Below are 57,671 nucleotides of genomic sequence, written 5' to 3' on the forward strand. Positions count from 1 at the left end.
CCATGTGAGAGTAGGTCATCGTCAAGATTCATTTCGCAAAACCCCTATCTGCGCGAGCAGGTAGGGGTTTTGTCTTTGTGCGCTTATCGCCCCGATTCGGCGCTTTGACGCTGCAACCAAAGGTCTTTTGTCTGTATCCTCCTATCTGCACGGTCGATAGAGTGCGACAATATTTCTCGCAAAATAACGTGACTTGTTCGCGCTTAAGCTGCGTCAAGACTTAAGTTCGGGGCAATCCTGGCCCCCGAACCGAGCGATGCCAGCGTACCGTGCTGCGCATTTCTGGACTTTTACCGTCCGATCACTTGAGGTTACAAGCAAGATGGCCAAGGCCGCCGATGTCGTTGTGCAATGCCTGGAAAACGAAGGTGTCGAGTATGTGTTCGGCATTCCCGGTGAGGAAAACCTCGACCTGCTGGAATCCCTGCGCAAGTCGAAGATCAAGCTGGTACTGACCCGCCACGAGCAGTCCGCGGGCTTCATGGCTGCTACCTATGGCCGCCTGACCGGCAAGACCGGCGTCAGTCTGTCGACCCTGGGCCCTGGCGCCACCAACCTGGTAACCGCCAGTGCATACGCCTACCTGGGCGGCATGCCGATGATGATGATCACCGGCCAGAAGCCGATCAAGAAGTCCAAGCAAGGCCGCTTCCAGATCATTGACGTGTGCGGCATGATGGACCCCATCACCAAGTACACCCACCAGTTCGCCTCGGCCGACAACATCCCGGCGCGCATGCGCGAAGCCTTCCGCCTGGCTGAAGAAGAGAAGCCGGGTGCGGTGCACCTGGAGCTGCCGGAAGACATCGCCGCCGAGCAGACCGACGCCCTGCCGATCCCGCGCAGCCTGCACCGTCGCCCGCTGGCCGAGCACGTGGCCATCGAAGCCGCCGTCGAGAAACTGCAGAAGGCCCGCAGCCCGATCCTGGTGATCGGCGCCGGCGCCAACCGCAAGATGACCGCCAAGGTCCTCAAGCAACTGATCGACAACACCGGCATCCCGTTCATCACCACCCAGATGGGTAAAGGCGTGGTCGACGAGCGCCATCCGCGCTTCCTCGGCAACGCCGCGCTGTCCTCCGGTGACTTCGTCCACCGCGCCATCGAAGCGGCCGACCTGATCATCAACATCGGCCACGACGTGATCGAGAAGCCACCGTTCTTCATGGTCCGTGGTGGCACCGAAGTCATCCACATCAGCTTCCGCTCCGCTGAAGTCGATGCCGTGTATTTCCCGCAGGTCGAAGTGATCGGCGACATCGCCAACGCTGTGTGGCAGATCGGCGAAGCGCTGACCGACACCTCGCACTGGGACTTCACCCGCCTGCTGGCCATCCGCGAGGCCAACGAAGTACAGATCGCCGAAGGCGCCGACGACGACCGTTTCCCGGTCTACCCGCAGCGCATGGTCGCCGACATCCGTCGCGTGCTGCCGTCCGAAGGCATCGTCGCCCTGGACAACGGCATCTACAAGATCTGGTTCGCCCGCAACTACAAGGCGCACAAACCCAACACCGTGCTGCTCGACAACGCCCTGGCGACCATGGGCGCCGGCCTGCCATCGGCCATGGCGGCGCACCTGGTGTACCCGGATCGCCCGGTCATCTCCGTGTGCGGCGACGGCGGCTTCATGATGAACAGCCAGGAGCTGGAAACCGCAGTCCGTCTGGGCATGCACATCACCGTGGTGATCCTGCGTGACGACGGCTACGGCATGATTCGCTGGAAGCAGGCCAACATGGGCTTCACCGATTTCGGCCTGGACTACGGCAACCCGGACTTCGTCAAATACGCCGAAGCCTACGGTGCCAATGGCCACCGTGTCGAAAGCGCCGACGCCTTGCTGCCGCTGCTCGAGCACTGCATCAAGACCCCAGGTGTGCACGTGATCGACTGCCCGGTCGATTACAGCGAGAACGACCGCATCCTCAACAGCGAGCTGCGTGAGCGCGCGCTGGCAGTGTAAGGTCTGATCGCCGGCAAGGCAGCTCCCAGGAGCCGCCTTGCCGGCGATGCTTTTGTGCTAGGGTGCAGGCAAATCTGCCTTCCAGGACACCCGCCCATGCTCCCCGCCCTCAGCGACAAAGAACTCCATCGCCTAGAAGACCTGCTGATCACTTACGGCAACGACTACTCGGTGCTCAACCTGGCCGAACTCAACGGCTTCTTTACCGCTCTCGCCAGTTCCCCGACTCGTGTCAATCCCGAGCAATGGCTGCCTGCCGTGGCCGGTGGCAAGGTCCCCAAGTTCAAGAAACCCGCCCATGAAGAGGCCTATACGGCGCTGATGCTGCGCTATGCCCATCAGGTCGGCGAAGCTCTGGCCGACGATCTTGAACACTTCGAGCCGTTGTTCGAACAGAGTGAAGTCGAAGAAGGGCCGGCGGTGATCATGGAAGAGTGGTGCTTCGGCTATATGCGCGGTACCCAGGTAGCCGCTTGGGCTGAGCTGCCCCCAGAGCAGGACCGATTGCTCAAGACCATTTCCCTGCATGGTCTGGAAGATAACTTCGAACTGCTCGATGCCATGAGTTTCGACGAACTGCAGGCGTGTGTGCCGCAGGTGGTCGAAGCGGTGCGCGAGTTGTACCGCTACCAGAAACAGCGCCACTGAATCGCAGCCGCCTCATCGACGGCAAACGGTTAGCACGTCATTTGCGGGCGATTGTTTCGCACCGCGAAATTATGGATTGCTAGCGACGCTGATTCTCCTGTCAGCCGAATCGGCGCAGCATGGCTCCTGACCCGCACCAGCCCGGTGCCGCCCAGGAGCCTGCGACCATGATCAAACTCTACAACTTCCCCAAGTCCGGCCATGCTCACCGCATCGACCTGATGTTGTCCTTGCTCGACCTGCCCGCCGAGCGGGTGTTCGTCGACCTGGCCAAAGGCGCCCACAAGACGCCGGAGTTCCTGGCCATGAACCCCTTTGGCCAGGTCCCTGTGCTGGACGACAACGGCACTATCATTGCCGACTCCAACGCCATCCTCGTCTACCTGGCCAGCACTTACGACACACGGGGCCAGTGGCTGCCGCGTGATCCGCTCGGTGCCGCTCGTGTGCAGCGCTGGCTGTCGGTCGCCGCTGGCCTGTTGGCCTTCGGACCGGCCGCGGCTCGCTTGAACACGGTGTTCGGCGCTTCGTTCAACAGCGACGAAGTGATCAACCGAGCCCATACGCTGCTCAAGGTCATGGACGCGGAACTGGGCAAGACGCCGTTCCTGGTCGGCAATGAGCCGACCATCGCCGATATCGCCAACTATTCCTACATCGCCCATGCCCCCGAAGGTAACGTTTCGCTCGATGCCTACCCCCACGTGCGCGCCTGGCTGAACCGCATCGAAGCGCTGCCGGGGTTCATCGGCATGCCTCGCACTGCCGTGGGTCTGGAGACCCGCGCCTGAGCCATTCTCCACAGTGAGGTATACGGCCATGCAGCAGATTCCCACCTCTACTCAGTCGCCTTGGCACGCCGGCGAAAAACGTCTCCAGGAGCGCGCCGGCGTTGCCGAGCGCATGGAGGCGTTCGGGCAGAAGGTCATCCGTGACCATATGCCCGACCAGCACCGTACCTTCTTCCAGCAATTGCCATTCATGGTCGCCGGCACGGTGGATCCCGCCGGCCGACCCTGGGCGACCTTGCTGGAAGGGCCGGAAGGCTTCGTCGAATCGCCAGACCCCCGGCAGTTGCTCATCCATGTCGCGCAAGCCGAGGATGATCCGGCGGCGGCAGGGCTGCTGGCAGGGGAGGCCATCGGCCTGTTGGGTATCGAGTTGCATACCCGCCGGCGCAACCGACTCAATGGGGTGCTGCAGGCTTCGACCGACGGTCTGCTGCAGGTTCAGGTGCAGCAGTCGTTCGGCAACTGTCCCCAGTACATCCAGTTGCGTGACTACGTTCGTGTGGTGCCAACGGCTGGTCTGCGTCAGGACTCGAACACGCTGGATGCTGCGGCGGTAGCCATGATCGAAGGCGCCGATACTTTCTTCGTCGCCAGCTATTTCACCGATGCCAACGGCCAGCGTGCGGTGGATGTCTCCCACCGTGGTGGCCGGCCAGGTTTCGTCCGGGTCGAGGGCAATCGCCTGACCATCCCCGACTACGCTGGCAACCTGCACTTCAACACCTTGGGCAACCTGCTGGAAAACCCCCAGGCCGGCCTGTTGTTCGTGGATTTTCGCAGCGGTGACGTGTTGCAGCTCTCCGGGCGTACCGAGATCATCCTCGACAGCCCAGTGATCCAGGCATTCGAGGGCGCCGAGCGGCTCTGGGTGCTGGAGGTCGAACAGATGGTCAGGCGTCCAGCCGCGCTGTCGCTGCGCTGGACGTTCCATGAATATGCACCCACCAGCTTGCTCACCGGCACCTGGAGCGAAGCCCTGCAGCGCTTGGAACAGCAGCGCCGCGAGCGGCAGTGGCTGAGCTGGAAGGTGGTGCGTATCGAGCAGGAAAGCCAGGACATCCGCTCCTTCCACCTGGCTGCGGACATGCCTGTAGCATTCGTGCCGGGGCAGCACATACCGGTACGCATTGCCGTACCGGGCCAGGCACCGTTGATCCGCACCTACAGCCTGTCGTATGCCCCTTCCGATGGCCAACTGCGCATCAGCGTCAAGGCCCAAGGACCAGCATCGCGCTACCTGCACACGCATATCGGCGTCGGCGATACACTCGATGTGCGCCTGCCCATGGGCAGCTTCACCCTCGACAGCCTCAGCCCCCGACCCTTGGTGCTGATCGGTGCCGGTGTCGGCATCACGCCGCTGATGGCCATGCTGCGCGAACAGCTGGCGAGCACCCCGAGCCGACGTGTTCATCTGTTTCAGGGGGCTCGCAGCCTGGCGGACCTGCCGTTCCAGGGTGAACTTGCCGCCTTGCAGCAGCATGCTGGCGAGCGGTTGCGCCTGCACCGTGCGCTCAGCCAACCGGAAGCAGGGGCTGTCCCGGGGCGCGACTACGAGCACACCGGCCGCCTCGGCATCGAGCAGATCAAGGCGGCTCTGACCCTGGACGACTACGACTTCTACCTGTGCGGACCCGGTGCCTTCACCCAAGATATCTACGAAGGCCTGCGCAGCGTCGGAGTGGCGGATGGACGCATTCACGCCGAGGCGTTCGGCCCGTCCACGCTTCGCCGCCATGGCGACGGCGATCAGCCGGTGTTGCAACAGCCCCCTGCCGCCAGCCAAGCGGTCCCGGTATATTTCGCCCGTTCGGCCAAGGAGGCACGTTGGGCTCCTGAAAGCGGCACCTTGCTCGAATTGGCCGAGGCTCGTGGGCTTTCCCCTGAGTTCAGTTGCCGGGGCGGTTCATGCGGCACCTGTCGGACCAAGGTGGTCAGTGGCCAGGTGCATTACCCAAACCCGCCGGCCGAATTGCCCGATGCCGGCGAAGCACTGATTTGCTGCGCCGTGCCGGCCTCCAGCGAGCAGCCGCTGGTACTGGATATCTGAAACCACCCAAGCGCCTCGGATGAGTGATAATCCATGCACCTTTGATGCCCTGGAGGCGGCATGGACCAGATCCACCTGATGCGAGTGTTCGTGGCAGTCGGTGAACTCGAGAGTTTTGCCGCCGCCGCGCGTCGCCTGGGTATTTCACCGGCTGCGGTCACCCGCGCGGTCGGCGCGCTGGAGGAAAACCTCGGGGTCAAGCTGCTGTTGCGTACCACGCGTAACGTGCGTCTGACCGAAGCGGGCAGCCGCTATCTTGAGGATTCGCGCAATATCCTGGCCAGTGTGCACGAGGCCAACGAGGCAGCCGCCGGCATCAATGCAACGCCGCGCGGCAACCTGGCGGTGACCGCGCCGCTGCTGTTCGGCAAGCAGTTCGTCATGCCCTGCATCGTTCGCTACCTGGCCGCCTACCCTGAGGTGGATGTCTCGGCGTTCTTCCTCGACCGTGTGGTGAACCTGGTAGAGGAGGGTATGGACGTCGCCGTGCGCATCGGCCCATTGCCGGACTCGGGCCTCAAGGCCAAGCAGGTCGGCAAGGTTCGCCGGCTGTTGTGTGCTTCGCCGGACTACCTGGCGCAGTACGGTGCACCCCGTCATCCCAGGGAGCTGACGCAGCACGCCGTGATCGCTGCCAGTGGCGTCAGCCCGGGCCTGGACTGGAAGTTTCGCGAGGGCGAGGGAGTGATGACGGTGAGGATCAAGCCACGGTTGACCGTGTCCAGCAACGATGCGGCGATCGTCGCCGCCTGTGCCGGCGCGGGCATCGCACGTCTGCTGTCCTATCAGGTAGCCGATGAGCTGATGGCCGGACGCCTGTGCACGGTGTTGGAGGATTTCGAAGAGGCGCCCTGGCCGATCCATGTCCTGCATCGTGAAAGCAAGTATGGCTCGACCAAGGTTCGAGCCTTCATCGACCTGCTGGTCGCCTCGCTCGGTCAGTACCGCTACCTGAACTGAACGGCGCTCAACCCGGCTGCTCCGCCAAGGGCTGGTACTGCAGGCGCAGGCCCAGTGTATGGCGTTGCCCGCGCTGGAGCAGGCGCAGCCCTGGGCGTTGGGGCAGGTGATGGGCGTTGATCGGGTGACTGACGGGCTCGAAGCAGAAAAAATCCCGCTGCTCGGGGCAGAACAGCAGGAAATGCTCGGCGCCTTGGGCCGAACAGCTCAAGCGATAGCCGGCGTCAGCCTGCTCGATCAGACACTGTCCTGACCAGCCACTGAAGGCATGGTCCACGACTGCTGTCGGCAAGGGCCGCAGGCGCTCGAAACGCCACTGCTGCGGCACGGCTTCCTGGCGCTCGGGCAGTTGCCCTGGCTCGCCGATCCACACCGTTTCTGCCGCCGCCTGCAGCCGCGTATGTGCGTTGCGGGGGAAGTACGGGTGCAGGCCCAGGCCGTGCCACATGGGGCGCGTGTCCTGATGGATGACCGTCAGCTGCAGTGTCAGGCAGCCGTCGTGCAAGTCGATGTCCAGCAGCGCTTGATAGGCGAACGGAATCTGGCTGGACAGACCGAGCCGAGCCGATCGCTGAGTCTGACGTTGGACTTCCCAGGCCTGTTGCCAGCCGCTGCCATGGATGGGGTAGGGGTCGTGTGTTGTGTTAGGTGACAGCTGCAACCAGCCATCGGGCGTGGCGATGCCCCCGCCAGCGATGCGGTTGGACCACGGCACCAGCGGATAGCACCCCAGCGCCCGTGGGTTGGCACTGGCCAGCCCATTGGCATCGGTCGGGCGCAGCAAGGGCTGGCCGCTGGTTTTCACCTGCCAGTTGACCAGGCTCGCCCCCAGCGACGGAGCGATGCTCAGGGAGGTGAGCGCGTCCTGCAGGTGTAGCAACGGTATCGACATGTCAGGTTCCCGTGGTCAGTGGATTCAGGCGGCGCGGCGCCAGGTCAGCAGGACGATGCCGCACACCACCACGGCGCCGCCCAGCAACTGCGACGCGCCCAGGTGCTGATCGAGCAAGGCCCAGCCCAACAGCAGGGTCGCGATCGGTTCGACGTTCATCACTGGCGCGTTGCGCGCCATGTTCAGGCGCGGCACGCAGACGAACAGCAAGCTGAATGCCACGCCGTACAGCACCACCAAGCTGGCCAGTGCCAGCCAGCCGTTGAGACTGCCCGGTAGCGCCAGTCCGGCGGGCATGACTCCGCTGAGCCCCGCCAACAGCATGCTGACGAACACCACCAGCAAGGTCAGCAGGCTGCGCACCGGGCCACGGACCGCGGCAAGCTTGTGATCAGTGATCCACAGCGCACAGGCGAACACGCAGGCAGCGGTGAAGGCCAGGCTGACGCCCAGTTGCCAGTGGTGATCGACCTGACCGGTCTTGCCAAGCTGACCGGGCACATCCAGGGCCAGCACCAGACCGATCAGGATCAGGCTCATGAACAGCACCGTGCGGGTATTCGGGCGAGGCCCGCCGAGCGCCCAGGTCAGCAGCGCCAGGAGCATCGGAAAGGTATTGCCGACCAGCAACGCGAGTGCCACCGGAATGCGCGCCACCGCCGAATACAGGCACAGGCTCTGGGTGGCGATCAATAACCCGAGCAGCAGTTGCCAGCCCCGGGTGCCCGCTGGCAGGCCCAAGGGCTGGCGTTGCCAGAGGACCAGTGCGCTCAACACCAACAGGGTGATGCCCGAACGGCACAGAATCGCCAGAAGCACCCCGGTGTCGTTGTCGAAAGCGATGCGCGCAGCGATATGGTTGCCGGCGAACGAGCAGGCGAGCAAGGCCAGCAGCGCTACCGCCAGCTTGCGCGGCAGCAGCGGTACGGCAGGTGAAGAAACAGCCATGTGCAGAATCCATTCGAAGGCGGGGGCGGGCCGGTGGGCCCGCCATTCACGAGGTCAGAGCAGCACGCTCGGCAGCCACAGAGAGATCGCCGGGATGTAGGTCACCGCCAGCAATACCAGGAACAGCGCCACGTAGAAGGGCAGCAACGCCTTGACCGTCGCTTCGATGCTGACCTTGCCGACCGCCGAACCGACGAACAGCACCGCGCCCACCGGTGGGGTGATCAGGCCGATCCCCAGGTTGACCAGCATGATCATGCCGAACTGCACCGGATCCACGCCGATACCGGTGATCACCGGCATCAGGATCGGCGTCAGGATCAGGATCAGCGGGGCCATGTCCATCACCGTGCCCAGCAGCAGGAGCATGAAGTTGATGCACATCAGGATCACGTAGCGGTTGTCGGACAGGGTCAGGAACGCCGTGGTGATCTTCGAAGGGATCTGCATCAACGTCATGACGTAACCGAAGCTGGCGGCGAAGCCGATCAGGATCATCACGATCGAGATGGTCCGTACCGTGCGGTGCATCAGCTTGGGCAGATCACGCCACTTGTAGTCGCGGTAGATGAACATGGTCACGAAGAACGACCAGACCACGGCGATCGCTGCCGACTCGGTCGCGGTGAACACCCCCGAAAGGATACCGCCAAGAATGATCACCATGGCCATCAGGCCCCACAACGCCTCGCCGGCGATCTTCAGCGCCTGACGCAGCGGAATGACCTCGCCCTTGGGGTAGTTGCGGCGTTTGGCGAAGATCAGGCACAGGCCCATCATCACCGCGCTGAGCAGCAGCCCGGGCATGACCCCGGCGATGAACAGCGAGCCGATCGACACCGTGCCGCCAGCGGCCAGGGAATACAGCACCGAGTTATGGCTCGGCGGGGTCAGCAGGGCCTGCACCGATCCGCTCACCGTCACCGCGGTGGAGAATTCCCGCGGATAGCCCTTGCGCTCCATTTCCGGAATCAATACCGAACCGACCGAGGCAGTGTCGGCCACCGAGGAACCGGAGATGGCGCCGAAGAACGTCGAGGCGGTGATGTTGACCAGGGACAGGCCACCCCGCACGAAGCCTACCAGCACCCCGGCGAAGGCCACCAGGCGCCTGGACATGCCGCCCTCGGCCATGATCGCACCGGCCAGGACGAAGAACGGGATCGCCAGCAGCGAGAATTTGTTAACCCCGCTGGCGACCTGAATCATCATGGCCTGCAGTGGAATATCGATCCACCAGGCGCCGATCAGCGCCGACAGGCCCAACGCATACGCCACCGGCATGCCCAGGACGATGAGCAGAATGAAGCTGCCCAACAGAATGAACGCATCCATTTACGCCGCTCCTTCACTTTCTTCAAGGTCGAAGCGCACGACCTTGCGCTGGCTCTGATCGCCGAGAACGAGTTTTTCCAAGACGAAGATCAAGGTCAGCACGCCACCGATGGGAATGGGCGCGTAGCTCACGCCTACCCGCACGCTGGGCAGCGAGGCCATGAACTGCTTCCAGGTGGTGATGCACAGCTTGGTGCCGTAATAGGTCATGAACAGGCACACCCCGACCATCAGCAGCTGCACCAGCAGCGCCGCAGCCCGGCGGGCGCCATCAGGCAGGCGATCGGTGACCATCGCCACCGCCATGTGCGCGCCGGCACGGTAGCTGGCAGCGGCACCGACGAAGGTGAATACCACCATCAGCATGATGGCGACCGGCTCCGGCCAGCTCGAGCCGGTGCCCAGCACGTAACGGGCGAAGATGCCCCAGGGAATGATCAGGGACATGGTCAGCACCGACAGACCGGCTATCCAGATGCAGGCGCTATACAGCGCATCGTTGGTACGCAGAACAATGCTTTTCATCGAACATCACCCAAGCGGCAGATGGCGTGGCCAGGCTGCCGCGGTCGTCTGGAGAGGAAAGGGCGATCAGTTCACCGCGTCGATACGTTTCATCAGGTCGGCGAAGTCCTTGCCATACTGCTCGCGCACCGACGCGGTAGCGTCGTAGAAGGGCTTCTTGTCGACGGTGATGAACTCCACGCCGGCGGCCTTGAGTTTCTCCTCGCTGGCGGCGGTCTTGGCGTCCCACAGCTCGCGCTCTTCCATCTGCGCTTCGCGGGCGACTTTCTTCACCAGGGCCTGTTGCTCGGGGGTGAGGGCGTTCCAGGTGGTCTTGGACATCACCACCGGCTCAGGCAGGATCAGGTGACCGGTGAGGGTGTAGTACTTGGCATTCTGGTAGTGGTTGTGCTCGAGCAGGGTCGGTGGGTTGTTCTCGGCCCCATCGATCACGCCGGTCTGCAGCGCGCTGAAGATTTCCCCGGTGTCCATGGCGATGCCGTTGCCGCCCATGGCATTCATCATGTCGATGAACAGCGGGTTGCCCTGCACGCGGATCTTCATGCCTTTGAGGTCGCCGATGCTGCGCACCGGTTGCTTGGTGTAGAGGTTGCGGGTGCCGCCATCCATCCAGGCCAGCGCCACCAGGTTGAAGTCGGAGTTGGTGATCTTGTCGAGGATCTCCTGGCCGATCTCGCCATCGATGACCTTGCGCATGTGATCGTGGTCACGGAACACGAACGGCATGTTGAACACGTTGACGTCGGGGACCACCGGGCCGACGATGCCGAGGCTGACGCGGGTCATCTGCACGGCACCGATCTGCGCCTGCTCGATCACTTCCTTTTCCGAGCCGAGCACACCGCCGGGAAACATCTTGAAGGTGATTTCGCCGTTGCTGGCGGCTTCGATCTTCTTGCCCATGTTCTGCTCGGCGACCACGGTGGGGTAGCCGGCCGGGTGAATCTCGGCGAACTTGATGTCCAGCGCCGATGCCGGACCGGCAAAGCCAAAGGCGAATGGGAGTACGGCAAGAAGCAGCTTGCGTTTGAAGGTCATGATGAAACTCCGTGGTTGTTATTATCCGGTTTCGCAGATGTAGGTTTCGCAGCTTTGCAACGTGGGTGTCAGGCGCGCCAGGCCGGCTCCTCCAGGCCCTTGACCCCAGGGCGCAGGGCAAACACGCCACCGGCCAGGGGCTGATCCTGAAGGTCGACGCCGGCGGGGCGGATCGAGGTGACGAACAGCGTATCCAGGCCGGGACCGCCGAAAGCGCACATCGAGGGCTTGCGCACCGGTAGGGTGAGCGAACGGTCCAGGCGTCCTTCGGGCGTGAAACGATGGACCTGTCCGGCGTCGTTGGCGCAGATCCAGTAGCAGCCGTCTTCATCCACCGCCGCGCCATCGGGCCGCCCAGGGTAGTCGTGCATGTCGACGAACAGCTTGCGGTTGTGCGCAGTCCCGGTCTCGATGTCGTAGTCGAATGCCCAGATGGTCTGGACGTCGGGGTGCGAGTCGGACAGGTACATGCGGTCGCCCGCGGGGCTGAAGGCCAAGCCGTTGGGCACGATCAGACCGTCCAGTTGCACGTTCAGACGAGCGCCGGCTTCGTCCAGCCGATACAGTGCCCCGACCGCAGCGCCCCGTTGCATGTCCAGGAGCATGCTGCCGGCCCAGAAGCGTCCCTGCCGGTCGCAACGGCCGTCGTTCAGGCGCATGCCGGCCTGGCCGTGTTCGGCGCTGGCCAGCCGCTCGCCGTGCAGACGCCCGTCGGCACCTGCTCGCAGGTGGAACACACCGCTCTCCATGCCTGCCAGCCAGCCGTGTTCGGTGCGGGCGATGCAGGCGAGCATTTCATCGGCCTGCCAGTGCTGATGCTGGCCGTCCTGCCAGCGGTGCAGATGCCCGGCCGGGATGTCGACCCAGTACAGGGCCTGCTCGTGGGCATGCCACACCGGGCTCTCGCCCGTGGCATTGCGCGCATCGACGATCAGTTCGCAGTCCATGATCCTGACTCCCTGGGTTCAGTCGAACGGGCCAGCCGCGACGAAGGCGCCGCCCTGATACACCATGCTCGGATCGTCGGCAGCAGGTGCAGGTTGGGCCTCCACTGCTGTGCGGAAGCGTTCCGAGCTGTCCTTGGGGGTGAAGCCGAGGTGCGCCGCGTAGCGATTGTCCCACCACTGGTCGCGGTTGGCGGAGGCGCCATAGACCACGGTGTGGCCGACAGCAGGGGTGAACAGCGAGCGCTCGATGAGTTGGGTGAGGTCGTCATAGCTCAGCCAGGTGCTGAGCATCCGCCGGTTCTGCGGCTCGGGGAACGAAGAGCCGATGCGGATACTGACGGTCTCGATACCGTAGCGGTCGAAGTAGAAGCTCGCGACGTCTTCGCCATAGCATTTGGACAAGCCGTAGTAGCTGTCCGGTCGGCGCAGGGCGTGGGCGTCGATGACTTCATCCTGGCGGTAGAAGCCGATGGTGTGGTTGGAACTGGCGAACACCACGCGCTTGACGCCGTGCCGGCGTGCCGCCTCGTAGACGTGGAAGACGCCACAGATATTCGGGCCCAGGATGTCCTCGAAGGCATGTTCCGTGGACACGCCGCCGAAGTGCACGATGGCATCTACCCCCTCGACCAGCGCATGCACCGCGGCCTTGTCGGCCAGGTCGCAGAGGATGACTTCTTCATGGGGCCCCGCGGCAGGTGCCATTGGGGCAATGTCGGAGAGGCGCAGGATCTCGGCGCAGCCGCCAAGGCGTTGACGAAGCACCTGGCCCAGGCCGCCTGCGGCTCCAGTGAGCAGCAGGCGTTTGAAGGGAGTTTTGGTCATGGCAGCTCTTTATTGTCTTTTGTTGTAGGTTGTCGTATGACTTTTCTGATTATGGTTCTATAAACCACCGGTCTGTCAATGCGACTTAGGTCGCAACGGGTCATCAAAGCAGCGACAAGGGGTAGTTGATGATCAGACGGTTCTCGTCGAACTCGTTGTTGCTGAAATCCCGTCGAATCGTCGAGTTGCGCCATTTCAAGCTCAGATCCTTCAACGCGCCGCTCTGGAACACATACGCCAGTTCGGTTTCACGCACCCATTCCTTGCCATCGTCCACTGCGGTGGTGCGCACGTCGCGACCGCTGATGTAACGGTTCATCAGGGTCAGGCCAGGAATGCCCACAGCGACGAAATTGAAGTCGTGGCGCACCTGCCAGGAGCGCTCGTTGGCATTGTCGAAGCTCGAGTTGTAGCTGTCGTTGGCCAGCGTACCGCCGCTGGTGCCGTTGACGCGCATCCAGGTATCGCCGTCGACCTTCTGCAGACCGACCCAGAACGTGTGACCGCCGTAGCGTGCGGAGAACATCCCGGAGTAGGTGTCGTTGTCCAGTGCACCGGCCCGTTCAGCGCCGTCCTCGCCGCCGTGGAAATAACCCAGGTTCGCACCCAGGGTCCAAGCACCTACTGGCTGGCTGTGGCTGAGCTGCAGGTACTGCTGGCTGTACACATCCTTGAGCTGTGCATGCCACAGGCCCAGCAGGGTACGGTCCTGGTTGAACTTGTATTCACCACCGGCGAAATTGAAGCGATCCGAGACCCCACCGCCGTAGCTCATGTCTTCCATGCTGGCATCGTTACGCGGGCTGTTGGCCCGGAACTGCCCGCCATAGAGGGTCAGTCCGGCGATCTCGTTGGAGGTCACCTGGCCGCCACGGAAGGTCTGCGGCAACGAGCGACCATCGTCCGAGCGCAGGATGGGCAACACCGGCATCCATTCGCCGATCTTCAGTTCAGTCTTGGAAATGCGCATCTTGCCCGCCACCGCCAGACGCCCGAAATCGTCGGCAGGGCGCCCGTCATCATGGCGCGGCAGCAGCGCCGTGCCGTAGGTACCACCACCGCCGTCGAGCTTGACCGACCACATGCCCAGCACATCCACGCCGAAGCCGACCGGGCCCTCGGTGAAGCCGGAGCGTGCGTCGAGAATGAAGCTCTGGGTCCACTCTTCGGCCTTGCTCTGTGGGTTGCTGGGGTTGGTGAAATTACGATTGATGTAGAAGTTGCGCAGGTTGAGCCCGACCTTGGCGTCGTCGATGAAGCCGGCAGCGAGGCCACTGGCAGGGAGCGACCCGGCCACACCCGCAGTCAACAGGGCGAGCGGCAGTAGGGGTTGGCGGATGTTCATTGTTGTTGTTCTCCACTGGGGCTGGCAGCCCACTCTTCGCGCAGCCGAGGTTGACCTGCGCTGGAGCGGGATAAAGAAACGCGAGGCCGTCTAGGCCAGAAAAGTCAGGTCTGAGAGAGCGTCAGGTCGCTGTGTTGATGAGGAGGGGAGGCGCGAGCGTGGGGATCGAGTGCGAGCGTGATGTCGACATGGAAGGTGTCCCTGTATTGTTGTTTTTGTTATGTGTTGTCGTACAACTGGGCGTGATTATTAGCAAGCCCCCCCTGGAGTGTCAACGGCTAGATTAAATCCCATAATATGGGATGTAGTTCTACATATTGGAATTTGTTCCCGGCTGCGTTTATAGTCCCTGTCACTCCTTGCCCAGCAAAGAACAACAGAACAGGGGAAACGATGCAGGCGCAATTGATCGCGCTCGATTGGGGGACGACCTCACTCCGGGCTTACAAACTCGCCCAGGGAGGGCGGGTACTCGACCAGCGGGCGCTGTCGTCAGGCATCATGCAACTGCCCAGGTCCACCCGCGTGATCGCCGGTCAGGCATGCAGTGACGGTTTCGAACTGGCGTTCGACGACGCCTGTGGCGACTGGCTCGACGCTCAACCCGAGTTGCCGGTGATCGCCTGCGGCATGATCGGCAGTGCCCAGGGCTGGCGCGAAGCGGCCTACCGCGAGACACCTGCCGATGTCGCAACGCTGGGCTCGTCCCTGCAAACCGTGCGCACCCTGCGCGGCACTGAGGTGCACATCGTCCCGGGGGTGATCCAGCGCTCGACGCTGCCTAACGTGATGCGCGGCGAAGAAACACAAGTGCTCGGTGTTCTACACAGCGTCGCCGACAACGCGCCTGGCGACCTGTTGATCGGCTTGCCGGGCAGTCATTCGAAATGGGTGCAGGTCGCCGACGGTTGCATCGTGCACTTCGACACCTTCATGACCGGCGAAGTGTTCGCCGTGCTCAGTGAGCACAGCATCCTGGGTCGCACCCAGCAGCGCAGCGAAGGCTTCGACAGCCATGCTTTCGACCGTGGCGTGCGCGTGGCCCTGTCGACAGCCGGGGAGGCCGGCCCGCTGTCGACCATCTTCAGCACCCGCTGCCTGGGCCTGACCGGCGAACTGAGCGCGGCGGCCCAGCCTGACTACCTTTCCGGGCTGCTGATCGGACACGAATTGGCTGCCCTGGCCGCGGTGCAACGACGCCGACGCCAGGCCATGGCACTGCCAGCGGTGCTGTTGATCGGCAATGCCAGCCTCTGCGCCCGCTACCGGCGAGCCCTGCAGGCCTGTGGTTTCCCCCAAGTGGCAGAGGCCGAACAGGCTACCGAGCGTGGCCTGTGGCAACTGGCCGTGGCCGCTGGGCTGGTGCCTGCTGCCGCGATTCCTTCCCCCTCAATGGAGCTTTGACATGCTCAAGCAAGCACTGGCGCACAACGGCCTGATCGCGATCCTGCGTGGGCTGCATCCCGAGGAAGCCGCCGCCATGGGCGAGGTTCTGTACCGCGCAGGCTTTCGTGTCATCGAGGTGCCGCTCAATTCGCCCAAGCCCTTCGAGAGCATCCGCATCCTGCGCCACACCCTGCCAGCCGATTGCCTGATCGGCGCAGGTACCGTGCTCACACCGGAACAGGTCGAGCAGGTCAAGGCGGCGGGTGGGCAAGTGATCGTCATGCCGCACAGCGATGCCCGCGTGCTGCGTGCCGGTAAAGCCGCCGGGCTGTCGCTCTGCCCTGGCGTGGCCACTCCCACCGAGGCGTTCGCCGCGCTGGCCGAGGGGGCCGATATGCTCAAGCTGTTCCCTGCCGAGCAGATGGGCCCGGCCGTGGTGAAAGCCTGGCTCGCCGTGTTGCCTGCCGGGACGCTCCTGGCGCCGGTCGGCGGCATCACCCCCGGCAACATGCAGCAGTTCTTCGACGCTGGTGCCAGGGGCTTCGGGCTCGGCTCCGGCCTGTACAAGCCCGGCCTGACACCCGAGCAGGTGGCGCTCAATGCCCAGGCCTATGCCACTGCCTGGGCAGCCCTCGGCCAAGAAGTCTGACAGCGCCCGAGCGCTGCATCCACAAGAGAGATAACAAGATGAAAATCACCAAGCTGACCACCTTCATCGTGCCGCCGCGCTGGTGCTTCCTCAAGGTCGAAACCGACCAAGGCGTGACCGGCTGGGGCGAGCCCGTGGTCGAAGGGCGCGCCCATACCGTGGCTGCCGCTGTCGAGGAATTGTCCGATTACCTGATCGGCAAGGATCCGCGCAATATCGAAGACATCTGGACCGTGCTCTATCGCGGAGGCTTCTACCGCGGCGGTGCGGTGCACATGAGCGCCCTGGCCGGTATCGACCAGGCCCTGTGGGACATCAAGGGCAAGGCGCTCGGCGTCTCGGTCAGCGACCTGCTCGGCGGTCAGGTGCGCGACAAGATCCGCGTGTACTCGTGGATCGGCGGTGACCGCCCGGCGGACACCGCGCGTGCCGCGAAAGAAGCAGTAGGGCGTGGCTTCACAGCGGTGAAGATGAACGGCACCGAGGAGCTGCAGTTCATCGACACTTTCGACAAAGTCGAGCAGGCCCTGGCCAATGTCGCCGCCGTGCGCGACGCGGTCGGCCCGAACGTGGGCATCGGCGTCGACTTCCATGGTCGGGTGCACAAGCCCATGGCCAAGGTGCTGATGAAGGAACTGGACCCATACAAGCTGATGTTCATCGAAGAGCCGGTGCTCAGCGAAAACTACGAAGCGCTCAAGGAACTCGCGCCGCTGACCAGCACACCGATCGCCCTGGGCGAGCGGCTGTTCTCGCGTTGGGACTTCAAGCGCGTGCTCAGCGAAGGTTACGTCGACATCATCCAGCCCGATGCCTCCCACGCCGGTGGTATCACCGAGACGCGCAAGATCGCCAACATGGCTGAAGCCTACGACGTGGCCCTGGCCTTGCACTGCCCGTTGGGCCCGATCGCCCTGGCTGCCTGCCTGCAGCTCGACGCCGCCTGCTACAACGCGTTCATCCAGGAGCAGAGCCTGGGCATCCATTACAACGAGAGCAATGACCTGCTCGACTACGTCAAGGATGCCGGTGTGTTCGACTACGACCAAGGCTTCGTCAAGATCCCCAATGGCCCGGGCCTTGGCATCGAGATCAACGAAGAATACGTGATCGAACGCGCGGCGGTCGGCCACCGCTGGCGCAACCCGGTCTGGCGTCACGCCGACGGCAGCTTCGCCGAGTGGTGAGGCGGCCCTGATCCACCCCAGGCTCAGGGGCGTCCGCGCACCCTGGGTCGGCCGCGACCTCAATAAACATAACAAGAGGCACTTCCCATGCAACCGAATACCCTGACCGGTCAGGCTGCGTTGGCGACACCCAGCCGCAAGCGGTTCTTCATCATGGTGCTGTTGTTCATCACCGTGGTGATCAATTACCTCGACCGCAGTAACCTGTCCATTGCCGCACCTGCCTTGACCAGTGATCTGGGCATCGACCCGATTCATGTCGGTCTGATCTTTTCCGCCTTCGGCTGGACCTATGCCGCCATGCAGATTCCCGGTGGCTGGCTGGTCGACCGGGTGCCGCCGCGCATCCTCTACACCGCTGCGCTGGCGCTGTGGTCGATCGCCACGGTACTGCTCGGTTTCGCCGCCAGCTTCATCGCCTTGTTCGCCCTGCGCATGGCGGTCGGCGCCCTGGAGGCGCCGGCTTACCCGATCAACAGCCGCGTGGTCACCACCTGGTTCCCCGAGCGCGAGCGCGCCACGGCCATCGGTTTCTACACCTCCGGGCAGTTCGTCGGCCTGGCGTTCTTGACCCCGGTGCTGGCCTGGCTGCAGCACCAGTACGGCTGGCACATGGTATTCGTCGCTACCGGCGCGGTGGGCATTCTCTGGGCCGTGATCTGGTACGCGGTGTATCGCGAACCGCGTGACTTCAAAGGCGTCAACGACGGCGAGATCGAGCTGATCCGCGAAGGCGGCGGCCTGGTCGATATCCAGACCGAGCAGGCCAAGGCCCGCTTCAGTTGGACCGACCTGGGGGTGGTGCTGAGCAAGCGTAAGCTGTGGGGCATCTACCTGGGCCAGTTCTGCCTCAATTCGACGCTGTGGTTCTTCCTTACCTGGTTCCCGACCTACCTGGTGAAATACCGCGGCATGGACTTCATCAAGTCCGGCCTGTTGGCTTCGCTGCCGTTCCTGGCGGCCTTCGTCGGCGTGCTGTGCTCGGGGTTCTTCTCCGACTGGCTGATTCGGCGCGGCGCCAGCGTCGGCTTCGCCCGCAAATTGCCGATCATTGGCGGGCTGCTGATTTCCACGGCGATCATTGGCGCCAACTTCGTCGACTCCACCGCCTGGGTGATCGCCTTCCTGGCGCTGGCGTTCTTCGGCAACGGCCTGGCCTCGATCACCTGGTCGCTGGTCTCGACCCTGGCGCCGGCACGTCTGCTCGGGTTGACCGGTGGGGTGTTCAACTTCATCGGCAACCTGTCGGCGATCGTCACCCCCATCGTCATCGGCTTTCTCGCCAGCGGCGACTCGTTCGCCCCGGCCATCACCTATATCTCGCTGGTGGCGCTGGCCGGTGCGCTGTCGTACATCCTGCTGGTGGGCAAGGTGGAACGTATCGAGTTGTAGTCGTGGCAGGCGGGCGAACATAATGCCGCCTGCTCCCTGATTCAACGTTGAAGGCTGCCCATGCAGGAAGACGCTTCGAAATCCACCGCCGCGCCAACCGGTACCCAGACCCTGCTGCGCGGCTTGGCCGTGGTCCAGGCGGTGGCCGCGGGTGCCCGCGACCTGAAGGACATCGCCCTGGCGATCGGTACCACCCGCAGCACCACCCACCGCCTGGTCAGTTGCCTGGTGGACGAACGCTATCTGCGGGTCTTGCCGCAGGTGGGCTACCTGCTCGGTCCGAAGCTGATCGAACTGGGCTTCCAGGCCCGCGAAGAGCTGCCTTTGGTGGCGCTCGCCGGGCCTTACCTGGACGAATTGTCGGCGCTGACCGGCGATACCATCCACCTGGCAATCCGCGAGGGCGACGAGGTGCTCTATCTGCACAAGACGCCGGGGCGCAATGGCCCGGAGATGCGCTCGCGGGTGGGTCATCGCATGCCGCTGGCGCGCACCGGCATCGGCAAGGCGTTGATGCTCGACGACACCCCGGCTCAGTGGCAGCGCTTGTACGAGACCAGCCTGCCGGTAGGCGGCAAGAGCAACTTCTGGCCCAGCCACACCGAACAGAGCTGGGCGCAGTTCGAACAGCGCATGCTCGAGTACGTGACGGGCGGCTATGCCTTCGATCTGGAAGACAACGAACCGTCGATCCGCTGCGTCGCGGCGCCGGTCAGAGACGCCAGCGGAGGCATCGTCGCCGGCATCAGCGTGGCCAGCACGGTGCCGTACATGCCCGAGCAGAAGATGCGCGAGCTGGTACCGGTGATCAAGGCGGTGACGGCGCGGTTGTCGGCGGAGTTGGGGTGCACGCGGGCGTGAGCGCGGGCCAGCGTTACGCGTATTGGACGAAAAAGAGCCCTGTTGGACAAAAACGCTGGTTTGGCATCATGTGAACTGGATAAAAAAGAATCCTGCCTCGTCTCCTTCCTTGCCACGCCGCGCTCGCATGTCGAGAAAGACATAGCCGATTCCCTCGGCGAGCAACCCATCATGCTGCGGGCTGGCTTCCGTCACATCGCCGTCTGCGAGCTGCATCAGAAACATGTACCGATCCGGAGGATAGATTGGGTCTTGCAACCAACCGGGTCGGCCGCTTGGCTTGCTCAAGTCAATGCCACTATCTTCGTGGGCATGCTCATCTTCCAATTCATCATCGGTCATCTCCTCGAAATCGATGAACGCACTCTGCAACAGCAGTGGATGATCGCTAGGGACGATCGGTTTCTCGGCCAACTCGTGAAGAATGACTCGGGCATAGCCGTTCTTGATGACTTCCTGTAGCACCGAGGGTTGGTTGACCGTATAGCGACGCTGCAAGTTATGGCTGAAGTCCCCATCTCGCAGTTGTCGTGCCGCTATGAATAACGTGACGGCCATACCCGGCGGCGGCAACCTTGCGGGGCGGAAACGTTCGGTGAGGGTCAGCAGTGGCGTCAGCAGTTCGCCGCTTTCCGGGCTGACGGGCCACAGTGACAGGTCGTTGAGAAAGGCACCTCCGCCTACCTGGCCGAAGCCCTCATCCTGTTGTGAAAGCACGATCTTTTGCATGGTTAGTAACATCCTTCCCGCCAACGATGGTCCAGCATTCTTTCGAGCCTCGCTCAACCGAGTCTGCCGTGTTCGAGCACTGACTGGAGTTCGCTGATGAGACTGGCGAGTTCGGTGTAGTCAAAGGTCGCGAAATGCACATCGCGGGACGCGGTTCTGAGGTCCTCGAAGGGTGTGTTTTCCTCCTCGCAGGTGATCTGCCACATGATTCGTCCGTGCGTTTCGTCCAACCGGTACGAGAACACCGTGTAGCAATCGAACAACGTCCCGCAGGTGAGCAAGTAGGGGCGAGCCTCTTCGCTGAAGTCCTTGTCGTCGTCTTCATCCCAGGATTCCAGGTCCTGATTCAGGGTGCTGAACAGTTGGTGGTCGTCCTTGCCCTGATAGCGTGCGGTCAGATGCGGTTTCTTTCTCATGTCGAGTAAGCAACCCAAGAGATAGCCATCCAGGTAGATCAAGTCTTCCAGGCTGCCCAATTGCTCATTGCCGAACCAGAGGCAGGCATGGCCCAAAGCAGAGCCCATGTGCGTCATCGCACTCTCGATGGCTATTGAATGCTTGTTCCCTATCAGCATTACAGTCAGTATTTGCTCTTTCACGCATATTGGACGAAGAATAGTCCGGCCTCGTCGCCTTGTTTTTTTCTTCGCGCCTGTTTGTCCAGATACACAAAACCGACGCCGTCGAGGAAGATACCCTCCTGTGTGGGTGCCCATCGACTGATGTCGTAATCGGTCAATTGCAGAAGCAGTACGTACCGGCTTGAAAGATAGATCGGGTCTTGCATCCAGCTCGCTCGACCGAGCTGCTTGCTGATGCCCAGGCCTGCATACTCGTCGGCATGCTCTTCTTCGAATTCTTCGTCTGTCATCGGCTCGAAGTCGATGTAACGACGCTCGAGCAAGAACGTTCCGGTCGGAGCAGGCAGCTCCCGATCGGTCAACCGATGGAGAAGAACCCGGGCAAAGCCATTGTGAGTGTTCGGTAGCTCCGCTTCATCATGAACGGTGTAGCGTCTGATGACGGACTGATTGAAGTAACCGTCGCGTTTTCGAGCAGTGATGAAAACGGTCGCTGCCATTCCCGCAGGAAAGACCGGCGCCGGTAGGAAATTTTCCGTGATGGTGCACAGGGGGGTCATTGGCTCCTGGGTGTCGGGCGCCAAAGGCCACAAAGTGGGATCGTCCATGCGAACGCTACCACCCACCTGACCGAACCCTTTGTCACGCTCGGTAAACACAATTTTGTTCGAGTTCAATTCAGTAACACCCTTTGCTTTTTGCGTACGACCGGGCTAACCGCCTGGCAGTGCGGAGTTGTTGCTGTGTCACGGTACCATTCAACACCAGCGTGTTGTGGATGGCTTCGGACATCAGTCGAATTTCTAGCTTGCCGCGTTTGAGCATCTGGTTCGGCCCGAGCCCTCGCAGGGCCCTCAGGCGACGCTCTTCATTGTGAACGATGGTATGGTTCTTTTGCGTGAGCGCCATTGCAGGATTGCCAATTACCCTGGATGTCTTAGCAATGCCTTTGTCCTGCATGAACTTGTGACGCATGATCTCATGTGCTTGATGCCCATCCTTGTAGTGAGGATCGGTACCGAACCCTGCTACCTCTCCCTGCTTGAGTTTGGCCAGCCCCCATGGATCCAGCCAGGTAAACGGATTGGGCGCATAGGCATACAGGTTCAAGCCACCGGCCAAGCCGATCGGATCAGGCTGTGTGAAACGACCGATATCCGGGTCATAGAAGCGGAACAGGTTGTAGTGCAAACCGATTTCGCGGTCCAGATACTGGCCCTGAAAACGCAGGTTCTGTTCCTCGACCAGCCCCGGGCCCCGCTGTTCCTCCCAGCACGAGCCCCAGGTCAGGTAACGCGCCGACCACACCACCTGGCCGTGGTCGTCGGTCAGTTGCTCAGGCAGCCCGTTGAGGTCGTTGTGATAGTGGCGCAGTTGTTGATGCGCGCCTTGGCCGTCTACACGGGCGAGTGGTTCATGGCCATCGTCTTCGTATAGATACAGCGTCGACAGCCCATTGCGTTGTTCGCCGAGCAGGCGCAGGCCACTCCAGCTGAAGCGGGTGCGGCAGACCACCTGGCCGTCCAGCGTCGATTCGATCTTTTCGGTGCGCCGGCCCATTGGGTCGTAACGCATGTCGACGATGCGCTCGCGTCCGGGTTGCAGGTTGCGCACCCGTATCAGCCGGTGGTCGGCGTCATAATGGAAATGCTGGGTACCGCGTCGGCGGCTGCGTTTTTCCACCAGCCGACCGAAGCCGTCGTAGCGATAGCGCTTGTCCTCGAATGTGACCAGGCGGTTGTGCCTGACCAAGCCTGCGCCGACTGCTGTTGGGTCGAGCAGATTGCCTGCCGGGTCGTAGCGGAATGCCTCGCGCTGCCCGCTGGGGCTGTCCTGGCGGCCAAGCACGTGGCCGCTACCATCGTGCTGGAGTGCCTGCAGATAGCCCATGCCCGGGTGCTGCACCTCGCGCATCGCCAGTTGGTCGGCAGCGTCGAATTGGTAGCGCAGTTGGCTTGGCGCCGGTAACTGGCTGGGTTGCGATGCCGGTCGGCGGAGCAGGGTACGCAGGCGCCCAGTGCGGTCGTAAAGGCGCTGGGTGGCAAGGGGGCCTTGCAGACGCAGGGTTTCCCGGTGCAGGCGATCACGCTCGAAATCGCATACCACCTGCCCGTCGAGGTTGACCTGGTGCAGATGCCCGCTGCCGTAGTACAGACGGTTGATCCAGCGGCCATCGGGCACCCGCGTGCGGGTGACGTTGCCCAACGGATCGTACTGGTGCTGCACGCTGTCGTCGGCGCTGCGCTCCTCGCGCAGTTGGCCTAGCGCATCGAAGACGAAGCTTAGTTCCTCGACCTGGCCATCCGCGGCGGTGCGGCGGATGGCGACCACATTGTCCAGCGGGTCGTTGCTGTAGTCGGTACGTGCATCAGCGGTATGGCGAGTGAGAAGCCGGCCGACCGCGTCGTACTCCATGCGATGAACGATCGGTGCTTGCTCGCTGCCTGGCGCGGGTACGAAAGTCACTTGGTCAAGATGGTCCAGTGCATCGTACTGGTAACGTCGCGAGCTGGCGTCGAGGTCGTGCTCTGCGATCAAGCGGTTGCCCGCGTCCCAATCGAAGCGGTAGGCCTCGCCATTTTCGTTGTAGAGGGCAAGCAGGCGACCGTAGCCGTCGTACTGGTAGCGTACCTGTCGGCCCAGCGGGTCGATGCGCAGTTCCAGTTGGCCGCGGCGATTACGCTGGTAGTGGGTGACGTGACCCGCTGTGTCCACGTGCCGGATCAACAGGCCAGCGCCGTCGAGTTCGAACGTTTCGCTACGACCATCGGGCAGGGTCACGCTGCGCAAGCGACCCTTGCCATCGTGGTGGTACTCGGTGCGCTCGCCCTGGGCGTCGGTGATCGACTGCAGATGGCCCAATGGGTCGTAACCAAGTCGGGTGAGGTATCCGGAACAATCTTTGTGTTCGACCAGCAGCCCCAGGTCGTTCCAGCGCAGGTGCCGACTCGAACCGTTGGCGTCGATGATCTCGACGGGATTGCCCAGGCTGTCATGGCGATACTGGGTATGTTGGCCCAGCGGGTCTGTTTCGCGAATGCAGTTGCCGCGTTGATCGTAGGCGAAGGTCCAGCGCTGGCCGGCCTGATCGGTCTGGCTGCGTGGCAGCGACCAATGTTCCAGCCACTCGGTGGACTCGCTGCGCCCCAGTGGGTCTATGGTTTCGGCAATGTTGCCCGACGCATCGTAGAAATACTGCCAACGTCCACCCATCGGGTCGATCGCCGCCAGCAGTTGGCGCTCGTCGTTCCATTCAAAACGCCAGGTCCGCGCCAGTTCATCGGTGTAGGCGGTGATCTGGTATTGCTCGTTCCAATGGCGCACGGCAACGCGATCGAGACTGTCGGTCGCGCGGGTGATGCCAGCGGCAATGTCGTACTCGAAAGCGTAGCTGTCACCGGCGTCGGTCCAATGCCGTGCTACCCGCCAGCCATCGTCATGCTGCGCCCATTCGTAGAAACAGCGCAGGCCGCTGCCGGTGCGGTGTTCGATCATGCGCCTGGCAGGGTCGTAGGCGAAGCTGCGCACCACCTGGTCCGCACCGTCCAGCACTTGGGCCAGATCGCCGCTGGCGTCGTAGCGATAACTGGCCAATCGTCGCGACTGACCGTCGGTCGCCTGATGGTCCACGTGGCTGACCCGCTGCGGCCATTGTTCGCTGTAGCTCAACACCACACGCACCTGATCGAAGGCATCGCGCAACTGGCAAAGACGGCCACGGTCGTCGTAGTCCAGATAGATACGGTTGTCGTTGCGATCGCCGACCTGACTCAGGCGCAACCGTTCCGGTCGCCCAGGCGACGGCTGGAACAGACGATACTCGCCCTCTCGGCTTTCGGTCAGCAACTCGCCGTTGTGCGCGCGGCGCACGCTGAGCCCCTCACCGACGCTGAAAACCGCATCGCCCAGCGGGATGACGCCCATTTCCACCCGGCGTGCCTGCTCATCGATCAGGACCAGGCGATCACCCGGATCGACCTGCACCGAAACCTCGTAGGGCAGGCTCCAGCCAGCGCCAAACAAGCCATCGACGCGTTCGTCGTGGCTGTTGTAGTAGCGTTGCCAGACCATCGGCAGGGTCGCTTGCACGGTGAAATCCAGATCATCCTCGGCGCACAGGATTTTCGCGCCGGTGGCGGCATGTACCGGGTTTGGCGAACCCGCCATGGCCTGGGTGAGGGCGCCAGTCACCTGGCCGGTGACGAAGCTGCTGACGCCGCCCACCAACATGCAACCAAACTTGCTGTAGAACTTCCCCCCCCGCCCACGCAGCAGCATCAGCGCAGTCACCGCCAAACCGATGCCAGGCGTCTTGCCGCTGCGGATCTCGCGCACCACAATCGGCTCGCCGCCGATGCGCACGTTGTTCGACACCAGGCCGCCATCGACGATCACCGCTTCGCAGGTGCTGCGGTCACCGCTGCGGCAGGCCGGATGGCCGTTGATAAGCACCTTGCTGGAGCCCTCGGCCAGGTACTGGGGCGGCATCGCCGGGTGCTTGGTGCAGGCGATCTTGTCGTCGGGGGCCTCCTGGGTATTGGCCGCAGGCGTGGCCACGGTCGGCCGCCACATCTGCGAGAAAAAGCCCTTGGCCATGTCGAGGAAGCTTTCTTCCTCGGCCTCGCCTGCCTCGGCGGCGACCTGCTCCAGGGGCGCCGGCGGTCCGGTGACGATGCCGGCGGCACGGGCGGCGCGCTTGCCGTTGGTCTTGGTGTTCGACGAGCCACTGGCGATGGTCGCCTGTACCGAAGGAGGGAACAGGAAGTTGCCGATGCCCTCGCATAATCGACTGAGCCCGGTATCCGCCCCGGTCTTGGCCATGACCACCCCCACCACCAGGCCGACCACCGCGCCAAGCACGAAGCAGCCCAGGCCGCCGGTGGCCACGGTCAGGCCGAATGCCGCCGCCACCGCGGCGGTGGCCAGGGCGCCGATGGCCACGGTGGCGGCGATCTCCAGCACCCCGCCAACGATGTCGGCGAGCATCGAGGTGTGCATCAGCGCGTCGCCTTCGCGCGCGGCCCACAAGGCGTCGGACATGGCGCGAGGTCAGCCGAGGTTGTCGAAGTCGAGCGACTGCTTGATGGCTGCCCAGTGCGCAGCCTCGGCCGCGCCCAGGGGACTGGCCTTGACGTAGCTGAGGGCGAACATCTTGCGCGTGCCGGGCAGCACCAGGGCCAACTGGTACTGGTAGACCTTCTCCTGGCCCTTGCTGAACTGACTGCTCAGCTCGATGGCGTCGATAGCTTGGCCGGCACCCACCTGCACGGCCTGGGCCGGTTGCATGCGCAGGTCCTTGACCTGCTGCTGCAGGCGCTGCAACTGGCCGTCGAAGTTGCTCTGCAAGGTCTCGCCTTCGGCCAGCAGGCTGCGGCTGACGATCAGCGAAGTGGCCAGGGCGTCGAAGCGCAGGATGTTGATGCTGCTGTCCTGCACCGAAGTGTCGGGCAGGGCCATACGGAATTCGTTGAGGCGGTAATTCATGGGGAAGTCTCGTTACTTGCCGGCGTCGGGGAAGAGGGCCTTCACCGCGTCGTCGATGGTCTTTTTCACGCCCTGGTTGTCCGGCGCGGTCTGCGCGCCGCTGCCGACGTTCAGGTCGAGGGTGCCGTCGGTGTTGATCTCGGCGTCCTGCTTGGCATGGAAGCTGAACTGCTCGCAGCTGATGTTGATCTGCCCGCTGGCATTGAGCTCGATCACGCTCTTGCCGCAGACCAGGCGCAGGTTCTCGCCCACTTCGATCAGGTAGCTGGTGCTGACGCTGTCGGTCTTGCTGGCGCCGACCAGCAGCATGTCGTCGCGGCGCACGGCGCGGATGCGGTCCTGGCCGATGGTGATGGTCTCGAGCATGCCCACGCTCTGGCTGCGGTTGATGCCCACCGACAAGGTCTGGTTCTGCTCGACCACGGTGTCCATGTTGCGTTCGGCGTGCACGTACAGCTGCTCGGCACCCTTCTTGTCTTCCATGCGGATTTCATTGAAGTTGGCCGGGCTGCCGCCCTTGCTCGAACGGCTCTTCATGCCGCTCTGCGTGGCGTTGGCGGGCAGGTCGTAGGGCACGCTCTGCTCGGCGTTGTACACCCGCCCGGTGATGATCGGCCGGTCGGGGTCGCCTTCGAGAAAGCTGACGATGACCTCCTGGCCGATCCGTGGAATCTGCATCGACCCCCAGTTCTTGCCGGCCCAGGCCTGGGACACGCGAATCCAGCACGAGCTGTTCTCGTTGGATTGGTCGTGGCGGTCCCAGTGAAAGTGCACCTTGACCCGACCGTACTGGTCGGTCCAGATCTCCTCGCCGGGCGGACCGACCACGACTGCGGTCTGCGGGCCCTTGACGATGGGCCGCACGGTACTGCCCTGGGGGCGAAAACTCTGCTGCGCGTCGATGCAGCTGAGGTTGCCTTCGAACTGCGCCTCGCCGCCGCCGCTGCCGCTCTCCAGGCGCTCTTGATGCACGTAGTAGCGCGCCGCGACGATCAGGTACTCGCGGTTCTGATCCTGGCGGGTGAAGCCGCTCAGACTGAACAGGTTGCCGCTGCCCAGGCCGCGCGCGTTGCCGCGCAGTTCGATGCGCTCATGCAGGCTCTGCAACGACTCCAGGCGGGTGCGTGCATAGTGCTCGCCGTCTTGGCTCTGCTCGTAGGCACCTGGGTAGTCGAACAGCGGGTAGTCGCCGGCCTGGTGCGGGCGCGGCATGGCCGAGCGCACGTCGATGCGCGCGCTGGGGCGCTGGAAATCGTAGTCGTTGAGCTCCAGGGAACCTGGCTGGACCTCCTGGGCCAGGTGCCAGTCGTTGATGTGGTCGCGTTCGCGATGCTGCCCGTCCGGCGGATAGTAGGGCACGCTCTCGTAGCCCGGCACCTGTGGATGGGCGCCATAGGCATCGGCCAGCACCAGCACGTGGCGTTCCTGCTCGTGGCGGAAGAAGTAGTAGATGCCTTCTTCTTCCATCAATCGGCTAACGAAGTCGAAGCTGGTCTCACGGTACTGCACGCAGTATTCGCGCTCGCGGTAGCTACGGCTCAGGGCATCCTCGAAGTCCGAGAAACCCAGGTCGCGGAACACCTGCTTGATGATCTGCGGTGCGCTCAGGTGCTGGAAGATGCGGCAGTCGCTGGTACGGGTCAGCAACCACAGCCAGGGGCGCAAGGTGACCCGGTAGCTGGCGAACTGGCCTTGGTCGACCGACTGGCTGCAGCGGGCGACGATGCCGTGAAAGTGCCGAGAGGTGCCCAGGTCTTGCTGCACGCTCAGGCACATCGGCTTGCCGAGCAGGGCATTGAGGTCGATGGCCGGGTCGTCGCTGGTCAGCCGCAGCTCGTAGTCGAATGGCCGGCCGAGCTCATCGCTGCCACCCATTTCGGCAAGGATCAGCTTGTCCGGCCCCAAGGGGCTGTCGATTCGCGCCAGGCGCGTGAACTGCGTGAACAGCATGGTCGATCCTGTCAGTCGGCGGCGCCGAAGTCATAGTGCAAGTCGTTGTCGCGGCGGCTGATGCTGACGCTGGCCAGCGGCTTGCCTTCGAGCAGGCGGGTGAGGAATTCGCGGCTCATGTCCGGCAGCAGGCCGTTGGTGAGAATCGCGTCGATCATCCGGCCACCGCTTTCGGTTTCGCTGCAGCGTGAGACGATGAGGTCCACCACGCCGTCGTCGTAGGCGAAGCCGACCTTGTGCGTACCTTCCACGCGCTTGCGGATGCGCTCCAGCTGCAGGCGGGTAATGGCCTTGAGCATGGCGTCGCTGAGCGGGTAGTAGGGAATGGTCACCAAGCGGCCAAGCAGCGCCGGTGGGAAGATTTCCAGCAGCGGCTGGCGCAGCGAGGTGGCCACCGTGTCCGGGTCGGGCAGGGCCTGCGGGTCGCTGCAGGTGCGGGCGATCAACTCGGTGCCGGCATTGGTGGTGAGCAGGATCAGCGTATTGCGAAAATCGATCTGGCGGCCTTCGCCGTCTTCCATCACGCCTTTGTCGAAGACCTGGAAGAAGATTTCATGCACGTCCGGGTGGGCTTTCTCCACCTCGTCCAGCAGCACCACGCTGTACGGTCGGCGGCGAACCGCCTCGGTCAGCACGCCGCCTTCGCCGTAGCCGACGTAGCCGGGTGGGGCGCCCTTGAGGGTGGAGACGGTGTGGGCTTCCTGGAACTCGCTCATGTTGATGGTGATCAGGTTCTGCTCACCGCCGTACAGCGCCTCGGCCAGGGCCAGGGCGGTCTCGGTCTTGCCCACGCCCGAGGTGCCGGCGAGCATGAACACGCCGATCGGCTTGTTCGGGTTGTCCAGGCCGGCGCGGGAGGTCTGGATGCGCTTGGCGATCATTTTCAGCGCGTGGTCCTGGCCGATGATGCGCTTGGCCAGGTGGCTGTCGAGGTTGAGCACGGTCTCGATCTCGTTGCGGGCCATGCGCCCGACCGGGATGCCGGTCCAGTCGGCCACCACCGAGGCCACCGCCTGGTAGTCCACGGTCGGCAGGATCAACGGGGTTTCGCCCTGCAAAGCGCCCAAGCGCTGTTGCAGGTCCACCAGGGTTTCACGCAGCGCATGGCTGCCTGGTACCTCAGTCTCCTGATCGACCTCGCCGACCTGCTCACGCAGTTGCGCACGGGTAGCCAGCAGCTCATCCACCAGAGCTTTCTCTTCGGTCCAGCGGTCCTCCAGCGTGGCCAGGCGCTGGCGTTCTTCGCCCAGCAGCGCCTCGGCCTGGGCCTGGCGCTGTACGGTGTGCACGCCAATGGCGTGCTCCCGGGCGATGATCGCCAGTTCCACTTCCAGCGCCTCGATGCGCCGGCGGCTGTCGTCCACTTCAGCCGGCACCGCATGCAGGCTGATGGCCACGCGGGCGCAGGCGGTGTCAAGCAGGCTCACCGACTTGTCCGGCAGCTGGCGCGCCGGAATGTAGCGGTGCGACAGCTTTACCGCGGCTTCGAGCGCTTCGTCGAGGATCTGCACCTGGTGGTGTCTTTCCATGGTCGAGGCCACGCCACGCATCATCAGCAAGGCCTTGGCCTCGCTCGGCTCGTCCACCTGCACCACCTGGAAGCGGCGGGTCAGGGCGGGGTCTTTCTCGATGTGCTTCTTGTACTCGGCCCAGGTGGTCGCCGCTACCGTGCGCAGGCTGCCACGGGCCAGGGCGGGCTTGAGCAGGTTGGCCGCATCGCCGGTGCCGGCGGCGCCACCGGCACCGACCAGGGTATGGGCTTCGTCGATGAACAGGATGATCGGCCTGGGCGAAGCCTGCACGTCTTCGATCACTTGGCGCAGGCGCTGCTCGAACTCGCCCTTCATGCTGGCACCGGCTTGCAGCAGGCCGACGTCCAGGCTGCGCAGTTCGACGTCCTTGAGGGACGGCGGCACATCGCCGGCGACGATGCGCAAGGCGAAGCCTTCGACCACTGCGGTCTTGCCCACGCCCGCCTCGCCGGTGAGGATCGGGTTGTTCTGCCGGCGGCGCATGAGGATATCGACCAACTGGCGGATCTCCTCGTCGCGTCCGACGATGGGGTCGAGCTTGCCGCTGCGGGCCTGTTCGGTGAGGTCGACGGTGAAGCGCTTGAGCGCCTCCTGCTTGCCCATCGCCGCCGGTGCCACGGCGCCACTGGCTTCGCCCGGAACGGCAGCGCTGAAGCCGTCGGTGGCGGCCAGTTGGTTTTCCGGAGAGTCACCCACGTACTCGTCGAAGCGTTCGCTCAAGGCTTCTATCTTGAGCTTGGCGAATTCACTCGACAGGCCCAGCAGTGCGTTGCGCAGGCTCGGCGTCTTGAGGATACCGACCAGCAGATAGCCGGTGCGCACCTGGCTTTCGCCGAACATCAGGCTGCCATACACCCAGCCACGCTCGACCGCTTCTTCGACCTGGGAAGACAGATCGGTGATCGAGGTCGAGCCGCGTGGCAGCCGGTCCAGGGCGTCAGTCAGGTCGCGGGCCAAGCGCGCCGGTTCGACGTTGAACTGACGCACGATGCGGTGCAGGTCGCTGTCCTGCAGTTGCAGCAACTGGTGCAGCCAGTGCACCAGCTCGACATAGGGGTTGCCCCGCAGTTTGCAGAACACCGTGGCGGCTTCGATGGCCTTGTACGCAACGCTGTTGAGTTTGCCGAACAGTGCGGCGCGGCTGATTTCACCCATGGTCCTGGTTCCTTGTCGGTGGGGCGGCGACCGGCTGGTCGGCGTAGTAGCGGGCCAGCTTGAGGTCGCGTGCATCGTGCGAGGGACGGCCGAGCCAGGTATCGAAGCCCAGGCGTTGGCCAGCGTTGAGTTGCAGCGCGGGCACCTGGTCCTGCGCGAGTATCAGGTTCAGATCCCAGTCCAGCTCCTGGCCCAGGTATTCGGCGACCCACGCTGCCAGCTCGACGAAGGCTTGTCCTCCGGGCAGCAGGGCGTGGTACTGGTCGAGGCTGAGCGGGCCGAGGCATAACCGGAACTTGTGTTGACGGTCCCAGACGTAGCGGCCCAGGCACAGGTCCACGCCCAGGCGATTGGCGCGTACGCCGAGCTGGCTGCGCTCGGGCAGTTCGAGCCATTGGCCGACGTACTCCTCGAGCGTCACCGGTACCCCGAAGTAGCCGCTGAGAATGCTGCACAAACCGTCGGGGTAGCGGGTCTGCGCGCTCAGGTGGCCGGACCAGTGCAACTTGGCGGTATCGGCCAGCGGGCCCTGGCCTAGCAGTTCGGGTTGACCACGACCGCTCAGCGCCGCCAGGCGCGCGGCCCAATAGTCATCGCCGGGGCGGTCGTGGCTGACGGTCGGGCGTGCTTCGGCCCAGGCCCGGTAGAACAGGCTCAGCAGGCGGTGGTGGAAGACGTCGAGAAAGGCCTTGCTGGTCGCGTCGGCATGGTTGCGCTGGCGCTCGCGCATGTATTCGGTCAGGTGCAGCGGCAGCGGGCCGTTGGGCCCGCCCAGGCCGAAGAAGAACTGCTCCAGGCGCGCAGGGCCGTCCTCCACGGCATCGACCGCGGCAAGGGTCGCCGGGGCGAAGCCGCAGTCCAGGCGCTGGCCCAGGCGCACTGGCTCATCGGCCAGGCGTAGCGAGTGGCCGAAGCGCGGCAGCTCGGGGTATTCTGCCTCGAGGCGGCGCAAGGCCTGGAAGAAATCGTAAGCCCAGGGCTCGGCCTGCATGGCCTGCAAGGTGTTCACAGGATCGGCCTGCGTCCGGGCTTGGCGGTCCAGCGCATGATCTCGCCACGTTCGCTGGTGCGCAGCACGGTTTCGGTGAAGCTGTTGATCGACACGTAGCGGGTCAGGAAGCGCTCGAACACCGCCCCTAGCAGGAACACGCCGGTGCCGCGGAAAGCATTTTCATCGAACGTGAGGGTGATCTCCAGGCCACGACCGAAGACGATCGGCCCTGGCATCGGCAGGCGCCGGGTGCAGGGTTTGCAGCTGACCTCGCGCAGCCCTTCGATCTGCAGGTTCAGGGCGCTGTCCTGTGGGTCGCCGTACAGGCGCAGCAGTTCGCGCAGGGCGGCGGCGCCCTGGCCTTGCTCGGCCAGCGACAGGTAGTTCAGCGACAGCTGGCTGATCAGGCGCCAGGCACGGTTGTCGTGGGCATGGCTGGCCTTGGGCCGACTCGGTCCGGCCAGGCAGCGTATGCCTGCGACCGGGGCGCTGTCGGCCAGGCTGAAATCGCTGCGCCCGTCGCCGACGGTCATGAACAGCGGCAGGTCGCGGTTGCTGCACAGGGCGGTGATGCCCAGTTGCCGTAAGTCGTGGCGGTAGGGTGCCTGCTGGCCGTCGACCAGGCTGACGAAGGTCTCGCTGCCCATGTAGCTGGAGCGGGTACCGTTACGTCGCTGTTCGCTGGACAGCACCCGTGGTTCGCGGCGCACGATGTAGTAGGCCTGGTCGCGGCCATAGCGCGACGGGTCGCGCACGGCGTAGAAGGGCAAGAACTCCTGATCCGGGCCGGTGCCGTGGCCGGTCACCTGCTGCAGCGAATGGATCTCGAAATCGGTGGGGCGGGTGCGGTCGGCGATCACATGGTGCTCATGCACACGGTCGGTCAGGTGCAGTCGGTCGACCCGACGCGGGAACAGGTTGATCGCCGGGGTGCAGAACGGCACGAACTGGCTGGCGCCGACACTGCTTTCCAGGCTCTGGTCGAAACGCTCGAACAGCACCAGCACTTCCAGTTCCTGGCCAGTGCAGCGCTGCACGGCGCCCTCGAGGCCGGCGAAGTCGACGAACAGGAAGCGTTGCGGCAGGGCGAAATACTCCTGCAGCAGGCGGTAGCCCTGGAACGCCTGGGGCACCACCGGCAACGCGGCTTCGCGATCATCGAAACCACACGGGCGCAAGGCTTGCTCGACCGGGATGCGTTCGACCCAGTCGGCTCCGGGCTGGCGCACGAACACCGCGCAGGCGCTGCCCAGCAATTGCTCGTAGAGGCGGAACGGGGTTTCGTCGGCGCCGTTCAGGTACAGCGGCAGGTGGCTCAACGGCAGGCTGGCGAACGGTACTTCGGCGCCGCTGCGCAGGGTCAGGCGCAGGCCGGCACGGGCCTGGGGCACACTGGCGGCCAGGCGCCCGAGCACCGCGCCGGGGTTGCCGAAGTAATCGGCGCGGGCCACCTGCAGCGGCCACAGGGTCACGTCCTGGGTGCTCCGAAACTCGCACGGGGTCTGTGAATTGCGGCCCAGGTTGGCGCGCAGCACGCTGCCCCGCGGTAGCTGGAAACCGGCCGCCAGCGAGCCCTCGTCCGGGTCGGTCTGCAAGTGCACCACGGTCATCGACGGGGTCGGTGCCAGGTAGTGCGGGTAGGCGATTTCCAGCAGGTTGTGGGTGAAGGTCGGATACTCGGCGTCGAGCTTGAGTTGCACCCGCGCGGTGAGGTAGGCGAAGCCTTCGAGCAGGCGCTCGACGTAGGGGTCGGCGCATTCGATGCCGGACAGCGTCAGGCGCCCGGCGATCTTCGGGTACTCCTTGGCGAACTCAGCGGCTCCTTCGCGGATGTGCTGCAGTTCCTGGTTGTACAGCTCCAGCAGGCGCGGGTTCATGCTCGCCTCCTGCGGTCGGCCGGCGCCACGCTGACATGCCCGGACTCCAGGTCGACGTCGGTTTGCAGCAGCAGCGGCAGGGCCGCGGGCTGAGCCCACAGATCGCCCTCGATCTCGAAGCTCAGGGCGTTGGCGTTCATCTGCCCGGGCGCAGCCTGGGCACGCACCTTCAGGGTGTGGGCGAGGATGCGTGGCTCATAGGTGACGATGGCCTGGTGGATGATGCGCTCCAGCACGTTCAGGTCGATGTTCGAGGCGCTGTTGCCAGCCAATGCTGGCAGGCCATAGTTGACCACCGAGGCGCCGGCGGGGGCGTTGAGGGTGGTGCTGGCGTCCAGCAGCGAGGTGGTGTTGAGCAGCCAGGCCAGGTCGCGCAGAACCGAGGCCTTGAGCTGTTGCAGGCTGAGCACACGCTTGTCCGGGGCTTCCTGTGGGTTGCCCGGGTCGTCGTCGGTCAGGCGATCGAGCAGCGAGGGCTGCAAGCGGTCGCGGGCGGCAATCTCGGCTACCACTTCAGAAGGTCTCGCAGAGATGAGTGGGACCCTGTAGGAGCGGGCTTGCCCCGCGAACACCGGCAAAGCCGGTGCCATGTACCGCGGCGTCTGTTTCGCGGGGCAAGCCCGCTCCTACAGGACGCGCAATCGGCTGGAGACTTCCCACAGGGGGTGGCCACGTCAGATCTTGACGTTGGAACGAATGTTCCAGCCGTACTTGATCGGGCCGCCTTCCTTGCTGCCGTCGGCTTTTTGCGGCTGGTAGTCGACGGTGACCTTGGCGAAGTTCAGGGTCACGTTCTCGGTCAGGCGATCGTCGCTGCCCGAGCCGCCGGTGCTCAGCGAGCTGATCAGCACTTCTTCGAGATTGATGATCAGGTACTCGACCTGGCTTTCACCGCCCGCCTTGCGCACGGTCAGCTTGACCTTGTCGATGTGCTTGCCGCTGGAGCAGTGGGCCATCAGGTTGGGGCTGGACTTGTCGATGTACTTGGTGATCGACAGGTCCTGGATGTTGACCTTGCCCGAACCGCCGCCGCTGCCCATGTGCATGTTGCCGGACTGGGACATGCCCCAGCTCCAGTTGAGCACGTCGATCTCGTCCTTGTGGGTCTTGTCGTTGGACTCGCCCTTGATGTCGCCGATCTTGATGAAAATATCTACAGCCATGATGTCCTCGGAATTACATGTCGATTAACGGGTGGGCGGGGCATCAAGCCCCTTTGGCCGAAGGCAGCTTCGACACCAGTCGCAGCGACACGGTCAGCCCTTCGAGCTGGTAGTGCGGGCGCAGGTAGAAGCGCGAGTTGTAGTAGCCTGGGTTGCCTTCGACGTCCTCGACCACCACTTCGGCCGCTGCCAGCGGGTGCTGGGCCTTGGTGGTCTCGGTGGAGTGCGCCGGGTCGCCGTCGACGTAGTTGAGGATCCAGTCCTGCAGCCAGCGCTGCATCTCGTCCTTCTCCTTGAACGAGCCGATCTTGTCGCGAACGATGCACTTGAGGTAATGCGCGAAGCGGCAGGTGGCGAACAGGTACGGCAGGCGCGCGGCCAGGTTGGCGTTGGCGCTGGCGTCCGGGTCGTCGTACTCGGCCGGCTTCTGCAGCGACTGGGCGCCGATGAAGGCGGCGAAGTCGGTGTTTTTCTTGTGCAGCAGCGGCATGAAGCCGTTTTTGGCCAGCTCCGCTTCGCGGCGGTCGGAGATGGCGATCTCGGTCGGGCACTTCATGTCCACGCCGCCGTCGTCGGTGGGGAAGGTGTGCGCCGGCAGGCCCTGCACTTCGCCGCCCGATTCCACGCCGCGGATGCGCGAGCACCAGCCGTAGTGCTTGAACGAGCGGTTGATGTTCACCGCCATGGCGTAGGCGGCGTTGGCCCAGGTGTACTTGCTGCTGTCGGCGCCGTCGGTGTCTTCCTCGAAGGCGAAAGCCTCGACCGGGTCGGTCTTGGCGCCGTAGGGCAGGCGGGCCAGGAAGCGCGGCATGGTCAGGCCGATGTAGCGCGAGTCTTCCGATTCACGCAACGAACGCCAGCCGGCGTATTCCGGCGTGGTGAAGATCTTGGTCAGGTCGCGCGGGTTGCTCAGTTCCTGCCACGAGCCCATGCCCATGACCGTCGGCGAGGCAGCGGAGATGAACGGCGCATGCATCGAGGCGCAGATCTTCGACACTTCGCCGAGCAGTTCCACGTCTGGTGGCGACTGGTCGAAGTAGTAGTCGCCCACCAGGCAGCCGTAGGGCTCGCCGCCGAACTGACCGTACTCTTCCTCGTACAGCTTCTTGAAGATCGGGCTCTGGTCCCAGGCGGTGCCCTTGAACTTCTTCAAGGTCTTGTGCAGATCGGTCTTGGAAACGTTGAGCACGCGGATCTTCAGTTGCTCGTCGCTCTCGGTGTTGTTGACCAGGTAATGCAGGCCACGCCAGGCGCTTTCCAGCTTCTGGAAATCGTCGTGGTGGATGATCTGGTTGACCTGGGCGGTGAGCTTGGCATCGATGGCGGCGATGATCTGCTCGATCGAACCGATGGCATCGTTGGAGACCAGGTTGGTCTGCGCCAGGGCCTGCTCGGCCAAGGTACGCACGGCGCTTTCCACGGCTTCCTTGGCGCGCTCGGTCTTGGGCTTGAATTCCTGCAGCAGCAGGTTGGCGAATTCGCTGGGGTCCTGGGTGGCCGCGGCCGGTTGGCCCTGGGCGTCGCGCATTGGATCGTTCATGGGCTGTCTCCTCAGGCCTTGGGCTCGTTGTCGGCGGGTTTCGGCGCGCTGGCCAGGGCTTGGAGCAGGGCCGGGTCCTTGATGGCCTTGAGGATGATGTCCTCGGCCCCGGTCTTGCCGTCCATGTAGGTCAGCAGGTTGGCCAGTTGGGTGCGGGCTTCGAGCAACTGGTTGAGGGCATCGACCTTGCGCGCCACGGCGGCAGGGCTGAAGTCGTCCATGCTCTCGAAGGTGATGTCCAGGCTCAGGTTGCCTTCACCGGTCAGTTCGTTGGGCACATTGAAGGCTACGCGTGGCTTCATCGCTTTGAGCCGCGAGTCGAAGTTGTCGACGTCGATCTCCAGGAACTTGCGCTCGGCGACTGCCGGCAGCGGCTCGGCCGGCTTGCCGGCGAGGTCGGAGAGCACGCCCATGACGAACGGCAACTGGACCTTTTTCTCGGCGCCGTAGAGTTCGACGTCATATTCGATCTGCACCCGCGGCGCGCGGTTGCGCGCGATGAATTTCTGGGAGCTGTCTTTCGCCACGTTGTTCCTCCTGGTCGCCGGTGCGGCGGCTCTATTCGTTGCGGGCGTCGGTATTGATGCGGCGCGAGGGCGTCAATCGTCCTCGGGGCCGCGCAGGTTCTCGAATTGCGACCAGCCATCGGGGATCAGGTCGCGGACAATGGTTGCGAAATCGGCATTGACCAGCTTCTTCGCCCGGTGCAGCAGCACCGGCAGCGGGCTCGATGGCTCGTGGCGGGCGTAGTACTGCAACAGGCGGTCCAGGCTCTGTTGCACGTCCTCGCGGCTGCTGATCTCGCCAGGTCGTGCGGCGGCGCGTGGGCTGGCCGGGATGGTGGCAATCTGGTCCTCAGCGCTGTCGGCGGCAGGCGCGGCATCGTCGGCCAAAGCCGGTGCCGCTCCTGCCGGGCCGTAGTCGTTCAGCACCTGTTGCACCTGACGCAGCGGCTGGCGTAGGGCCGACAGGTCGACACCACTGGCCGAACCGACCTGGTCGTTGACCCGGCGCTCGATGGCGTCCACGGCTTCGCGGGCCAGTTGCAGGGCCTGCCGGCACTGCTGCAACTGCTCGTCATCGGCATCGCGCAGCGCGGCGGCCAACTCCTCGGCGCTGAGCTGCTCGCTGGCGAAGTGCTGAACGCCGGCAGCGTGCAGCGCTGCACGCAGGGTCACCGGGCCGAAGGCGCGCGAGCGCACTAGCACGGCGTCGCGCAGCAGCGCAATGTTGGTCTCGCAGGTCAGGCCGGCAAGGGCATTGACGCGTACGGTGGGGTCGTTGTCGTCGGCTGCGTCCAGCTGCGGGTGCAGATACAGCCAGTACTCGCCAAGCAGATCGCGAATGAGTTCGAGACTGGCGACCAGGCCCGGCAGACCGTGCAAGGCAAGGTTGGCCTGGAGCAGGAAATGGGTGATACGCAGGTCTTTGCTGCGTTGCAACAGGGCCGTGCAGGCCTGTTCGATATCGCGCCATTGAGGCGGTTCGGCAGGCTGAACCGCATCGCCCATCACACGTTCCGGGCGACCTTGGGCATCCCGCTCAAGTTGCAGGAAATCGGCGTCGTATTCGAGGTCATCGCCGCAGGGGAAATCAGCGGAAACGGCGGCGAGTAACTGCGATGAGTTCACCAGAAATCGATCTCCATATCGGCCCGTGGTAGGGGCGTGTTCACGCGCGAAGTTGCAAGTGTGAACCAGTGCACAGATTTGCCAAAGAGTACCGAGGTGATATCAGAGTGATATCGTTTTAGTACTTCGAAGTTGCGCATTTATGGTTTATTTGTTCGCGAGTGTCAAGGTAAGCTACGCGCCCTGAGTACCCACTGTGACCCAGTTGGCAGCCGCACAGTACCACTTGTCGGGTGCAATGAGTGTGCGGGAACAATAGGGTCATAGAGCTCGCCTTATATTCGGTTTGTCGTCTGGAAGCCTTGATAATCAAGGGGTTCAGCACTCATTTGAAGGGCAGGGCTGATCTATTCAAATGAATGGCTTGGCACTTCAAATATATGCAAGGAGGCATGATGGCACTTTGCCTGACTATCACCAGTTATCACAAGATTACTCCCGGACAATGCCCGGAGAAGTTGCTGGAAGCCGGTGCCATCACTGTCGGGCGTTCGTCGGATAATGATTGGGTGCTGCCGGATCCGGAACGACTGGTATCAGCCAGGCATTGTGTGATTCAGTTCAAGGATGGGCGTTATTACTTGACCGATAACAGTACCAATGGTGTGGAGTTAGTGCGCGCCGGTATTCGCCTGCGCCGCGGCGCCAGTGAGCCGCTGATGGATGGCGAAGTTATTCGGATCGGCGAATACGAAATTCAGGCGCGCATCGACGCCGGTCTTTCCACCAGCGTGGGCGGCGAACCCGAGGTCCACAGTTTCGAGGCGTTGATGGCAAATCAATCCTCGGCCTCGGCGGTGAGCAACCCGCCGATTTCCGGTGCGCCTGCGGCATTCCTCCAGGGGGCATCGAGTCACGATACGCTGCCCGACCTGTTCGATTTTCTTGGCCCTTCGAGCGTACCGCCAGTCAGCCAACCCGACCATGTCCCGGCCCAGCAACACGACTTCCGTCCGCCGACTCCGGTAGCGTCACCGACTCCGCCCGCGTCGGTGGCCGAGCCTGCCCCGGCGGGGAAGATTCCGGAAGACTGGAACCTGTTCGACACACCGCCCGCTCCAGTACAGGCACCGCCCCCGGCAGAGCCGCCTGCGCCAGTCGCACCAGCACCGCTAGCTCCGTCGCCTGAGCCGGTCGCACCTGCCGCTGCGCCACCCGCACCGAGCGCGACCGGCGATGCGTTGCTTCAAGCCTTTCTGCGCGGCGCCGGTATCGAACACCTGCGCATCGACGCTGCCGATGCCGCGGCACAGATGGAGGCCATCGGCCGCAGCTACCGCCTGATGGTCGAAGGTCTGATCGATGTGCTGCGTGCGCGTAGCAGCCTCAAAGGCGAATTCCGCATGCAGCAGACCACCATCGCCCCGGTGCAGAACAACCCCTTGAAATTTGCCCCAAACGCCGATGAAGCGTTGCTGCTGTTGCTGCGCCACGGCAACCAGGCGTTCATGGCGCCGGACCAGGCCGTGCGCGACAGCTTCGATGATCTGCGCGCGCACCAGCTGGCCGTGATGGCCGGCGTGGAAGCGGCCATCAAGCATCTGCTCGGCCGATTCGAACCGGCCCGCCTGGAGCAGCGTCTGGCACCGGCAGGCGGGCTCGCCAAGCTGTTCGGAGGCTCGCGTCAGGCGCACTGCTGGCAACAGTTCACCGAACTCTATGGGCAGATTTCCCAAGAGGCCGAAGACGACTTCCAGGACCTGTTCGGTCGGGAATTCAGCCGTGCCTACGAGGCCCATAACAGCCGTTTGCGACGCTCCTGAGCGAGCGAAGGAAGATCACAGTACGTCATGAGGACGAGGATGAAAGCGACACGACTGATCGCCGCACTGACCCTGGTGCTGCTCAGTGCCTGCAGCAAGGACGCGCCCATCGCCGCCGACAGTGCGGCCAGCGGCTCTGCCGTCACCCTGTATTTCAGCGCTGCCGCCGGGCTCAATCCGGGCGCTGGCGGTACACCCGCGCCGGTTCGGGTGCGCCTGTACGAGCTGAAGAACAGTGCAGCCTTTGCCCGCGCCGACTATTTCGCCCTGGCCGAGCGTGCCCAGGCGACCCTTGGCGCCGACCTGATCGATCAGGACGAAGTGCTGTTGCAGCCTGGCGAGCAATTGCGCCTGGAGCGTCCGCTCGACCCGGCCACCCGCCAGGTCGGTCTAGTGGTCGGCTATCGCGAGATCGACCAGGCCCTGTGGCGCAGCGTGCTGCCGGTGCCGCCCCGTGACTATCAGATCAGCCTCGATGTGCGTGCCGTGCGCAGCGCCGTGGCCACCCCACAACCTGAGCCTGTGCGCTAGGCAATCGGAGCCCCCATGTCCTGGAACAATCGCGTGGTCTGGTCGGAAGGCATGTTCATCACGACCCAGCACTTCCAACAGCATGACCGCTATCTTGAGCATTTCGTCGACGCCCGCAGCCGACCCTTGAGCGCTGCTGCCTGGGGCTTCTCGGAACTGCTGCTCGACCAGGGCCTGCTGGCCCAGGGCAAGCTGGCGATTCTCAGTGCCCGGGGCCTGTTGCCCGACGGCACGCCGTTCGATATCCCGCGCGACGACCTGCCGCCGGCGCCGCTGGAGGTGCCTGACGAGCTGCGCGACGGGGTGATCCACCTCGGCCTGCCGCTCAAACGAGCAGGCGCCCGCGATACCGTCGACGAGGGTGAAGCGCTCGCCGGTGCCCGCTACATCAGCCGGGTCAGTGAAGTGCGTGATGACAACGCCCCGTTCGAGAACCGCGCGCCATTGGCACTGGCCAGCCGCGCCCTGCGTCTGCTGCGCAGCGAAGATGGCCTCAGCGACTACGCCGCACTCGGCATGCTGCGCGTGCGAGAAAAGCGCGCCGATCGCGCTCTGGTGATCGATGACAGCTATATCCCACCGGTGCTCGACGTGGCCGCCAGCCAACAGTTGTCGAGCTTTTGCGGCGAGCTGCTGGGCCTGCTGCACCAGCGCGGCGAAGCGCTGGCGGGGCGGGTGGTGGCATCGGCCAATGGTGGGGCTTCGGAGATCGCCGACTTCATGTTGTTGCAGTTGGTCAACCGCGCCCAGCCACTGGTCGAGCACCTCAACCAGCTCAGTCCGCTGCACCCCGAACGGCTGTACAGCGAGCTGGTGGCGCTGGCCGGCGAGTTCGCCACCTTCACCCGCGATGGTCGCCGCCCGCACAGTTTCCCGGTGTACCAGCACGACGATCTGGCCGCGACTTTCGCCCCGGTGATGGCGGCGCTGCGCGAGGCCCTCTCGACCCTGATCGACAGCAAGGCGGTGGCTATTCCCATCGTCGAGAAGGCCTACGGTATCCACGTCGGCATGCTCGCCGATCGCAGCCTGCTCGACAGCGCCAGTTTCATCCTCGTGGTCCGCGCCGATGTGCCCAGCGAGACCTTGCGCAGCCGTTTCGGTCAGCAAAGCAAGATTGGTTCGGTGGAACACATCCGCGACCTGGTCAACCTGCAGTTGCCGGGTATCGGCCTGCTGCCGTTGCCGGTGGCACCGCGGCAGATCCCATTCCACGCCGGCTCCACCTATTTCGAGCTCGACCGCGGCAGCGAGCACTGGAAACAGTTGCAGCATTCCGGCGGTTTCGCCTTCTACGTCGCCGGCGAGTTCCCCGGCCTGAGCCTGGCCTTCTGGGCCATTCGAGGATAAGCCGCGATGCACCCGGAAGATCCACAGGCAGACGACCGCACTCAGTTCATGCCGCGCCCCGGTGGCCGCGGCCCGCAACCTGCCGCCGCGGTCGCTGCGCAGGCGGCGCCTGCGGCGTCGTTACAGATGCCCGCCGAGCCCCTGGCACCTGGCCAGGGCGTGGGCCTTAATCCGCTCGAACAGGCGGCCGGGCCATTGCTGGCCTTGCTCACCCGTCTGCGCAACACCATCGCCCACCCGGCGCCGGCCAGCTTACGGGCGCAGTTGCTGGCCTATCTGCGCCAGTTCGAGGAACGCGCCGAAGCCGCCGGTGTGGCCCGCAACGAGGTGTTGCTGGCGCGCTACGCGCTGTGCACCGCCCTGGACGAAGCGGTCCTCAGCACGCCCTGGGGCAGTGCCAGCGACTGGGGCCGGCAGAGCCTGTTGATCACCGTGCACAACGAGGCCTGGGGGGGCGAGAAGGTGTTCCAGTTGATGGAGCATTGTCTACAGAGCCCCCGTGAGCGCCTTAACCTGCTGGAGTTGCTGTACCTGTGCACCAGCCTCGGTTTCGAAGGCCGCTACCGGGTCATGAACGATGGCCGCGCCCAGCTCGAAGCCTTGCGCGAGCGGACTGCCGCGGCCATCCGCAGCGCCCGCGGCGAACGCGAGCGCGAACTGTCGCCGCACTGGCGCGGGGTGACCGTCAGCCGTGATCGTCTGGCCCAGTTCGTACCGCCCTGGGTGGGCCTGGCCGTGGCCCTGGCATTGCTGCTGCTGGTGCTGTTCGGCCTGCGCCTGAAGCTGGCCGCCGATGCCGAGCCGGTGTTTCGTGGCATCCACGCCCTGGGCGAGATCCCGGTGCAGGCCATGGACCGACCGGTGGTGCAACCCAAACCGGTGGAGCGCCCGCGCCTGGCTGGGTTCCTGGCCGACGACATCAAGGCCGGTCGGGTGGCCGTGGAAGACGCGGTGGACCGGTCGGTGGTGACCATCCGTGGCGACGAACTGTTCGCCAGTGCCAGCGCCAGTATCAAGGGTGACTTCCAACCCCTGCTGCTACGCATCGCCGAGGCGGTGGCCAAGGTCAAGGGCAACGTCCGGGTCACCGGGCACAGCGACAACCAACGCATCGCCACCTTGCGCTTCCCGTCCAACTGGGCGCTGTCCCAGGCACGGGCCGAAGAGGTCAAGGCCATGCTCGTCGCGCGTACCGGCCAACCCGATCGCTTCAGCGCCCAAGGGCTGAGCGATACCGAGCCGCTGGCGTCGAACGCCACTGCGCAGGGTCGGGCGAAGAATCGCCGCGTTGAAATCACCGTTCTGGCGGAGGGCGTCGAGTGAAGGCGTTGTTCAGTTTTGTCGTTCGCTGGGTGGTCCCGTTGCTGGGGTTGATCGCCCTGAGCCTGATCATCTGGTTCGTCGGGCCTTTGCTGGATGTACTGGCGCCGGCTGCCCCGCGTTGGGCGTTGATCGTCCTGCTGTTCGCCGCCTGGATCGGCTATCGCACCTGGCGTATCGTCCAGGCACGCCGCCAGGCCGCCAAGGTAATGCAAAGCCTGGCGGCGGAAACTGCCCCGGATCCTGCCAGCGTGGCGACCGCCGAAGAACTGGCGACCCTGCGCCAGCGCATGGACGAAGCTCTGGCGCTGCTCAAGAAAGCCCGCCTCGGCGGCGACGAGCGGCGTAACCTGTACGAACTGCCGTGGTACGTGATCATCGGCCCACCTGGCTCCGGCAAGACCACCGCGCTGGTCAACTCCGGCCTGCACTTCCCGCTGGCCGCGCAACTGGGCGAGGGCGCCATCCGTGGCGTAGGCGGCACGCGCAACTGCGACTGGTGGTTCACCGACCAGGCCGTGCTGCTCGACACCGCGGGTCGCTACACCACTCAGGACAGCCACGCCCAGGTCGACAAGGCCGCCTGGCTGGGCTTTCTCGACCTGCTCAAGACTCAGCGTGCACGCCGGCCGATCGACGGTGCGTTCATCGCCATCAGCCTGTCCGACCTGCTGCTCGGCAGCGAGGCCGAGCGCGCCGCCCATGCCGCAGCCATCCGCGCGCGGATCCAGGAACTGTACAGCCAGCTAGGCGTGCGCTTCCCGGTATACCTGATGCTGACCAAACTCGATCTGGTACCGGGCTTCATGGAGTTCTTCGACAACCTGGGCAAGGACGAGCGCGCCCAGGTGTGGGGCATGACCTTCCCGCTGGACACCGTGGAGCAGGGTGGCGACGGCCCGCTGGCACAATTCGGGCGCGAGTTCGGGCTGCTCGAACAGCGCCTCGGCGAGCGTCTGGTCGAGCGTCTGCAACAAGAGCGCGACCCGGCCCGGCGCGATCTGATCTACGGCTTCGTGCAACAGTTCGCCGCGTTGCGCGGCAACCTCACGCAGTTCCTCGACGGTGTCTTCAAACCCAACGCTTTCGAGGAGCGCGCGCTGCTGCGCGGTGTGTATTTCACCAGCGGCACCCAGGAAGGCAGCCCCATCGACCGGCTGATCGGCAGCATGGCACAGAGCATGGGCCTGGACCGCGCTCACCTGGCACGGCAAAGCGGCAGCGGCCGCAGCTACTTCATCGAGAAGCTGTTCAGCGCGGTGGCCTTCGCCGAGCGTGGCCTGGTCGGCAGCAACCCCAAGGTGGAGCGGCGGCGCAAGTGGATCGCCCGCGGCGCCTTGGCCTTGAGCGTAGCGCTGGTCGTACTGGTGGGCACCCTATGGACCCTAAGCTACCGCGCCAACCAGCAGTACATCGCCGATGTCGACAGCCGCTTGCAGCCGCTGGGCAAGCGCGTGCAGGCGCTGAGTCCGGCCCAGCGCAGCGTGGTCGACGTGCTGCCGCTGCTCAACGCCGTGCGCCGCCTGACCGATGATCCGCCTGGCTGGGCCGAAGGGCTGGGCCTGTACCAGGGCGACATGCTCGAAAGCGAATCCCAGAGCCTGTACCGCAAGCTGCTGATCGCCATCTTCGCCCCGCGCCTGGTGACCCGCATCGAAGAGCAGTTGTATGCCGGCGGTCCCTCCGACTACCTCTACGAAGGCCTCAAGGCTTACCTGATGCTGGCCGATGGCGAACATTACGATCCCGAGTTCCTCAAGGCCTGGATCACCCTCGACTGGGAGCGCCAGCTACCCCGCGACCTTGCCCCCGATCTGCGCCAGGCCCTGGAGCAGCACCTGACGGCGCTGTTCGACAAACGCCCGCCGAATGCGCGGCTGGACCAGCGTCTGATCGACGACACCCGTCGCCAACTGCAGCAGTTGCCGGTGGCCCAGCGTGTGTATGACCGGGTCAAGCGTCAGAAGCTGCCTGTCGGTGTCAGCGACTTCCGCGTCAGCGAGGCGGCAGGCCGCGATGCTGCGCTGGTGTTCCGTTTCAAGAACGGCAAACCACTCAGCGACCCGCTGCCTGGACTGTTCACCGTCGAGGGCTACCGCAAGGCATTTCTTGCTGCCAGCCTGGCGCAGAGCACCACCCTTGCCGAGGAGCGTTGGGTACTGGGGCGCACACCCAGCGAGGCGGGCGACGCCAAGCGCCTGGCCGACGACGTGCAGCAGCTCTACTATCAGGACTACATCCGCCACTGGGATGCCTTGCTCGACGATCTGGATTTCGTGCCGATCACCAGTGTCGGCCAGGCGGCCGATGTGTTGCGGGTGCTGTCGGGTCCGACCTCGCCGATGAAGCAACTGCTGCAGGCCGTGGCCCATGAGACCGACCTCAGCCAGCCGACTGCCCTCGACAAGGTCAAGGACAAGGCCGAGCAAGCAGGTGTCGATCAACTGCGCCAACGCTTGGGTGGGTTGCTGGGCGAAGCGCCGCTGCCCAGCGATAACCCCGCCGCCAAGGCGCTGGACCCGGTGACCGCACACTTCGCCGAACTGGCCGCGCTGGTCGACACCGGCGAAGGTCAACCAGCGGCCATCGATGGCTTGCTCACCGACCTCAACGCGCTCTACGTGCAGGTCAGCGCCATGGTCGGGGCCAGCGGCGATGCCTTGCTCGGCGAAGCCAAGAACCAGGCGCAGGCTGCGGCGCAACGTGTCGCACTGGGCGCGGCGCGCCAGCCCAAGGTGGTGCAGAACCTGGTCAGTTCGGTGCTCGGCTCGACCCACAGCATCGTCATGGGCGGGGTGCGCAATCAGCTCAATGCCGCCTGGTCGAGCGAGGTGGTCAACGTCTACCGCCAATCGCTCAGCGGCCGCTACCCGATGGTGGCCGGCAGCTCGCGTGACGCCACCTTGGAAGACTTCGGCCAGTTCTTCGGCGTCGGCGGGGTGATGGACAACTACTTCCGCAAGTACCTGCAGCCCTACGTCAACACCTCCAGCACACCCTGGAGCTGGCAGCCGGGCGCGGCGCAGAAGCTCGGGATCAACAGCGGCGTGCTGCATACCTTCCAGCGCGCGGCGACCATCCGCGATGCCTTCTTCCGCAGCGGCAGTGGCCTGCAGCCGGGAGTGCGCTTCGAGCTCAAACCGGTGGCGATGGATGCGAGCATCACCCAGTTCCTGCTCGATCTCGATGGTCAGCAGGTCAGCTACGACCACGGCCCAAGCCGCCCAGTGGCACTGCAGTGGCCCAATCCCAACAGTATCGGCGTGGTCCGCCTGTCGATATCGCCACCCTCGGCCAGTGGCCGTTCGGGGCTGACCATGGAAGGGCCGTGGGCGTGGTTCCGCCTGCTCGATCAGTCCGATCTGGTGGCCGGCAGCTCGCCGGAGCGCTTCAACCTGCGCTTGCGCGTGGATGGCGCCAGCGTTTCCTACGAGCTGCGTGCCAGCAGCGCCTTCAACCCGTTCCGCAGCCGAGTGGTCAGCGGTTTCAGCCTGCCGGAGCATTTGTGAACGACGTGGGTTTCTACGGAAAGCTGGCCTGCCGCGGCGACTTCGTCAGTCGCAGCCTGCCGCAGACTTTCATCCAGCCCTGGGACCAGTGGCTGGCCGCCGGTATCCAGGCCAGCCAGCAGGCACTGGGCGAGCAGTGGCTGCAGGCTTACCTGGTCAGCCCGCTGTGGCGCTTTGCCCTGGCTCCGGGTGTGTGCGGCACCGATGCGGTGGTGGGTGTGCTGATGCCGAGCATCGACCGGGTCGGGCGGTACTTTCCGCTGACCGTGGCCCAGGTACTGGAGCCTGGAGCGTCTGTGGCGGGTGTGGTCGGCGCGGCCGACGACTGGTTCGAAGGCGTTGAACGGGCCTTGTTGGGCACGCTCGAGGCTGACGCGGCGTTCGAGAACTTCGAGGCGGCCTTGCAGCCTTTTCACGGCTCAAGGCCGCTGCCAGCGGGTCCGCGCATGACCGTGGCGGGGTTGCAGCACCTGGATGCGGTTACGCCGCAGGACAGGACTACGGCCTTGGCCGAATGCGCCTGCGAAGGCATGAGCCTGTGGTGGGGGGATGGCAGCGAGCGCATCGAACCGGGGCTGATACGCAGCCGGGGGCTGCCGCGTAGCGACCAGTTCGCCGCCTTTTTGCTCGGCAGCGAGGGCGGCCCTGCATGAGCGGCATGCACTACAGCGCGGCGAGCTACAGCCATGTCGGCATGGTGCGCAAGATCAACGAAGACGCCTGCCTGGAACTGACCTGGGATGGCCTGTGGGCGGTCGCCGATGGCATGGGCGGGCATGCCGCCGGTGACTACGTGAGCAGTCTGGCGGTGGACAGCCTGCGGCAGTTGCCGATTGCCGAGGGCCTGGATGATTTCGCCGAGGCCGTGCGCGACACCTTGGGCCGGGTCAACCGTGCGGTGCGCGAGGAGACCGTGCGCCGTGGCGTGGCGATGATGGGCAGCACCGTGGTGGTGTTGGCCGCGCGCGGCGACCAGGCCATGGGCCTGTGGGCCGGCGACAGTCGCCTGTACCGCTTGCGCGGCGGTCGCATCGAGCGCCTGTCCCACGACCACAGCTACGTCCAGGAACTGCAGGACAGCGGCCTGCTCAACGAGGCCGAAGCCCGCGTACACCCACGCGGCAACATCGTCACCCGCGCCATCGGTGTCCAGGATCGCCTCGAACTACAGGCCGTCAGCGTGCAGGTACAGCCCGGCGACACCTACCTGCTGTGCAGCGATGGCCTGAACAAGACCGCCGAGGACCACGAGATCGCCGACGTGCTCGGCCACGCCGACCCCTACCAGGTGGTGCGCAGCCTGGTGCACCTGGGGCTGACCCGTGGTGCCCCGGACAACATCACCGCCGTGGTGGTGAAGGCCAATTGAAGAGCACCCAGACCATGCAGATTCCCGGATACGACATCGACAGCGAGATTGGCCAGGGCGCCATGGCCAGCGTCTACCTGGCCACTCAACGCTCGCTGCAGCGCAAGGTGGCGCTGAAGGTCATGGCCGCCAGCCTGGCCGCCGATCCCACCTTCTGCGAACGCTTCCTGCGCGAAGGGCGCACCCTGGCGCGGCTGTCGCACCCGCACATCGCCACCATCCACGACATCGGTAACGTCGGCGAGCTGTACTACATGGCCATGGAATACCTGCCCAACGGCACGCTCAAAGAGCGCATCGAAGCAGGCCTTTCACCGCAGCAGGGACTGCTGTACGTGCGCCAGATCGCCCAGGCGCTGGGCTATGCCCACGCCCAGGACCTGGTGCACCGCGACGTCAAGCCGGCCAACATCCTGTTCCGCGCCGACGGCACCGCCGTGCTCTCGGACTTCGGCATCGCCAAATCCCTGGATGACCGCACCCAGTTCACCCAGGCCGGCTTCGCCGTGGGCACACCCAGCTACATGAGCCCCGAACAAGCCCGGGGCATGGACATCGACGGACGTGCCGACCTGTATGCGCTCGGCGTGGTGCTGTACGAAATCCTCGTCGGCGAACTGCCGTACCGGGGCACCGATGCACTGTCGACGGCGTTGGCGCACCTGACCGAGCCACTGCCGGAACTGCCCATCGAACATGGTCGATACCGGGAGATCTTGCGCGGACTGCTGGCCAAGGACCCAGCCGAGCGCTTTGCCGATGCCGCGGCGCTGTTGGCCGCGCTCGACCGCTTGCCCGCCGACGACCATGACAGCACGGTGATCCGACCACTGCCGGTGGTCGAGCCGGTGAAGGGCGATCTGGGCGGACTGACGCCAGTTTCCATCGAAATTCCACAGGCCGCACCGGCGCCTGAGCCGCCACCGGGCAAACCCGAGCCCCGTGTGGAGCCGCCACAGCCCAAGCCGGCCACTTCCGTCACCTCTGGTTCGGGCAATCCGGCCAAGGCTGTGTTGGCGGTGGCCATCGCGGCGGCGTTGGGCCTGGGCGGGACCTTCTTCTGGCTGCTCGGCAGCCGTGACGAGTCGGCCGAACCTGCGCCCGAGATCCACGCTTCGAGCGAGCCTGTCGCAGCGCCCACGCCGCCGCCTGCGGTCAGCGAAGATGGCCGGCCGCTGTTGATGCCTGGCAAGAAGACCCTGTTCCAGCGCGTGCTGAGCAAGCCCGAGGCACAGTTGCAGGTCCTGCCCGGCGACGCCTCGGGTGAGCCACTGCCGGCGTTTTCGGTGCTGTACGTGTATCAGCGCAAGGTCATCGATGGTCAGCAGTGGCTGGAGGTCGGAGCCTCCAGCGATGGCCAGCGCGACGGTTGGCTGCAAGCGGCGCAGACCAGCGACTGGAAGCAAAGCCTGGTGCTGAAGTTCACCGAACGTTCGGGCCGCTCGCCGGTGATGTTCATGCGTCAGGCCGACGACCTGCAGCAGTTGCTCGACGACACCGGCAAGGCCCGTGCCGACCTGCTCAAGGCCCAGAACCAGCCCGATCAGGTGCCCCAGGTACTGGCCCTGGAGCCGGCGGCCAGCGCGGTGCCGCAGAACCAGTTCTACCTGATGCCGATCTTCGATTACCGCGAGAGCTTCGACGCCGACGGGCAGCCGGTGCAACTGCTCAACGTCGCCTCCATCGACCCCGGTGCCAGCGCCCGTGACAGCGCGCCCAAGGCTGCAGGTGCGGCGCTGGCGGCAGCGGACAACAGCTTCCGCACCGGCATCGTGCTGGTGGTCGACACCTCGGTGTCGATGCAGCCGTACATCGACCGCGTGCGCCAGGTGGTCAGCGAACTGCAGCAGCAACTCGCGGCCCGTGGCGAGCTGGACAGCGTCAGTTTCGGCTTGGTGGGCTTTCGCAACAGCGTCAAGCGCACTCCGGGCTTGGACTACCTGAGCAAGACCCTGGTCAGTCTGGAGGAGGGGCGCGATCCGGCGCGCTTCCTCAAGGCCGCTGCGCAGGTCAAGGCCACCAGCGTGTCCAGCCATTCATTCAACGAAGATGCCTTCGCCGGGGTGATGCAGGCGGTGGAGGGCATGGACTGGTCCGGCTATGGCGGGCGCATCGTCCTGCTGGTCAGCGATGCCGGCGCCCTGCGCAAGAACGATCCATACAGCAGCACCCAGATGAACGAGGCCGAGGTGCGCCAGGCCGCGTTGAGCAAGCAGATCAAGATCTACGCCCTGCACTTGCGTACCCCTGCGGGGGCGAAGAACCATGCCTCGGCCGAGAGCCAGTACCGGGTGCTCACTGCCGACAGCAACCCGCAGATCGGCGACCTGTACGTGGGCGTCCCAGGCGGTGATGTCGGCGCCTTTGGCGAGCGTGTACGCGAGATCGGCTCGACCTTCGCCGAGTTGGTGCACCAGGTGCGCGAGCAGCAGCCCCAGGCAGTGCCGCAACTGAGCGCGGGCGCGAGCCTGGCGGCCAAGTCCCAGGCCATCGGCTACGCCATGCACATGGACTTTCTCGGTCGTCACAGCGCCAGCCAGGCGCCACAGTTGGTCAGCGCCTGGGCCGCTGATCGCGACCTGACCAATCCAGCGCTGCCGAGCCTGCAGGTATGCGTGATGCTGACCAAGCTGCAGCTCAACGACCTGCAGCAATCACTGAAGCTGATCGTCGATGCTGCGCGCAAGACCCGCAGCTCGCCGGGCGACTTCTTCAACGAGATCGCCAGCGCCAGTGCCTACATGAGCCGTGACCCCGGCGCCCTGCGCAAAGGTGCCAACCTCGCCCAGGGCGGCGTGTTGGGCGAATACCTCGAAGGCCTGCCATACCGCAGCAAGTCCCTGAGCATGACCCAGGACCTGTGGCTGTCGCTGTCGGTGGCCGAGCAGGAGGATTTCATCGACGAGCTCGAGTCGAAGATCCGCCTGTACGAGACCTTCCACAACGATATGGCCAACTGGGTGCGCTTCGGCAAGGCCGAGCCGGGCGATGCCTTGTACCGTGTCCCGTTGTCGACGCTGCCATGATGATCAGCCTGAACGGGGTGCGCAAGACACGCGGGCAGGGTGCCCAGCGCTACAGCCTGCAGGTCGATAGCCTCGAGTTGGCGGTGGGTGCGCGGGTGGCCTTGGTCGGCCCCAGCGGCTGTGGCAAGAGCACCTTGCTCGACCTGCTGGCGCTGGTGCTGGCCCCCGACATCGCCGAGGGCTTCATGCTCGGCGACGCCGATGTCGCGGGCCTCTGGCGTCAGCGCCGCCTCGACCGGCTTGCCGCGCTGCGCAGTCGGCAGCTGGGCTATGTGCTGCAGGCAGGCGGGCTGCTGGGCTTTCTCGATGTGCGCGGCAATATCCGCCTGCCCCGGCAACTGCTGGGCCTGGGCGAAGACGGCAGCGTCGAGCGCCTGGCCGAAGCGCTGGATGTGCACGATCAGTTGTCCAAGAAACCCGCCGCGCTGTCCCTTGGCCAACGCCAGCGAGTCAGTTGCGCCCGGGCCCTGGCCCATGCACCGGCGCTGCTGCTGGCCGACGAACCCACGGCGGCGCTGGACCCGGTGAACGCCGAGCGGGTCATGCAGCTGTTGTTGCGTGAGGCGCAGGCTCGCCAGGTAACCTGCGTGGTCGCCACCCACGACGAAGCGCTGGCCCGCGCAGCCGGGTTGAATGTGTTGCGCATGGCCTGCCGGCGCGATGCCGACGGCGGTGTCACCGCCACCTTGGAGCAGGCCGCCTGATGCGCCCGTGGCTGATCGCCGGGCTGGCCTGGCAGGATTATCGCAACGATGCGCGGCTGTCGGCGTGCAGCGTGTTGGCGTTGGTGGCGGTGATCGCGCCGCTGCTGGTGCTGTTTGGGCTCAAGTTCGGCCTGGTCGGCAGCCTGACCGAGCGACTGCAACGGGACCCGGCCGTACGCGAGATCATCCCCCTTGGCGGCGGGCGTTATCGCGCTGACTTCATCCAGCAATTGGCCCAGCGCCCCGACGTGGCGTTCGCCATCCCCCGGACCCGGCAGATCGCCGCCACCGCCGAGCTGTTGCTGCCCGCTCAGGGGCGCGCGGTGACCGTCGAAATGATCCCCACCGCTGCTGGCGACCCGCTGTTGCAGCAGGTGTCGCCAGCGCAGGGCCTGCAGCAGGTGGTGCTGAGCTTCACTGCTGCCGAGAAGCTTGGCGCCCAGGTCGGCGATGAACTGCAGGCCAGTTTCAGCCGCCAGCAGGCCGGCCAGGTGCAATGGCGCCAGCTGCCGCTGCAGGTGAGCGCCGTGCTGCCGCTGGCGGCGTTCGAGCGCGACGGGTTGTTCGCCTCGCTGGGTCTGCTCGAGGCCGTCGAAGACTACCGCGACGGGCGCGCCGTGCCTGCGTTGGGCTGGCCGGGCGAGACGCCAGGCAGCGACGCCCAGCGGGTGTATCCGGCGTTTCGCCTGTATGCCCGCGAGCTTGCCGACGTCGAGCCGCTGCGCGAATACTTCGCCGCACGCAATTGGCTGGTGTCGACCCAGGCCGCGCAGATCGCCCAGGTGCAGACCCTCAGCCGCAACCTTGACCTGGTGTTCTGGATCATCACCGGCCTCGCCGTGGCCGGCGCCGTGGCGGCCATCGCTGCAGGCGCGGTGGCGGCGGTGCAGCGCAAGCAACGCGAGCTGGCAGTGTTGCGCCTGCTGGGCTTCGGCACGGTCGCGCTGCTGCTGTTCGTGGTGCTGCAGGCGCTGTACAGCGGCGTGCTGGCGGCAGCCGCTGCCGGGGGCCTGTATCTGTTGGCCGAGCACGGCCTCAACCGAATGTTCATGCAGGTGCCGGGCGAGTACGCCAGTCACCTGTTGCCGATGCACTTCCTCGTTGCGCTGTGTGCCGTGCTGCTGGCCAGCATGGCCGCTGCCGCCCTGGGCGGCTGGCGGGTGGCGCGCATCGATGCCAGCCAAGGAATCCGTGATGTCTGACCTTCGCCTCGGGGCCGTGGCCCTGTTCCTGTCCACCTTGAGCCTGGCGGCCTGCTCGCCGGGCGACGAACAGCCAGCCAAGCCTGACGCACCTGCCAGCGCCTCGGCGCAGCCGGTCGACAGCACCCGGTTGGACAACCCCAAACCGTTGCCGGGCGATGTCAGCCTGCCGCTGCCGTGCGGCGGCGAACTGGTGCTGCGCAGTGTCTACGTGCTGGCCCAAGGCAGCCTGGACGACCGCGAGGTCAATCTCGGCTACCCGTTCAGCGAAGGCGAGCCCGGCTACAAGCAATCATTCATCTCCGGCTACCGCCGCGACTTCATCAACGGCCAGTTCGCGCTGCAGGACCTGTCGCCCAGCTGGCAGAAGGCCGTCGCCCCGACCTTGCCCAAGCTCGACCAGGGTGGCCCGCTCAAGCCGATGATGTACTTCATCGGCAAATACGAAGTCACCGCGCGCCAATACGCCCAGGTCATGGCCCAGGCCCAGTCGTTGGCCAGCGGCGCACCGGCGCCGGCCTGTGAGCCCGAGACCACGGCGGCGGGGCGCTTGCCCAAGGTCAAGCTGTCGCGCTTCGAGGCCGAGCGCTTTGCCGCCGTGTACAGCGCTTGGTTGCTCAAGCACCACCGCGACCTGCTGCCGGTCAGTGGCCGTGGTAGCAAGTCCGAGGACGGCGGAGTCGGTTTCGTGCGCCTGCCCACCGAAGTGGAATGGGAGTTCGCCGCCCGCGGTGGTTCGGTCGTGAGCCGCCAGGAGCTGGAAGGGCGGTTGTTCCCGCGCAGGGTCGAGGGCAGCGACAGCGATGGGCCGCTGGGCGACTGGGCGGTGTACAACCAGGTGGCCGGCGGCACCGGCCAGGCTGCGCGCTTGATGCCGATTGGCACCAAGCTGCCGAACCCGCTGGGGCTGTTCGATGTGATCGGCAACGCCGCCGAGATGGTCCAGGAGTCTTTCCAGCTGGTACATGCCGGCAGGCTGCAAGGCGCCTATGGCGGCTTCGTGGTCAAGGGCGGCAACTACCTCGAAGGCGAGGGCACGCTGTTCACCGGCATGCGCCGCGAATACCCCTTGTTCGGCGCCGACGGCACCGAGCAGCGCAATGCGACCACCGGTTTCCGGGTCGCCATCGGTGCGCTGTCGGCACCGCGCTCGCGTTATCAGGAACTGTTCGAGCAATGGCAGAAAGAGGGCCGTCTGACCAGCCTGACCGACGACATCGACGCCGCCCAGGACCCGACCAAGCGCCTGGACAGCATCATCGCCGCCACTGTCGACCCGCGCCAGCAGGCCGAACTGGGCCTGGTCAACGAAGAGCTCAAGCGCAGCGTCTCGCTGATCGGCCGTCAGCGCGAGGAAGCTGCCGGCAACCTGATCCAGTCGGCCGCGTTGGTCGCCGAGACCATCAACAACTACAACATCCGCCTGACCAACCTGCGCAATACCCAGGCCGAGGCCAAGGCGCGTGGCGACCAGACCACGGTGCGCATGTACGCCGCCGCCATCGCCAACGGTCGCGCCGCCCTCGATGGTGCGGTGGCGATCTACATCGACAACCTGGCCAGCGGCACGCGCTACACCGATGCGGTGATTCAGGCGCAGTTCCAGCGGGTCAAGGAAGAGCTCAATCGCAAGCCGGTCCTGGGCAAGAGCCTGATGAACCGCGCCACCCTGTTCGTCCGCCACGTTGGGGAGTACCGCCAGAACCGGCGGGCCGACCCGGCGACGATCCTCAAGGAGCTCCTGGCGTCGGCCGCCGCGCGGCCTTCGTAGTGGTTTCTGGCTGTTGTAACCCCGGGGTGGCATGAGGCTCCCCGGTTCGATCCACCCACGTGAGAAAAGTGACATGTTCAAGACCTTCATCACGGCCTCCCAGGCCCGTTCCACCCTGCTGCTGGCGGCAGGCTTCAGTACCGTTCTGCTGGCTGGCTGCTCCAGCTCGCCGGTCTCCAAGGTCGGTGCCACGACCAAGGTCGAGTACTACCCGAGCTGCTACGAGCCGGTGCAGCACCTGCGCTCCACCGACGGTGACATGACCAAGTCGGTTGCCAGCGGCGCGGTCATCGGTGCGCTCGGCGGTGCCTTGACCGGCGCCTTGGTCGACAAGGAAAACCGTGGCCGCAACGCCGCCATCGGTGCAGCGGGTGGCGCCCTGGTCGGCGGCGCAGCCGGTTACTACACCGAGCGCCAGAAGCAGATCAGCGACGACAAGCAGCGTATCGCTTCGTACGCCACCGACATCGACAAGAGCGCTGCCGACCTCGACCGCACCACCGCCTACGCCAAGGCGTCGCAGAGCTGCTATCAGCGCGAGTTCAGCAGCCTGATCGAAGGCCGCAAGGCCAACCGCATCAACGACACCGAAGGACGCAAGCGCCTGGCCGAGATCGTCTCCGGCCTGCAGGAGTCGAACCAGCTGTTGGCCACCGTCAATGGCCGCGTCGCGGAAAACCTCGACAGTTACACCCAGGCTTACGAGCAAGACCTCAAGCAGGTGGGTGTAGCGCGTACCGAAGTGGCGAAGGTCGCCACCCCGACCAGCAAGACCAAGAAAGTGAGCAAGAGCGTGCCGCAAGAGGCCGTCGCCACCGAGAAGACCTTGCAGAAGGCCACCACCAAGAAGGCCGAGGCACAGCAGGTCGCCAATGCCGGTGTGGCCCAGGTCAACAAGATGTGCAACAGCCCCGACATGGGTGACTGGGCGCCGGTCCCTTGCCCGAACGTGTAAATCCACGCTTCGTTGCGCTCGCGCCTGCGCACGTGCTGCCTTTGGCAGGTCTTGTGACCTGCCGGGCAAGCGCGTGGGCCGGCGCAGCGGCTTGTCGACCGAAGGAGAGTTGTCGTGAGTGATCTATTGCCCGATGTGCTGGGCCGCAACCGTCAGCAGATGGCGCGTCAGCGGCTGTTGTTGAGCCTTGACCAGCAGAAGCTGTTCAGGGCCATCGATGCCGACCCTGGCATCGTCGGCGCTGGCGTCGTCTACATCGATGCCCAGTACAACGTCATCGTGCTACGTGAATTTCAGCCGATCTGCAGTATCGCGCCCAAGCGCATCATCCTGCAGGAGGCGCCGCCTTATACCTCGCCCGAGCAGTTCATGACCCAGTTGCAGACTGGCGCTCGCGAGCGCAAGGTGGTCAGCGAGGCCGTGAATGCGACCGCCAGCTGTCTGTCTGCAGCTCTGGGCTGGATCGTCATGTTCAGTGGCACCGTTGCCGTGCCGTTCACCGCCGGTGCCAGCCTGACCCTCACCGCCGTGGGTTACGCGGCTGCCGCTGCCGGGACTGGGCAGTGCATGATGGGCGCTTACCGCGTTTACAACGAAATGAACGACCCGGAGCAAAACGACTGGCTCGACAACAACGACACCGTGCAGACGGTCATGGGGATCCTCGATGGGGTCTCACTGCTGGGCGTCGGTGCGTCGGGCGCCAGCACCGTGCGCTTCCTGCAAGTGCGCAAGGCGGCGACCGGCAAGGGTTGGAACGAGCTGTTCCATAACCTCAGCCGCCAGCAACGCAAGGCGTTGGCCAAGGAATTGCTGTTGATCAAGCACCCGTCGCTGACCGCTAAACAGCTCAAGCTGCAGCAAGCGGCCGGTGCGGCGATCAAACGCTTCACCCCCACCGAGATCCAGCATGCCACCAAGACCCTGATCCAGGATTCGATCGGTGCGTTGTCCGGCTTTGGCAGCAGTAGCTTCGTGCAATCGGTGGCAGTGGGGCTTTACGAGGAGATCAGCGAGTGACACGTGGCCAGGAACTGCAGCGATTTCTTTCTCGTTACTTCGGCGTGTTCATCGCCGAGTTTTTTCTGTCCTGCCTGACATTGGGCGGCACCGTCTCGTTGGTATTCTCCACCTATCTGCGTAGCCCCGACCGCGCGCAGCCCGTCATGGCGCTGGCCCTGGTAGCGGTGGTGAGTGCGGCTTCGCATATCGCCATGGTGCGCGGCTATGCCTGGGGCGTGCGTGGGGTGATTGGGCTGGTTGTGATTGCGCTTCTCGCCGTGCTGCCGAGCTATGGCTACCGGCCGCACATGGGTGGTTACGTCTCGATATTGCTGTTCGGCTTGACGGCGTTGTTGATCGTCAACAGTCAGCGCTACCGAGAGATGCGCGTTCAACTGGTAGAGTACCGGCAGATTCGCAGGGCCAACCGTCAGGCGCTGAAGTGACCACTCTCACTGATACAACGAGGCAATTTTCGATGATATTGCACCGCCTGCGTACCGGGCTCGGATACCTGTTTTTGCCACTGCTCGCCGCCTGCAACGGGCACAAGGTCGAACGGGTCGTGGTGTATGAGAACAACGTCCATCACTGGCGTATCGAGCACGTGATGGCGCACAACTGGCCAGCGGGCACGCGCCAGTACTACGAAGTGTTCCTGAAGGACCGTTTGCTGATCCTGCCTGCCAAGGTCTTCGACGACGAGCGCGACATCCGCGAATTCATCGCTGCGGGTGGTTTCGATATCAGCAACTGGCGCAACGAAACGATCATCGTGGCGTTCGAGAACA

47 protein-coding genes (1 of these 47 running past the window's edge) are annotated in these 57,671 nt (G+C 64.6%); 25 read left to right on the forward strand and 22 right to left on the reverse strand.

Annotated elements, in window-relative coordinates:
- Positions 1-322: 322 nt before the first annotated feature.
- The 5 genes from KY379_RS14575 to KY379_RS14595 all read left to right on the forward strand — a co-directional run bounded on the left by KY379_RS14575 (position 323) and on the right by KY379_RS14595 (position 6,415).
- Positions 323-1,966: an acetolactate synthase large subunit gene (locus tag KY379_RS14575; RefSeq protein ID WP_133331686.1), complete on the forward strand. Its 1,644-nt coding sequence runs from the start codon at positions 323-325 to the stop codon at positions 1,964-1,966.
- Positions 1,967-2,062: 96 nt separating this feature from the next.
- The gene (locus KY379_RS14580; RefSeq protein ID WP_133331687.1) at positions 2,063-2,614 is read left to right on the forward strand and encodes a UPF0149 family protein; all 552 of its coding nucleotides are present in this window, start codon (positions 2,063-2,065) and stop codon (positions 2,612-2,614) included.
- A gap of 167 nt (positions 2,615-2,781) precedes the next feature.
- Positions 2,782-3,405, forward strand: coding sequence for a glutathione S-transferase family protein (locus KY379_RS14585; RefSeq protein ID WP_133331688.1), 624 nt, complete (start codon positions 2,782-2,784; stop codon positions 3,403-3,405).
- Between the two features lie 28 nt (positions 3,406-3,433).
- Positions 3,434-5,455 carry a pyridoxamine 5'-phosphate oxidase family protein gene (locus tag KY379_RS14590; protein WP_261240668.1) on the forward strand — a complete coding sequence of 674 codons (2,022 nt, stop codon included), beginning with the start codon at positions 3,434-3,436 and terminating at the stop codon, positions 5,453-5,455.
- A gap of 60 nt (positions 5,456-5,515) precedes the next feature.
- Positions 5,516-6,415, forward strand: a complete 900-nt coding sequence (locus KY379_RS14595; protein WP_133331690.1) for a LysR family transcriptional regulator — start codon at positions 5,516-5,518, stop codon at positions 6,413-6,415.
- A 7-nt stretch (positions 6,416-6,422) separates the two neighbouring features.
- Here KY379_RS14595 and KY379_RS14600 read toward each other — a convergent pair whose 3' ends face one another.
- The 8 genes from KY379_RS14600 to KY379_RS14635 form a co-directional block, all read right to left on the reverse strand.
- Positions 6,423-7,307, reverse strand: coding sequence for an aldose 1-epimerase (locus tag KY379_RS14600; RefSeq protein WP_261240666.1), 885 nt, complete (start codon positions 7,305-7,307; stop codon positions 6,423-6,425).
- 24 nt (positions 7,308-7,331) lie between these two features.
- A complete protein-coding gene (locus KY379_RS14605; RefSeq protein ID WP_261240664.1) occupies positions 7,332-8,255 on the reverse strand; it encodes an EamA family transporter in 924 nt (307 codons plus the stop codon).
- Between the two features lie 54 nt (positions 8,256-8,309).
- A complete protein-coding gene (locus KY379_RS14610) occupies positions 8,310-9,590 on the reverse strand; it encodes a TRAP transporter large permease (protein WP_133331693.1) in 1,281 nt (426 codons plus the stop codon).
- Positions 9,591-10,115, reverse strand: a complete 525-nt coding sequence (locus KY379_RS14615) for a TRAP transporter small permease (RefSeq protein WP_133331694.1) — start codon at positions 10,113-10,115, stop codon at positions 9,591-9,593. It lies immediately after the preceding gene.
- A gap of 66 nt (positions 10,116-10,181) precedes the next feature.
- A complete protein-coding gene (locus tag KY379_RS14620; protein ID WP_133331695.1) occupies positions 10,182-11,153 on the reverse strand; it encodes a TRAP transporter substrate-binding protein in 972 nt (323 codons plus the stop codon).
- A 68-nt stretch (positions 11,154-11,221) separates the two neighbouring features.
- Positions 11,222-12,100, reverse strand: coding sequence for an SMP-30/gluconolactonase/LRE family protein (locus KY379_RS14625; RefSeq protein ID WP_261240661.1), 879 nt, complete (start codon positions 12,098-12,100; stop codon positions 11,222-11,224).
- An 18-nt stretch (positions 12,101-12,118) separates the two neighbouring features.
- Entirely contained in the window at positions 12,119-12,925 is an 807-nt protein-coding gene (locus tag KY379_RS14630) for an NAD-dependent epimerase/dehydratase family protein (RefSeq protein ID WP_133331697.1), read from the reverse strand.
- A 103-nt stretch (positions 12,926-13,028) separates the two neighbouring features.
- On the reverse strand, positions 13,029-14,270 hold the full coding sequence (locus KY379_RS14635) for an OprD family porin (RefSeq protein WP_133331698.1): 1,242 nt from the start codon (positions 14,268-14,270) through the stop codon (positions 13,029-13,031).
- Between the two features lie 393 nt (positions 14,271-14,663).
- On the opposite strand from KY379_RS14635, the gene KY379_RS14640 reads away from it, so the two are divergent.
- From KY379_RS14640 to KY379_RS14660, 5 genes are all read left to right on the forward strand, one after another.
- A complete protein-coding gene (locus KY379_RS14640; protein WP_133331699.1) occupies positions 14,664-15,674 on the forward strand; it encodes a 2-dehydro-3-deoxygalactonokinase in 1,011 nt (336 codons plus the stop codon).
- 1 nt (position 15,675) lies between these two features.
- On the forward strand, positions 15,676-16,305 hold the full coding sequence (locus tag KY379_RS14645; protein ID WP_261240660.1) for a 2-dehydro-3-deoxy-6-phosphogalactonate aldolase: 630 nt from the start codon (positions 15,676-15,678) through the stop codon (positions 16,303-16,305).
- Between the two features lie 38 nt (positions 16,306-16,343).
- Entirely contained in the window at positions 16,344-17,492 is a 1,149-nt protein-coding gene (dgoD, locus tag KY379_RS14650) for a galactonate dehydratase (RefSeq protein WP_133331701.1), read from the forward strand.
- 87 nt (positions 17,493-17,579) lie between these two features.
- Complete coding sequence (locus KY379_RS14655; protein WP_133331702.1) at positions 17,580-18,884, forward strand: MFS transporter; 1,305 nt, start codon at positions 17,580-17,582, stop codon at positions 18,882-18,884.
- 60 nt (positions 18,885-18,944) lie between these two features.
- Positions 18,945-19,745: an IclR family transcriptional regulator gene (locus tag KY379_RS14660; RefSeq protein WP_261240659.1), complete on the forward strand. Its 801-nt coding sequence runs from the start codon at positions 18,945-18,947 to the stop codon at positions 19,743-19,745.
- 66 nt (positions 19,746-19,811) lie between these two features.
- Here KY379_RS14660 and KY379_RS14665 read toward each other — a convergent pair whose 3' ends face one another.
- From KY379_RS14665 to tssA, 14 genes are all read right to left on the reverse strand, one after another.
- On the reverse strand, positions 19,812-20,474 hold the full coding sequence (locus KY379_RS14665; protein ID WP_261240658.1) for a hypothetical protein: 663 nt from the start codon (positions 20,472-20,474) through the stop codon (positions 19,812-19,814).
- A gap of 53 nt (positions 20,475-20,527) precedes the next feature.
- Positions 20,528-20,998, reverse strand: a complete 471-nt coding sequence (locus KY379_RS14670; protein WP_133331705.1) for a hypothetical protein — start codon at positions 20,996-20,998, stop codon at positions 20,528-20,530.
- A 71-nt stretch (positions 20,999-21,069) separates the two neighbouring features.
- Positions 21,070-21,732, reverse strand: a complete 663-nt coding sequence (locus KY379_RS14675; protein ID WP_261240657.1) for a hypothetical protein — start codon at positions 21,730-21,732, stop codon at positions 21,070-21,072.
- A gap of 1 nt (position 21,733) precedes the next feature.
- Positions 21,734-26,095 carry an RHS repeat-associated core domain-containing protein gene (locus tag KY379_RS14680; protein WP_261240656.1) on the reverse strand — a complete coding sequence of 1,454 codons (4,362 nt, stop codon included), beginning with the start codon at positions 26,093-26,095 and terminating at the stop codon, positions 21,734-21,736.
- A gap of 9 nt (positions 26,096-26,104) precedes the next feature.
- Positions 26,105-26,539 carry a DcrB-related protein gene (locus KY379_RS14685; RefSeq protein WP_133331708.1) on the reverse strand — a complete coding sequence of 145 codons (435 nt, stop codon included), beginning with the start codon at positions 26,537-26,539 and terminating at the stop codon, positions 26,105-26,107.
- 12 nt (positions 26,540-26,551) lie between these two features.
- On the reverse strand, positions 26,552-28,489 hold the full coding sequence (locus KY379_RS14690; protein WP_261240653.1) for a type VI secretion system tip protein VgrG: 1,938 nt from the start codon (positions 28,487-28,489) through the stop codon (positions 26,552-26,554).
- Between the two features lie 11 nt (positions 28,490-28,500).
- On the reverse strand, positions 28,501-31,176 hold the full coding sequence (tssH, locus tag KY379_RS14695; RefSeq protein WP_261240651.1) for a type VI secretion system ATPase TssH: 2,676 nt from the start codon (positions 31,174-31,176) through the stop codon (positions 28,501-28,503).
- On the reverse strand, positions 31,169-32,218 hold the full coding sequence (gene tssG / locus KY379_RS14700) for a type VI secretion system baseplate subunit TssG (protein ID WP_261240671.1): 1,050 nt from the start codon (positions 32,216-32,218) through the stop codon (positions 31,169-31,171). Before tssG ends, tssH begins: the two co-directional genes overlap by 8 nt.
- Positions 32,182-34,044: a type VI secretion system baseplate subunit TssF gene (tssF, locus tag KY379_RS14705; RefSeq protein ID WP_133331712.1), complete on the reverse strand. Its 1,863-nt coding sequence runs from the start codon at positions 34,042-34,044 to the stop codon at positions 32,182-32,184. Before tssF ends, tssG begins: the two co-directional genes overlap by 37 nt.
- Entirely contained in the window at positions 34,041-34,556 is a 516-nt protein-coding gene (gene tssE / locus KY379_RS14710; RefSeq protein WP_133331713.1) for a type VI secretion system baseplate subunit TssE, read from the reverse strand. The genes tssF and tssE overlap by 4 nt, the downstream gene beginning before the upstream one ends.
- Before the next feature lie 162 nt (positions 34,557-34,718).
- Positions 34,719-35,207, reverse strand: a complete 489-nt coding sequence (locus KY379_RS14715) for an Hcp family type VI secretion system effector (RefSeq protein ID WP_133331714.1) — start codon at positions 35,205-35,207, stop codon at positions 34,719-34,721.
- A 43-nt stretch (positions 35,208-35,250) separates the two neighbouring features.
- A complete protein-coding gene (gene tssC / locus KY379_RS14720) occupies positions 35,251-36,747 on the reverse strand; it encodes a type VI secretion system contractile sheath large subunit (protein ID WP_133331715.1) in 1,497 nt (498 codons plus the stop codon).
- Positions 36,748-36,758: 11 nt separating this feature from the next.
- On the reverse strand, positions 36,759-37,274 hold the full coding sequence (gene tssB, locus KY379_RS14725) for a type VI secretion system contractile sheath small subunit (protein WP_133331716.1): 516 nt from the start codon (positions 37,272-37,274) through the stop codon (positions 36,759-36,761).
- Between the two features lie 72 nt (positions 37,275-37,346).
- Positions 37,347-38,378 (reverse strand): type VI secretion system protein TssA, encoded by a 1,032-nt coding sequence (tssA, locus tag KY379_RS14730; protein ID WP_133331717.1) that lies wholly within the window; start codon positions 38,376-38,378, stop codon positions 37,347-37,349.
- A gap of 395 nt (positions 38,379-38,773) precedes the next feature.
- Between tssA and tagH the strand changes: the two genes are divergently transcribed.
- The 15 genes from tagH to KY379_RS14805 form a co-directional block, all read left to right on the forward strand.
- Positions 38,774-40,141 carry a type VI secretion system-associated FHA domain protein TagH gene (gene tagH / locus KY379_RS14735; RefSeq protein ID WP_261240647.1) on the forward strand — a complete coding sequence of 456 codons (1,368 nt, stop codon included), beginning with the start codon at positions 38,774-38,776 and terminating at the stop codon, positions 40,139-40,141.
- Positions 40,142-40,180: 39 nt separating this feature from the next.
- Positions 40,181-40,672: a type VI secretion system lipoprotein TssJ gene (tssJ, locus tag KY379_RS14740; RefSeq protein WP_133331719.1), complete on the forward strand. Its 492-nt coding sequence runs from the start codon at positions 40,181-40,183 to the stop codon at positions 40,670-40,672.
- A gap of 15 nt (positions 40,673-40,687) precedes the next feature.
- Positions 40,688-42,022, forward strand: coding sequence for a type VI secretion system baseplate subunit TssK (gene tssK, locus KY379_RS14745; RefSeq protein WP_261240644.1), 1,335 nt, complete (start codon positions 40,688-40,690; stop codon positions 42,020-42,022).
- 6 nt (positions 42,023-42,028) lie between these two features.
- A complete protein-coding gene (locus KY379_RS14750; RefSeq protein ID WP_261240642.1) occupies positions 42,029-43,345 on the forward strand; it encodes a DotU family type VI secretion system protein in 1,317 nt (438 codons plus the stop codon).
- Entirely contained in the window at positions 43,342-46,851 is a 3,510-nt protein-coding gene (gene tssM, locus KY379_RS14755) for a type VI secretion system membrane subunit TssM (RefSeq protein ID WP_261240641.1), read from the forward strand. The genes KY379_RS14750 and tssM overlap by 4 nt, the downstream gene beginning before the upstream one ends.
- Complete coding sequence (gene tagF / locus KY379_RS14760) at positions 46,848-47,504, forward strand: type VI secretion system-associated protein TagF (RefSeq protein ID WP_261240640.1); 657 nt, start codon at positions 46,848-46,850, stop codon at positions 47,502-47,504. Before tssM ends, tagF begins: the two co-directional genes overlap by 4 nt.
- Positions 47,501-48,220: a PP2C family protein-serine/threonine phosphatase gene (locus KY379_RS14765; protein ID WP_133331724.1), complete on the forward strand. Its 720-nt coding sequence runs from the start codon at positions 47,501-47,503 to the stop codon at positions 48,218-48,220. The genes tagF and KY379_RS14765 overlap by 4 nt, the downstream gene beginning before the upstream one ends.
- Before the next feature lie 14 nt (positions 48,221-48,234).
- On the forward strand, positions 48,235-51,246 hold the full coding sequence (locus tag KY379_RS14770) for a serine/threonine-protein kinase (RefSeq protein WP_261240639.1): 3,012 nt from the start codon (positions 48,235-48,237) through the stop codon (positions 51,244-51,246).
- The gene (locus KY379_RS14775) at positions 51,246-51,950 is read left to right on the forward strand and encodes an ATP-binding cassette domain-containing protein (RefSeq protein ID WP_306466540.1); all 705 of its coding nucleotides are present in this window, start codon (positions 51,246-51,248) and stop codon (positions 51,948-51,950) included. The genes KY379_RS14770 and KY379_RS14775 overlap by 1 nt, the downstream gene beginning before the upstream one ends.
- Positions 51,950-53,152, forward strand: a complete 1,203-nt coding sequence (locus tag KY379_RS14780) for an FtsX-like permease family protein (protein ID WP_133331726.1) — start codon at positions 51,950-51,952, stop codon at positions 53,150-53,152. Before KY379_RS14775 ends, KY379_RS14780 begins: the two co-directional genes overlap by 1 nt.
- The gene (locus KY379_RS14785; protein WP_196173917.1) at positions 53,145-54,923 is read left to right on the forward strand and encodes a formylglycine-generating enzyme family protein; all 1,779 of its coding nucleotides are present in this window, start codon (positions 53,145-53,147) and stop codon (positions 54,921-54,923) included. Before KY379_RS14780 ends, KY379_RS14785 begins: the two co-directional genes overlap by 8 nt.
- 73 nt (positions 54,924-54,996) lie before the next feature.
- Complete coding sequence (gene tagQ, locus KY379_RS14790; protein ID WP_133331728.1) at positions 54,997-55,878, forward strand: type VI secretion system-associated lipoprotein TagQ; 882 nt, start codon at positions 54,997-54,999, stop codon at positions 55,876-55,878.
- A gap of 114 nt (positions 55,879-55,992) precedes the next feature.
- Positions 55,993-56,898 (forward strand): NAD synthetase, encoded by a 906-nt coding sequence (locus KY379_RS14795; RefSeq protein WP_409977275.1) that lies wholly within the window; start codon positions 55,993-55,995, stop codon positions 56,896-56,898.
- Positions 56,895-57,326: a hypothetical protein gene (locus tag KY379_RS14800; protein WP_136913331.1), complete on the forward strand. Its 432-nt coding sequence runs from the start codon at positions 56,895-56,897 to the stop codon at positions 57,324-57,326. The genes KY379_RS14795 and KY379_RS14800 overlap by 4 nt, the downstream gene beginning before the upstream one ends.
- Positions 57,327-57,358: 32 nt before the next feature.
- Positions 57,359-57,671: the 5' portion of a hypothetical protein gene (locus KY379_RS14805; protein WP_261240634.1), read on the forward strand. It continues 143 nt past the right edge of the window; the window shows 313 of its 456 coding nt (coding positions 1-313); it begins with the start codon at positions 57,359-57,361; its stop codon lies beyond the right edge, outside the window.

Source organism: Pseudomonas sp. HD6422 (assembly GCF_025377065.1).
GTDB lineage: Bacteria > Pseudomonadota > Gammaproteobacteria > Pseudomonadales > Pseudomonadaceae > Aquipseudomonas > Aquipseudomonas putida_U.

Bases quoted from the DNA above. Each gene is read 5' to 3' on its own strand.
- KY379_RS14690 (WP_261240653.1), bottom strand. From the start codon at position 28,489: ATGCTGTTCACGCAGTTCACGCGCCTGGCGCGAATCGACAGCCCCTTG.
- KY379_RS14770 (WP_261240639.1), top strand. From the start codon at position 48,235: ATGCAGATTCCCGGATACGACATCGACAGCGAGATTGGCCAGGGCGCC.
- KY379_RS14775 (WP_306466540.1), top strand. From the start codon at position 51,246: ATGATCAGCCTGAACGGGGTGCGCAAGACACGCGGGCAGGGTGCCCAG.
- tssK (WP_261240644.1), top strand. From the start codon at position 40,688: ATGTCCTGGAACAATCGCGTGGTCTGGTCGGAAGGCATGTTCATCACG.
- dgoD (WP_133331701.1), top strand. From the start codon at position 16,344: ATGAAAATCACCAAGCTGACCACCTTCATCGTGCCGCCGCGCTGGTGC.
- KY379_RS14685 (WP_133331708.1), bottom strand. From the start codon at position 26,539: ATGAATTACCGCCTCAACGAATTCCGTATGGCCCTGCCCGACACTTCG.
- KY379_RS14620 (WP_133331695.1), bottom strand. From the start codon at position 11,153: ATGACCTTCAAACGCAAGCTGCTTCTTGCCGTACTCCCATTCGCCTTT.
- KY379_RS14630 (WP_133331697.1), bottom strand. From the start codon at position 12,925: ATGACCAAAACTCCCTTCAAACGCCTGCTGCTCACTGGAGCCGCAGGC.
- tagQ (WP_133331728.1), top strand. From the start codon at position 54,997: ATGTTCAAGACCTTCATCACGGCCTCCCAGGCCCGTTCCACCCTGCTG.
- KY379_RS14665 (WP_261240658.1), bottom strand. From the start codon at position 20,474: ATGCAAAAGATCGTGCTTTCACAACAGGATGAGGGCTTCGGCCAGGTA.
- KY379_RS14575 (WP_133331686.1), top strand. From the start codon at position 323: ATGGCCAAGGCCGCCGATGTCGTTGTGCAATGCCTGGAAAACGAAGGT.
- KY379_RS14765 (WP_133331724.1), top strand. From the start codon at position 47,501: ATGAGCGGCATGCACTACAGCGCGGCGAGCTACAGCCATGTCGGCATG.
- KY379_RS14635 (WP_133331698.1), bottom strand. From the start codon at position 14,270: ATGAACATCCGCCAACCCCTACTGCCGCTCGCCCTGTTGACTGCGGGT.
- KY379_RS14645 (WP_261240660.1), top strand. From the start codon at position 15,676: ATGCTCAAGCAAGCACTGGCGCACAACGGCCTGATCGCGATCCTGCGT.
- KY379_RS14590 (WP_261240668.1), top strand. From the start codon at position 3,434: ATGCAGCAGATTCCCACCTCTACTCAGTCGCCTTGGCACGCCGGCGAA.
- KY379_RS14655 (WP_133331702.1), top strand. From the start codon at position 17,580: ATGCAACCGAATACCCTGACCGGTCAGGCTGCGTTGGCGACACCCAGC.
- KY379_RS14680 (WP_261240656.1), bottom strand. From the start codon at position 26,095: ATGTCCGACGCCTTGTGGGCCGCGCGCGAAGGCGACGCGCTGATGCAC.
- KY379_RS14750 (WP_261240642.1), top strand. From the start codon at position 42,029: ATGCACCCGGAAGATCCACAGGCAGACGACCGCACTCAGTTCATGCCG.
- KY379_RS14625 (WP_261240661.1), bottom strand. From the start codon at position 12,100: ATGGACTGCGAACTGATCGTCGATGCGCGCAATGCCACGGGCGAGAGC.
- KY379_RS14615 (WP_133331694.1), bottom strand. From the start codon at position 10,115: ATGAAAAGCATTGTTCTGCGTACCAACGATGCGCTGTATAGCGCCTGC.
- tssC (WP_133331715.1), bottom strand. From the start codon at position 36,747: ATGAACGATCCAATGCGCGACGCCCAGGGCCAACCGGCCGCGGCCACC.
- KY379_RS14585 (WP_133331688.1), top strand. From the start codon at position 2,782: ATGATCAAACTCTACAACTTCCCCAAGTCCGGCCATGCTCACCGCATC.
- KY379_RS14640 (WP_133331699.1), top strand. From the start codon at position 14,664: ATGCAGGCGCAATTGATCGCGCTCGATTGGGGGACGACCTCACTCCGG.
- KY379_RS14605 (WP_261240664.1), bottom strand. From the start codon at position 8,255: ATGGCTGTTTCTTCACCTGCCGTACCGCTGCTGCCGCGCAAGCTGGCG.
- KY379_RS14785 (WP_196173917.1), top strand. From the start codon at position 53,145: ATGTCTGACCTTCGCCTCGGGGCCGTGGCCCTGTTCCTGTCCACCTTG.
- tssF (WP_133331712.1), bottom strand. From the start codon at position 34,044: ATGAACCCGCGCCTGCTGGAGCTGTACAACCAGGAACTGCAGCACATC.
- tssH (WP_261240651.1), bottom strand. From the start codon at position 31,176: ATGGGTGAAATCAGCCGCGCCGCACTGTTCGGCAAACTCAACAGCGTT.
- KY379_RS14780 (WP_133331726.1), top strand. From the start codon at position 51,950: ATGCGCCCGTGGCTGATCGCCGGGCTGGCCTGGCAGGATTATCGCAAC.
- KY379_RS14610 (WP_133331693.1), bottom strand. From the start codon at position 9,590: ATGGATGCGTTCATTCTGTTGGGCAGCTTCATTCTGCTCATCGTCCTG.
- KY379_RS14595 (WP_133331690.1), top strand. From the start codon at position 5,516: ATGGACCAGATCCACCTGATGCGAGTGTTCGTGGCAGTCGGTGAACTC.
- tssJ (WP_133331719.1), top strand. From the start codon at position 40,181: ATGAAAGCGACACGACTGATCGCCGCACTGACCCTGGTGCTGCTCAGT.
- tagH (WP_261240647.1), top strand. From the start codon at position 38,774: ATGGCACTTTGCCTGACTATCACCAGTTATCACAAGATTACTCCCGGA.
- KY379_RS14660 (WP_261240659.1), top strand. From the start codon at position 18,945: ATGCAGGAAGACGCTTCGAAATCCACCGCCGCGCCAACCGGTACCCAG.
- KY379_RS14600 (WP_261240666.1), bottom strand. From the start codon at position 7,307: ATGTCGATACCGTTGCTACACCTGCAGGACGCGCTCACCTCCCTGAGC.
- KY379_RS14715 (WP_133331714.1), bottom strand. From the start codon at position 35,207: ATGGCTGTAGATATTTTCATCAAGATCGGCGACATCAAGGGCGAGTCC.
- KY379_RS14580 (WP_133331687.1), top strand. From the start codon at position 2,063: ATGCTCCCCGCCCTCAGCGACAAAGAACTCCATCGCCTAGAAGACCTG.
- KY379_RS14670 (WP_133331705.1), bottom strand. From the start codon at position 20,998: ATGGGCTCTGCTTTGGGCCATGCCTGCCTCTGGTTCGGCAATGAGCAA.